General features: G+C 67.1%; 64 protein-coding genes and 1 pseudogene (1 of these 65 running past the window's edge). 51 read left to right on the top strand and 14 right to left on the bottom strand.

Annotated features, from left to right (window positions below; all coding sequences use genetic code 11):
• A protein-coding gene (locus tag AWC14_RS15885) for a carboxylesterase/lipase family protein (protein WP_235215790.1) crosses the window boundary here: on the top strand, positions 1-637 show its final stretch. 992 nt of this gene lie to the left of the window's left edge; only the last 637 of its 1,629 coding nucleotides appear in the window; its start codon lies beyond the left edge, outside the window; its stop codon occupies positions 635-637.
• A gap of 6 nt (positions 638-643) precedes the next feature.
• Here the strand turns inward: AWC14_RS15885 and AWC14_RS15880 are convergent, their stop codons facing one another.
• Positions 644-1,120, bottom strand: a complete 477-nt coding sequence (locus AWC14_RS15880; protein WP_045373346.1) for a hotdog fold domain-containing protein — start codon at positions 1,118-1,120, stop codon at positions 644-646.
• Positions 1,121-1,518: 398 nt separating this feature from the next.
• Here AWC14_RS15880 and rpsJ point away from each other — a divergent pair, with 398 nt between their 5' ends.
• From rpsJ to rpsQ, 11 genes are read left to right on the top strand one after another with little or no spacing between them, the layout of a single operon-like run.
• Positions 1,519-1,824, top strand: coding sequence for a 30S ribosomal protein S10 (gene rpsJ / locus AWC14_RS15870; RefSeq protein ID WP_003873519.1), 306 nt, complete (start codon positions 1,519-1,521; stop codon positions 1,822-1,824).
• A gap of 12 nt (positions 1,825-1,836) precedes the next feature.
• Positions 1,837-2,490 (top strand): 50S ribosomal protein L3, encoded by a 654-nt coding sequence (gene rplC / locus AWC14_RS15865; RefSeq protein ID WP_045373348.1) that lies wholly within the window; start codon positions 1,837-1,839, stop codon positions 2,488-2,490.
• Positions 2,490-3,140 carry a 50S ribosomal protein L4 gene (gene rplD, locus AWC14_RS15860; RefSeq protein ID WP_045373350.1) on the top strand — a complete coding sequence of 217 codons (651 nt, stop codon included), beginning with the start codon at positions 2,490-2,492 and terminating at the stop codon, positions 3,138-3,140. Before rplC ends, rplD begins: the two co-directional genes overlap by 1 nt.
• A complete protein-coding gene (gene rplW / locus AWC14_RS15855) occupies positions 3,140-3,442 on the top strand; it encodes a 50S ribosomal protein L23 (protein WP_045373352.1) in 303 nt (100 codons plus the stop codon). The genes rplD and rplW overlap by 1 nt, the downstream gene beginning before the upstream one ends.
• Positions 3,443-3,463: 21 nt before the next feature.
• Positions 3,464-4,306 carry a 50S ribosomal protein L2 gene (gene rplB, locus AWC14_RS15850; protein WP_045373354.1) on the top strand — a complete coding sequence of 281 codons (843 nt, stop codon included), beginning with the start codon at positions 3,464-3,466 and terminating at the stop codon, positions 4,304-4,306.
• A 12-nt stretch (positions 4,307-4,318) separates the two neighbouring features.
• Positions 4,319-4,600: a 30S ribosomal protein S19 gene (gene rpsS, locus AWC14_RS15845; RefSeq protein WP_045373356.1), complete on the top strand. Its 282-nt coding sequence runs from the start codon at positions 4,319-4,321 to the stop codon at positions 4,598-4,600.
• Entirely contained in the window at positions 4,597-5,199 is a 603-nt protein-coding gene (gene rplV / locus AWC14_RS15840; protein ID WP_045373357.1) for a 50S ribosomal protein L22, read from the top strand. The genes rpsS and rplV overlap by 4 nt, the downstream gene beginning before the upstream one ends.
• Entirely contained in the window at positions 5,199-6,044 is an 846-nt protein-coding gene (gene rpsC, locus AWC14_RS15835) for a 30S ribosomal protein S3 (RefSeq protein WP_045373359.1), read from the top strand. The genes rplV and rpsC overlap by 1 nt, the downstream gene beginning before the upstream one ends.
• Positions 6,045-6,047: 3 nt before the next feature.
• Positions 6,048-6,464 (top strand): 50S ribosomal protein L16, encoded by a 417-nt coding sequence (gene rplP / locus AWC14_RS15830; RefSeq protein WP_045373361.1) that lies wholly within the window; start codon positions 6,048-6,050, stop codon positions 6,462-6,464.
• Positions 6,464-6,697: a 50S ribosomal protein L29 gene (gene rpmC / locus AWC14_RS15825; protein ID WP_045373363.1), complete on the top strand. Its 234-nt coding sequence runs from the start codon at positions 6,464-6,466 to the stop codon at positions 6,695-6,697. Before rplP ends, rpmC begins: the two co-directional genes overlap by 1 nt.
• Positions 6,697-7,062 (top strand): 30S ribosomal protein S17, encoded by a 366-nt coding sequence (rpsQ, locus tag AWC14_RS15820; RefSeq protein ID WP_045373365.1) that lies wholly within the window; start codon positions 6,697-6,699, stop codon positions 7,060-7,062. Before rpmC ends, rpsQ begins: the two co-directional genes overlap by 1 nt.
• A 4-nt stretch (positions 7,063-7,066) precedes the next feature.
• Here rpsQ and AWC14_RS15815 read toward each other — a convergent pair whose 3' ends face one another.
• Positions 7,067-8,170 (bottom strand): CapA family protein, encoded by a 1,104-nt coding sequence (locus AWC14_RS15815; protein WP_045373367.1) that lies wholly within the window; start codon positions 8,168-8,170, stop codon positions 7,067-7,069.
• A gap of 78 nt (positions 8,171-8,248) precedes the next feature.
• Between AWC14_RS15815 and AWC14_RS15810 the strand changes: the two genes are divergently transcribed.
• A complete protein-coding gene (locus AWC14_RS15810) occupies positions 8,249-10,600 on the top strand; it encodes an arylsulfatase (RefSeq protein WP_057003263.1) in 2,352 nt (783 codons plus the stop codon).
• A gap of 40 nt (positions 10,601-10,640) precedes the next feature.
• Entirely contained in the window at positions 10,641-11,480 is an 840-nt protein-coding gene (locus AWC14_RS15805; RefSeq protein ID WP_045373448.1) for a formylglycine-generating enzyme family protein, read from the top strand.
• On the opposite strand, the gene AWC14_RS15800 is transcribed toward AWC14_RS15805, so the two are convergent.
• A complete protein-coding gene (locus tag AWC14_RS15800) occupies positions 11,481-13,271 on the bottom strand; it encodes a fatty acyl-AMP ligase (protein WP_045373369.1) in 1,791 nt (596 codons plus the stop codon). It lies immediately after the preceding gene.
• Between the two features lie 328 nt (positions 13,272-13,599).
• Between AWC14_RS15800 and rplN the strand changes: the two genes are divergently transcribed.
• The 10 genes from rplN to rplO are packed head-to-tail and all read left to right on the top strand — an operon-like array spanning position 13,600 to position 17,751.
• Positions 13,600-13,968 (top strand): 50S ribosomal protein L14, encoded by a 369-nt coding sequence (rplN, locus tag AWC14_RS15795; RefSeq protein ID WP_045373371.1) that lies wholly within the window; start codon positions 13,600-13,602, stop codon positions 13,966-13,968.
• Entirely contained in the window at positions 13,969-14,286 is a 318-nt protein-coding gene (gene rplX, locus AWC14_RS15790) for a 50S ribosomal protein L24 (RefSeq protein WP_045373373.1), read from the top strand. It abuts the gene before it with no gap.
• Positions 14,287-14,290: 4 nt separating this feature from the next.
• Positions 14,291-14,854: a 50S ribosomal protein L5 gene (gene rplE / locus AWC14_RS15785; RefSeq protein ID WP_045373375.1), complete on the top strand. Its 564-nt coding sequence runs from the start codon at positions 14,291-14,293 to the stop codon at positions 14,852-14,854.
• 4 nt (positions 14,855-14,858) lie between these two features.
• Positions 14,859-15,044: a type Z 30S ribosomal protein S14 gene (locus tag AWC14_RS15780; protein WP_003920619.1), complete on the top strand. Its 186-nt coding sequence runs from the start codon at positions 14,859-14,861 to the stop codon at positions 15,042-15,044.
• A 14-nt stretch (positions 15,045-15,058) separates the two neighbouring features.
• Positions 15,059-15,457, top strand: a complete 399-nt coding sequence (gene rpsH / locus AWC14_RS15775) for a 30S ribosomal protein S8 (RefSeq protein ID WP_045373380.1) — start codon at positions 15,059-15,061, stop codon at positions 15,455-15,457.
• Between the two features lie 9 nt (positions 15,458-15,466).
• Complete coding sequence (rplF, locus tag AWC14_RS15770) at positions 15,467-16,006, top strand: 50S ribosomal protein L6 (protein WP_045373382.1); 540 nt, start codon at positions 15,467-15,469, stop codon at positions 16,004-16,006.
• Between the two features lie 35 nt (positions 16,007-16,041).
• Positions 16,042-16,410, top strand: coding sequence for a 50S ribosomal protein L18 (gene rplR, locus AWC14_RS15765; RefSeq protein ID WP_142281719.1), 369 nt, complete (start codon positions 16,042-16,044; stop codon positions 16,408-16,410).
• A 37-nt stretch (positions 16,411-16,447) separates the two neighbouring features.
• Positions 16,448-17,128, top strand: a complete 681-nt coding sequence (rpsE, locus tag AWC14_RS15760) for a 30S ribosomal protein S5 (protein ID WP_162267189.1) — start codon at positions 16,448-16,450, stop codon at positions 17,126-17,128.
• Between the two features lie 3 nt (positions 17,129-17,131).
• Positions 17,132-17,311 carry a 50S ribosomal protein L30 gene (gene rpmD, locus AWC14_RS15755; RefSeq protein ID WP_045373388.1) on the top strand — a complete coding sequence of 60 codons (180 nt, stop codon included), beginning with the start codon at positions 17,132-17,134 and terminating at the stop codon, positions 17,309-17,311.
• Positions 17,311-17,751, top strand: a complete 441-nt coding sequence (gene rplO, locus AWC14_RS15750; RefSeq protein WP_045373390.1) for a 50S ribosomal protein L15 — start codon at positions 17,311-17,313, stop codon at positions 17,749-17,751. The genes rpmD and rplO overlap by 1 nt, the downstream gene beginning before the upstream one ends.
• 47 nt (positions 17,752-17,798) lie before the next feature.
• Here rplO and AWC14_RS15745 read toward each other — a convergent pair whose 3' ends face one another.
• Genes AWC14_RS15745 through AWC14_RS15735 form a run of 3 tightly spaced genes read right to left on the bottom strand, consistent with a single transcriptional unit; the run spans position 17,799 to position 20,698 of the window.
• Positions 17,799-19,031, bottom strand: a complete 1,233-nt coding sequence (locus AWC14_RS15745; RefSeq protein WP_045373392.1) for an EstA family serine hydrolase — start codon at positions 19,029-19,031, stop codon at positions 17,799-17,801.
• 52 nt (positions 19,032-19,083) lie between these two features.
• On the bottom strand, positions 19,084-19,743 hold the full coding sequence (locus tag AWC14_RS15740; RefSeq protein WP_045373394.1) for an NUDIX hydrolase: 660 nt from the start codon (positions 19,741-19,743) through the stop codon (positions 19,084-19,086).
• Position 19,744: 1 nt separating this feature from the next.
• Positions 19,745-20,698: an LLM class flavin-dependent oxidoreductase gene (locus AWC14_RS15735; protein WP_045373396.1), complete on the bottom strand. Its 954-nt coding sequence runs from the start codon at positions 20,696-20,698 to the stop codon at positions 19,745-19,747.
• Positions 20,699-20,737: 39 nt separating this feature from the next.
• On the opposite strand from AWC14_RS15735, the gene sppA reads away from it, so the two are divergent.
• Positions 20,738-22,525, top strand: a complete 1,788-nt coding sequence (sppA, locus tag AWC14_RS15730; RefSeq protein ID WP_045373398.1) for a signal peptide peptidase SppA — start codon at positions 20,738-20,740, stop codon at positions 22,523-22,525.
• Here the strand turns inward: sppA and AWC14_RS15725 are convergent.
• From AWC14_RS15725 to AWC14_RS15715, 3 genes are read right to left on the bottom strand one after another with little or no spacing between them, the layout of a single operon-like run.
• Entirely contained in the window at positions 22,522-23,439 is a 918-nt protein-coding gene (locus tag AWC14_RS15725; protein ID WP_045373400.1) for a class I SAM-dependent methyltransferase, read from the bottom strand. The genes sppA and AWC14_RS15725 overlap by 4 nt on opposite strands.
• A gap of 7 nt (positions 23,440-23,446) precedes the next feature.
• Entirely contained in the window at positions 23,447-24,349 is a 903-nt protein-coding gene (locus AWC14_RS15720) for a class I SAM-dependent methyltransferase (protein ID WP_045373401.1), read from the bottom strand.
• An 11-nt stretch (positions 24,350-24,360) separates the two neighbouring features.
• Positions 24,361-25,278 carry a class I SAM-dependent methyltransferase gene (locus tag AWC14_RS15715; protein ID WP_045373403.1) on the bottom strand — a complete coding sequence of 306 codons (918 nt, stop codon included), beginning with the start codon at positions 25,276-25,278 and terminating at the stop codon, positions 24,361-24,363.
• A 116-nt stretch (positions 25,279-25,394) separates the two neighbouring features.
• On the opposite strand from AWC14_RS15715, the gene AWC14_RS15710 reads away from it, so the two are divergent.
• Complete coding sequence (locus AWC14_RS15710; RefSeq protein ID WP_045373405.1) at positions 25,395-26,171, top strand: SDR family NAD(P)-dependent oxidoreductase; 777 nt, start codon at positions 25,395-25,397, stop codon at positions 26,169-26,171.
• Entirely contained in the window at positions 26,168-27,376 is a 1,209-nt protein-coding gene (locus tag AWC14_RS15705) for a zinc-dependent alcohol dehydrogenase (RefSeq protein WP_045373407.1), read from the top strand. The genes AWC14_RS15710 and AWC14_RS15705 overlap by 4 nt, the downstream gene beginning before the upstream one ends.
• On the opposite strand, the gene AWC14_RS15700 is transcribed toward AWC14_RS15705, so the two are convergent.
• Complete coding sequence (locus tag AWC14_RS15700; RefSeq protein WP_045373409.1) at positions 27,373-28,038, bottom strand: class I SAM-dependent methyltransferase; 666 nt, start codon at positions 28,036-28,038, stop codon at positions 27,373-27,375. The two genes, AWC14_RS15705 and AWC14_RS15700, sit on opposite strands and share 4 nt — an antisense overlap.
• A 72-nt stretch (positions 28,039-28,110) precedes the next feature.
• Between AWC14_RS15700 and AWC14_RS15695 the strand changes: the two genes are divergently transcribed.
• The 8 genes from AWC14_RS15695 to AWC14_RS15660 all read left to right on the top strand — a co-directional run bounded on the left by AWC14_RS15695 (position 28,111) and on the right by AWC14_RS15660 (position 34,407).
• A complete protein-coding gene (locus AWC14_RS15695; protein WP_045373411.1) occupies positions 28,111-28,962 on the top strand; it encodes a helix-turn-helix transcriptional regulator in 852 nt (283 codons plus the stop codon).
• 23 nt (positions 28,963-28,985) lie between these two features.
• On the top strand, positions 28,986-29,225 hold the full coding sequence (locus tag AWC14_RS15690) for a hypothetical protein (RefSeq protein WP_045373413.1): 240 nt from the start codon (positions 28,986-28,988) through the stop codon (positions 29,223-29,225).
• Positions 29,210-29,605: a type II toxin-antitoxin system VapC family toxin gene (locus AWC14_RS15685; protein WP_052425469.1), complete on the top strand. Its 396-nt coding sequence runs from the start codon at positions 29,210-29,212 to the stop codon at positions 29,603-29,605. The genes AWC14_RS15690 and AWC14_RS15685 overlap by 16 nt, the downstream gene beginning before the upstream one ends.
• A gap of 300 nt (positions 29,606-29,905) precedes the next feature.
• Entirely contained in the window at positions 29,906-30,205 is a 300-nt protein-coding gene (locus AWC14_RS15680) for a WXG100 family type VII secretion target (protein WP_052425470.1), read from the top strand.
• Positions 30,205-32,037, top strand: a complete 1,833-nt coding sequence (locus tag AWC14_RS15675; RefSeq protein WP_235215791.1) for an alpha/beta hydrolase — start codon at positions 30,205-30,207, stop codon at positions 32,035-32,037. The genes AWC14_RS15680 and AWC14_RS15675 overlap by 1 nt, the downstream gene beginning before the upstream one ends.
• A 98-nt stretch (positions 32,038-32,135) precedes the next feature.
• Positions 32,136-32,612, top strand: coding sequence for an LppA family lipoprotein (locus AWC14_RS15670; protein WP_045373415.1), 477 nt, complete (start codon positions 32,136-32,138; stop codon positions 32,610-32,612).
• Positions 32,613-32,684: 72 nt separating this feature from the next.
• Complete coding sequence (locus AWC14_RS15665; RefSeq protein WP_152602487.1) at positions 32,685-33,731, top strand: hypothetical protein; 1,047 nt, start codon at positions 32,685-32,687, stop codon at positions 33,729-33,731.
• An 82-nt stretch (positions 33,732-33,813) separates the two neighbouring features.
• The gene (locus AWC14_RS15660; protein WP_045373419.1) at positions 33,814-34,407 is read left to right on the top strand and encodes a hypothetical protein; all 594 of its coding nucleotides are present in this window, start codon (positions 33,814-33,816) and stop codon (positions 34,405-34,407) included.
• A 213-nt stretch (positions 34,408-34,620) separates the two neighbouring features.
• Here AWC14_RS15660 and AWC14_RS15655 read toward each other — a convergent pair whose 3' ends face one another.
• The gene (locus tag AWC14_RS15655) at positions 34,621-35,277 is read right to left on the bottom strand and encodes an L-fuculose-phosphate aldolase (protein ID WP_045373421.1); all 657 of its coding nucleotides are present in this window, start codon (positions 35,275-35,277) and stop codon (positions 34,621-34,623) included.
• Positions 35,274-36,266: an NAD(P)-dependent oxidoreductase gene (locus AWC14_RS15650; protein WP_045373423.1), complete on the bottom strand. Its 993-nt coding sequence runs from the start codon at positions 36,264-36,266 to the stop codon at positions 35,274-35,276. The genes AWC14_RS15655 and AWC14_RS15650 overlap by 4 nt, the downstream gene beginning before the upstream one ends.
• A gap of 554 nt (positions 36,267-36,820) precedes the next feature.
• Here AWC14_RS15650 and AWC14_RS15645 point away from each other — a divergent pair.
• Together AWC14_RS15645 and AWC14_RS15640 are read left to right on the top strand one after the other, a co-directional pair.
• A complete protein-coding gene (locus AWC14_RS15645) occupies positions 36,821-38,062 on the top strand; it encodes an RNA-guided endonuclease InsQ/TnpB family protein (protein ID WP_235215792.1) in 1,242 nt (413 codons plus the stop codon).
• A 49-nt stretch (positions 38,063-38,111) separates the two neighbouring features.
• Complete coding sequence (locus tag AWC14_RS15640) at positions 38,112-39,464, top strand: xylulokinase (protein WP_045373455.1); 1,353 nt, start codon at positions 38,112-38,114, stop codon at positions 39,462-39,464.
• On the opposite strand, the gene AWC14_RS15635 is transcribed toward AWC14_RS15640, so the two are convergent.
• Both AWC14_RS15635 and AWC14_RS15630 read right to left on the bottom strand, forming a co-directional pair.
• A complete protein-coding gene (locus AWC14_RS15635) occupies positions 39,448-40,353 on the bottom strand; it encodes a class I SAM-dependent methyltransferase (RefSeq protein WP_045373427.1) in 906 nt (301 codons plus the stop codon). The genes AWC14_RS15640 and AWC14_RS15635 overlap by 17 nt on opposite strands.
• Positions 40,350-41,279, bottom strand: coding sequence for an SAM-dependent methyltransferase (locus AWC14_RS15630; RefSeq protein WP_045373429.1), 930 nt, complete (start codon positions 41,277-41,279; stop codon positions 40,350-40,352). The genes AWC14_RS15635 and AWC14_RS15630 overlap by 4 nt, the downstream gene beginning before the upstream one ends.
• Before the next feature lie 218 nt (positions 41,280-41,497).
• Between AWC14_RS15630 and secY the strand changes: the two genes are divergently transcribed.
• From secY to AWC14_RS15560, 14 genes and pseudogenes are all read left to right on the top strand, one after another.
• Positions 41,498-42,823 (top strand): preprotein translocase subunit SecY, encoded by a 1,326-nt coding sequence (gene secY, locus AWC14_RS15625; RefSeq protein WP_045373430.1) that lies wholly within the window; start codon positions 41,498-41,500, stop codon positions 42,821-42,823.
• Positions 42,820-43,371, top strand: a complete 552-nt coding sequence (locus AWC14_RS15620) for an adenylate kinase (RefSeq protein WP_045373432.1) — start codon at positions 42,820-42,822, stop codon at positions 43,369-43,371. Before secY ends, AWC14_RS15620 begins: the two co-directional genes overlap by 4 nt.
• Before the next feature lie 2 nt (positions 43,372-43,373).
• The gene (gene map / locus AWC14_RS15615) at positions 43,374-44,189 is read left to right on the top strand and encodes a type I methionyl aminopeptidase (protein WP_045373434.1); all 816 of its coding nucleotides are present in this window, start codon (positions 43,374-43,376) and stop codon (positions 44,187-44,189) included.
• Positions 44,190-44,245: 56 nt separating this feature from the next.
• Positions 44,246-45,436, top strand: a complete 1,191-nt coding sequence (locus tag AWC14_RS15610; RefSeq protein ID WP_237761613.1) for a flavin-containing monooxygenase — start codon at positions 44,246-44,248, stop codon at positions 45,434-45,436.
• A complete protein-coding gene (locus AWC14_RS15605; RefSeq protein WP_057003261.1) occupies positions 45,433-46,788 on the top strand; it encodes an FAD-binding oxidoreductase in 1,356 nt (451 codons plus the stop codon). Before AWC14_RS15610 ends, AWC14_RS15605 begins: the two co-directional genes overlap by 4 nt.
• 132 nt (positions 46,789-46,920) lie before the next feature.
• A pseudogene (locus tag AWC14_RS15600) lies at positions 46,921-47,139 on the top strand (sigma factor-like helix-turn-helix DNA-binding protein); the annotation flags it as partial.
• The gene (locus tag AWC14_RS15595) at positions 47,136-48,767 is read left to right on the top strand and encodes a carotenoid oxygenase family protein (RefSeq protein WP_082632500.1); all 1,632 of its coding nucleotides are present in this window, start codon (positions 47,136-47,138) and stop codon (positions 48,765-48,767) included. The pseudogene AWC14_RS15600 and the gene AWC14_RS15595, both read left to right, overlap by 4 nt.
• Before the next feature lie 60 nt (positions 48,768-48,827).
• Positions 48,828-49,367 carry a sigma-70 family RNA polymerase sigma factor gene (locus AWC14_RS15590; RefSeq protein WP_081967959.1) on the top strand — a complete coding sequence of 180 codons (540 nt, stop codon included), beginning with the start codon at positions 48,828-48,830 and terminating at the stop codon, positions 49,365-49,367.
• The gene (locus tag AWC14_RS15585) at positions 49,364-50,143 is read left to right on the top strand and encodes an anti-sigma factor family protein (RefSeq protein WP_045373436.1); all 780 of its coding nucleotides are present in this window, start codon (positions 49,364-49,366) and stop codon (positions 50,141-50,143) included. Before AWC14_RS15590 ends, AWC14_RS15585 begins: the two co-directional genes overlap by 4 nt.
• 48 nt (positions 50,144-50,191) lie before the next feature.
• Entirely contained in the window at positions 50,192-51,907 is a 1,716-nt protein-coding gene (locus AWC14_RS15580) for a thiamine pyrophosphate-binding protein (RefSeq protein ID WP_045373438.1), read from the top strand.
• The gene (locus AWC14_RS15575; RefSeq protein WP_045373440.1) at positions 51,888-52,523 is read left to right on the top strand and encodes a hypothetical protein; all 636 of its coding nucleotides are present in this window, start codon (positions 51,888-51,890) and stop codon (positions 52,521-52,523) included. The genes AWC14_RS15580 and AWC14_RS15575 overlap by 20 nt, the downstream gene beginning before the upstream one ends.
• The gene (locus AWC14_RS15570) at positions 52,520-53,548 is read left to right on the top strand and encodes a 3-oxoacyl-ACP synthase III family protein (protein WP_428838974.1); all 1,029 of its coding nucleotides are present in this window, start codon (positions 52,520-52,522) and stop codon (positions 53,546-53,548) included. The genes AWC14_RS15575 and AWC14_RS15570 overlap by 4 nt, the downstream gene beginning before the upstream one ends.
• 55 nt (positions 53,549-53,603) lie before the next feature.
• The gene (locus AWC14_RS15565) at positions 53,604-54,629 is read left to right on the top strand and encodes a pyridoxal phosphate-dependent aminotransferase (protein ID WP_045373461.1); all 1,026 of its coding nucleotides are present in this window, start codon (positions 53,604-53,606) and stop codon (positions 54,627-54,629) included.
• A gap of 34 nt (positions 54,630-54,663) precedes the next feature.
• Positions 54,664-55,170, top strand: coding sequence for a MarR family winged helix-turn-helix transcriptional regulator (locus AWC14_RS15560; RefSeq protein ID WP_045373442.1), 507 nt, complete (start codon positions 54,664-54,666; stop codon positions 55,168-55,170).
• Positions 55,171-55,280: the final 110 nt, after the last annotated feature.

The raw sequence follows: 55,280 nt of genomic DNA, 5'->3' as shown, positions 1-55,280 counted from the left end.
GGCCGGGCGCGCCGCGCGGGTACCGGTTCTGCTCGGCGTCAACCACGACGAGTTCACAATGTTCGCGGCACTGCGCTATCTCAAACGGGGCCACGGTGTCACGCCCGCCGAGTATCCCGCCGTGCTGACCGACATCTTCGGCGCCGACGGGCGAGCAGTGCTGACGCACTACCCCCCCGAGCGCTACGGCGGCGACGTGTCGCTTGCCTACTCCGCCGCGGTCACCGACGGTGTTTTCGCCTGTATCGCAGACCGAATGGCCCTCGCACTGAGTCGGGCGGCACCGGTTTACGGCTACGAGTTCGACGATCCGCACGCACCGGCGCCGGACCCGTTGCGCCGCGCGCCTTTTCCGGTCGGCGCCAGTCATTCTCTGGAGTTGCGCTACCTGTTCAATGTCGGCGGAGCGCCACCGCTGAATCCCGAACAACGCGCGCTGTCGGACCAGATGATCGCCTACTGGGGCCAATTCGTGACGACCGGCGCGCCGAAGGCCGCGGGCCAGCCGGCCTGGCCGGCGGTCGGCGGCGATCACCCGCCGTGGATGTCATTGCGTCCCGACGGCAGTCGCCTCACGACGAGTTTCACGGAGGCGCACCAATGCCCGTTCTGGGCGACGCTCAAAGGTAAGTCGTGATCGGGGTCAGCCGGCCGGCGTGACCCAGGTGGTGATGTCGGCGTGCACGACCTCGACGCCGTTGCGGTCGGTGACGCTGACCGGCACCACCAATTCGACGCCGTCGGTGATCTGGGTGAAGTCGGGCGGGTCCAGCCGGGCCACCGCCCGCAGCGAGGTCGTCGCCTTCTCCAGGTACTGCACACTCATCGCCTTGGGGATCCAGCGGTGGCTGCGCGGCACGGTGGCCTCCATCAGCATGCCCATCGCGACCTCGGCGGCGTTGCAGGACGCGATCGCGTGCACGGTGTGCAGATGGTTGTAGACGAAAAACCACTTGGGCACCCGCACCTCGGCCAGTCCCGGTTCCATCCGCACCACGTGCGGTAGCACCGAGACGAAGTAAGGGACTCGCGCCATCGCGGCGAGAGAAAACAGCCGACTGCCGCCCGGGCGCCCGGACAGGCGCTTCCACGCGGCATATGTGCTGGTCGGAGCCGTCATGCCGACCTATCTTACTCTGGAGTAAGAAATGTGCGCCGCGGCCTGCCTCCTCGCCGGGCGGGGTTTGATTGCCCGGCTCCTCCTCGGGCCGTTCCGCCCGCGTCGTCGCCGGGCCAAGATTTGGTCGACGCCGCGATCTGGGGCATACTGTTCAGGTTGCCTTGCGCCGGGTTAGCGCCTGGCCGGGCATACGACCGGCGCTCAGACGGGCGCGTCCGGTCCCATCCTTGGAGCGCGACGATTCGGCCGCGAACAAGGCTGTGTGAGGGCGACACACCCGACCGCGGGGACCGGTGGACCAAGACAGGTAAACAGCGGCGCAACATCCGGCGCGACGCCAGACCACCGGCGCGCCGTGGGACCTAGGTCCGGACATTGGAGAGTGAGGTAGGAGAAGCGTGGCGGGACAAAAGATCCGCATCAGGCTCAAGGCCTACGACCACGAGGCCATTGACGCCTCGGCGCGCAAGATCGTCGAGACGGTCGTCCGGACCGGCGCCAGCGTGGTGGGTCCGGTGCCGCTGCCGACAGAGAAGAACGTGTACTGCGTAATTCGCTCTCCGCACAAGTACAAGGACTCGCGGGAGCACTTCGAAATGCGCACGCACAAGCGCCTGATCGACATCCTCGATCCGACACCGAAGACCGTTGATGCGCTGATGCGCATCGACCTGCCGGCCAGCGTCGACGTCAACATCCAGTAGGAGATCCAGAACATGGCAAGGAAAGGCATTCTGGGCACCAAGCTGGGCATGACGCAGGTGTTCGACGAGAACAACCGGGTTGTTCCGGTGACCGTGGTCAAGGCCGGCCCCAACGTGGTGACCCGAATCCGCACGCCCGAGCGCGACGGCTACAGCGCGGTGCAGCTGGCCTACGGCGAGATCAGCCCCCGCAAGGTCAACAAGCCGCTGTCCGGGCAGTACGCCGCGGCCGGTGTCAACCCGCGCCGGCACCTGGCCGAGTTGCGTCTCGACGACGCCGAGGCGGCCGCCGAATACGAGGTCGGTCAGGAGCTGACGGCCGAGATCTTCTCCGCCGGAAGCTATGTCGACGTGACCGGCACCTCCAAGGGCAAAGGCTTTGCCGGCACGATGAAGCGGCACGGTTTCCGCGGGCAGGGCGCCAGCCACGGCGCGCAGGCGGTGCACCGCCGCCCCGGCTCCATCGGCGGCTGCGCCACCCCGGCGCGGGTGTTCAAAGGCACCCGGATGGCCGGCCGGATGGGTAACGACCGGGTGACCACGCAGAACCTGTTGGTGCACAAGGTCGACGCTGACAACGGCGTGCTGCTGATCAAGGGCGCTGTCCCCGGCCGTAACGGTGGGCTCGTCATGGTCCGTAGTGCCATCAAACGAGGTGAGAAGTAATGGCTGGCATCAAGATTGACGTCAAGACGCCGGACGGCAAGACGAGCGGCTCGGTCGAGCTGCCGGCCGAGCTGTTCGATGCGCCGGCCAACATCGCTCTGATGCACCAGGTCGTCACCGCGCAGCGGGCGGCGGCGCGGCAGGGCACGCATTCGACCAAGACCCGCGGTGAGGTGCGTGGTGGCGGTCGGAAGCCCTACCGGCAGAAGGGCACTGGCCGTGCCCGGCAGGGCTCGGTGCGGGCGCCGCAGTTCACCGGCGGTGGCGTGGTGCACGGCCCGAAGCCGCGCGACTACAGCCAGCGCACCCCGAAGAAGATGATCGCGGCCGCGCTGCGCGGTGCGTTGTCGGACCGGGCGCGCAATGGTCGCATCCACGCGATCACCGAGCTGGTGTCGGGTCAGACCCCGTCGACCAAGAGCGCCAAGGCTTTTCTGGCGACGCTGACCGACCGCAAGCAGGTCCTGGTGGTCACCGAGCGCAGCGACGAGACCGGCGCCAAGAGCGTGCGCAATCTGCCCGGCGTGCACGTGCTGGCGCCCGACCAGCTCAACACCTACGACGTGTTGCGGGCTGATGACGTGGTGTTCTCCGTCGAGGCGCTGAACGCCTACATCGCCGCCAACACTTCCGAGGAGGTTTCGGCCTGATGGCGACCGTCACTGACCCACGCGACATCATCTTGGCGCCGGTCATCTCGGAGAAGTCCTACGGGTTGATCGACGACAATGTCTACACCTTCTTGGTGCACCCCGACTCGAACAAGACGCAGATCAAGATCGCCATCGAGAAGATCTTTTCGGTCAAGGTGGCGGCGGTGAACACCGCGAACCGGCAGGGCAAGCGCAAGCGCACCCGGACCGGTTACGGCAAGCGAAAGAACACCAAGCGCGCCATCGTCACGCTGGCGCCGGGCAGCAAGCCGATCGACCTGTTCGGCGCACCGGCGTAGCCGAGAATAGAGAGACAAGCCATGGGAATTCGCAAGTACAAGCCGACGACCCCGGGTCGTCGCGGTGCCAGCGTCTCCGATTTCGCCGAGATCACGCGCTCGCGTCCGGAGAAGTCGTTGGTGCGCCCGCTGCATGGCCGCGGCGGACGCAACGCGCACGGCCGGATCACCACTCGCCACAAGGGTGGTGGGCACAAGCGTGCGTACCGGGTGATCGACTTCCGGCGCAACGACAAAGACGGCGTCAACGCGAAGGTCGCGCACATCGAGTACGACCCGAACCGGACCGCACGGATCGCCTTGCTGCACTACCTGGACGGCGAGAAGCGCTACATCATTGCGCCGCAGGGACTCTCACAGGGCGACGTGGTGGAGTCGGGTCCGAACGCCGACATCAAGCCCGGCAATAACCTTCCGCTGCGCAACATCCCGGCCGGTACGTTGATCCACGCGGTGGAGCTGCGCCCGGGTGGTGGTGCCAAGCTGGCCCGTTCGGCGGGCTCGAGCATCCAGTTGCTCGGTAAGGAAGGCGCCTACGCGGCGCTGCGGATGCCCAGCGGCGAGATCCGTCGCGTCGACGTGCGCTGCCGCGCCACGGTCGGCGAGGTCGGCAACGCCGAACAAGCGAACATCAACTGGGGTAAAGCCGGCCGGATGCGTTGGAAGGGCAAGCGCCCGTCGGTCCGCGGTGTGGTGATGAACCCGGTGGATCACCCGCACGGTGGTGGTGAGGGCAAGACGTCCGGTGGACGTCACCCGGTCAGCCCGTGGGGTAAGCCCGAGGGCCGCACCCGCAAACCGCACAAGCCCAGCGACAAGCTCATCGTCCGCCGCCGGCGCACCGGCAAGAAGCACGGGCGTTAAGAGGAGTAGCCGATGCCACGCAGCCTGAAGAAGGGTCCGTTCGTCGACGACCATCTGCTGAAGAAGGTCGACGCGCAGAACGAGAAGAACACCAAGCAGGTCATCAAGACCTGGTCGCGGCGGTCGACGATCATCCCCGATTTCATCGGCCACACCTTCGCGGTCCACGACGGACGCAAGCATGTGCCGGTGTTCATCACCGAGGCGATGGTCGGCCACAAGCTTGGTGAGTTCGCGCCGACGCGCACCTTCAAGGGACACATCAAGGACGACCGGAAAGCCAAGCGGCGATGACTACCACGACCGAATTTCCTTCTGCGACAGCCAAAGCGCGCTTTGTCCGGGTGTCGCCGACCAAGGCGCGCCGGGTGATCAACCTGGTGCGCGGCAAGTCGGTGTCCGAGGCGCTGGACATCCTGCGCTGGGCGCCGCAGGCGGCCAGCGTTCCGGTGGCCAAGGTCATCGCGAGCGCGGCGGCCAACGCGCAGAACAACAATGGGCTCGACCCGGCCACGTTGGTGGTGGCCAGCGTCTGCGCCGACGACGGTCCCACCGCGAAGCGGATTCGTCCGCGCGCCCAGGGCCGCGCGTTTCGGATCCGTCGGCGCACCAGCCACATCACCGTGGTGGTGGAAAGCCGGCCGGTGAAAGACGAACGCTCGTCGCAGTCGGCGCGGTCCCGTCGCGCCCAGGCCAGCAAGGCCGCCGCCAAGAAGGCGCCGGCGAAGGCCTCCGCCGAGAAGGCCCCGGCCAAGAAAGCACCGGCCAAGAAGGCTGCTGCCGAGAAGGCGCCCGCCAAGAAGGCGCCGGCGAAAAAGGCATCCGCCGCCAAGTCCGCGGAAGCGGCCAAGAAGACCGATGAGGCTTCTGAAGCGAAGGGAGGCTCGCAGTAGTGGGCCAGAAGATCAATCCGCACGGCTTCCGGCTCGGTATCACCACCGACTGGAAGTCTCGCTGGTACGCCGACAAGCAGTACGCCGAATACGTCAAGGAAGACGTGGCGATTCGCCGGCTGCTGTCCACCGGCCTGGAGCGCGCGGGGATCGCCGACGTGGAGATCGAGCGCACCCGCGACCGGGTCCGGGTGGACATCCACACCGCCCGGCCGGGCATCGTCATCGGCCGTCGCGGCACCGAAGCCGACCGCATCCGCGCGGATCTGGAGAAGCTGACCGGCAAGCAGGTCCAGCTGAACATCCTCGAGGTGAAAAACCCTGAGTCACAGGCACAGTTGGTGGCCCAAGGCGTCGCCGAACAGCTGAGCAACCGGGTGGCGTTCCGCCGCGCGATGCGCAAGGCCATCCAGTCGGCGATGCGCCAGCCCAACGTCAAGGGCATCCGGGTGCAGTGCTCCGGCCGTCTCGGCGGCGCGGAGATGAGCCGCTCGGAGTTCTACCGGGAAGGCCGCGTGCCGCTGCACACGCTGCGCGCCGACATCGACTACGGCCTGTACGAAGCCAAGACCACCTTCGGCCGGATCGGTGTGAAGGTGTGGATTTACAAGGGCGACATCGTCGGTGGCAAGCGCGAGCTGGCCGCTCCGACGGCCGGGGGCGCCGAGCGTCCGCGCCGCGAGCGCCCGTCGGGCACGCGTCCACGCCGCAGCGGCGCCGCCGGCACCACGGCCACCAGCACCGACGCCGGCCGGGCCGCCTCGGGTGGCGAGGAGGCCACCGCGGCTGCCGCCACGCCGCCGGCCGAAGAGCAGGCCGCCGAAACGCAGAGCACGGAGAGCTGAATCATGTTGATTCCCCGCAAGGTCAAGCACCGCAAGCAGCATCATCCGCGTCAGCGCGGCATCGCCAGCGGCGGAACCACGGTGAGCTTCGGCGACTACGGCATCCAGGCTCTGGAGCACGCTTACATCACCAACCGGCAGATCGAATCCGCTCGTATCGCCATCAACCGGCACATCAAGCGTGGCGGCAAGGTGTGGATCAACATCTTCCCGGACCGCCCGCTGACCAAGAAGCCGGCGGAAACCCGGATGGGTTCGGGTAAGGGTTCACCGGAGTGGTGGGTGGCCAACGTCAAGCCTGGCCGGGTGCTCTTCGAGCTCAGCTACCCGAACGAGGCGATCGCTCGGGCCGCGCTGACCCGAGCAATCCACAAGTTGCCGATCAAGGCACGCATCGTGACCCGAGAGGAGCAGTTCTGATGGCAGTGGGCGTTTCCGCTGGCGAACTGCGCGAGCTCACCGGCGAAGAGCTGGTCGACAAACTGCGTGAATCCAAGGAAGAGCTGTTCAACCTGCGCTTCCAGATGGCGACCGGCCAGCTCAACAACAACCGTCGACTCCGCACGGTGCGTCAGGAGATCGCGCGCATCTACACCGTGCTGCGCGAACGTGAACTGGGTCTGGCTTCCGGGCCCGAGGGTGAGGAATCGTAATGGCAGAGGCGAAGACCGGCGCCAAGGCCGCGCCGAAGAAGGCCGCTCCGAAGGCCGCGTCCGCGGAAGCCCCGAAAGAGAAGGGCCCCAAGCACACTCCGCGCACGCCCAAGCCGCGGGGCCGGCGCAAGACCCGCATCGGTTATGTGGTCAGCGACAAGATGCAAAAGACCATCGTCGTCGAGCTGGAGGACCGGGTGCGCCACCCGCTCTACGGCAAGATCATCCGGACCACCAAGAAGGTCAAGGCGCACGACGAGAACAGCATCGCCGGTATCGGCGACCGGGTTTCGTTGATGGAGACCCGTCCGCTGTCGGCGACCAAGCGGTGGCGGCTCGTCGAAATCTTGGAGAAGGCCAAGTAGCTTCTCACGCCGGGCTGGCGGCCAAGGTGCCGTCGGCCTCGCGGTGAAATCGTGTTCCGAAGCGCCGGCTGGCGTCGTCAAGCGTGCGACGAAGCCACTCGGCATCGTCGAGTGAGGCCCGCTCCAGCCGCATTCGGCGCGCCCGCATCGGAACCAGACGCAGCGCGGTAAGGGCACCGCTGCCGCGCTCGATCGTCGCGAAATACAGCAGCCGCAGCTCGTCGCGGTACTGTTCGTAGCCGCCGATGCCCTCGTAGTCGTTGACGGCGTCGCCGCAGCCGTAGAGGATCAGCTTGCCGCGGTACACCTCGACCGGTCGCGGATGGTGCGACGAATGCCCGTGCACGACGTCGACCCCCGCGTCGACCAGCCGGTGCGCGAAGCGAACCTGGTCCGACTCGACGGCGTATCCCCAGTTGGACCCCCAATGCAGCGACACCACCGCGAGGTCACCCGGCCGCCTGAGTGCGCCGACTCGCTCGGCGAGCTCGACGGCGCCGCGCTCGGACAGGTCCGCGACGACGACTCCCGGCCGGTTCGCTGTGGCGGCCCAGCCTCGCGGAACGCCGCTGGAGGTCATCGCGGCGGCGGCAATCACCACCCGGGTTCCGTCCGAAAGCTCAAGCACCGCAGGCTGTTTCGCGTCACGGGCGTTCAGCCCGGCGCCGGCGGGCTGCATTCCGGCGGTGGTGATCGCGCGCAGCGTGTCGGCGAGCCCGGCGGGGCCGAAATCCATGACGTGGTTGTTGGCCAGCACGCAGACGTCGGGCCGGACGACGGTCAGGCATCCCAGGTTGGCCGGATGCATCCGGTAGTGCACCGCCTTGCCGGGCGAGAACGCGCCGTCGGCGGTGATGGCGGTCTCCAGATTGAGAATGCGGGCGTCCGGCGCGAACTCGTCGAGCACCGTCAGCGCCTCGCCCCACGGCCAGGCGTCGCCGACCGGGGCTGGGATCGGGCCGTTGGCGCACTCGGCCAGCCGCACGTAGTTCCTCGCGTCGGTGACCACCGGCTCCCGTAGCGTGGGATCGCCGCCGCGCGGGAGGATCTGGTCGACGCCGCGGCCGGTCATCACGTCGCCGCACAGAAAGATGGTCGGGTCGCTCACATATCAGGTGTAGCCGTCGGATTGCGGATTGCAACAATGATGCGTGACGGTGATGCGAGCGGCGGAACGGAGCCGGTGATGGCCACGGAGTTTCAGGGCAAGATCGAACTGGACCTTCGGGACTCCGAACCGGATTGGGGCCCGTACGCCGCGCCCGTCGCACCGGACAACGCGCCGAACGTCCTGTATCTGGTGTGGGACGACGTCGGCATCGCGACCTGGGACTGCTTCGGCGGGCTGGTCGAGATGCCGGCGATGACGCGCATCGCCGAGCGCGGTGTGCGGCTCTCGCAGTTCCACACCACCGCGCTGTGCTCGCCGACCCGGGCGTCGCTGCTGACCGGTCGCAACGCCACCACGGTGGGCATGGCGACCATCGAAGAGTTCACCGACGGATTCCCCAACTGCAACGGCCGCATCCCCGCCGACACCGCGCTACTCTCCGAAGTTCTGGCCGAACGCGGCTACAACACCTACTGCGTCGGCAAATGGCATTTGACTCCGCTTGAGGAGTCCAACCTGGCGTCCACCAGGCGGCACTGGCCGCTGTCCCGCGGGTTCGAGCGGTTCTACGGCTTCATGGGCGGCGAGACCGACCAGTGGTATCCCGACCTGGTGTACGACAACCACCCGGTGCCACCGCCCGGCACGCCAGAGGAGGGCTATCACCTGTCGAAGGACATCGCCGACAAGACAATCGAATTCATCCGCGACGCCAAAGTGATTGCGCCGGACAAACCGTGGTTTGCCTACGTGTGCCCCGGCGCCGGTCACGCCCCCCACCACGTCTTCAAAGAATGGGCCGACAAATACGCCGGCCGCTTCGACATGGGCTACGAGCGCTACCGCGAGATCGTGCTCGAACGGCAAAAGTCGATGGGTATCGTCCCACCGGAAACCGAACTGTCGCCGATCAATCCGTATCTCGACATGACGGGCCCCAACGGTGAGCCGTGGCCCTTGCAGGACACGGTGCGACCGTGGGACTCGCTTGGTGACGACGAGAAGAAGCTGTTTTGCCGGATGGCTGAGGTGTTCGCCGGCTTCCTGAGCTACACGGACGCCCAAATCGGCCGGATCCTGGACTATCTCGAGCAATCCGGCCAGCTGGACAACACCATCGTCGTGGTGATCTCCGACAACGGCGCCAGTGGCGAGGGCGGGCCGAACGGGTCGGTCAACGAATCGAAGTTCTTCAACGGCTACATCGACACCGTCGAAGAGAGCATGAAATTCCTCGACTGCCTCGGCGGGCCGGAGACCTACAACCATTACCCGATCGGCTGGGCAATGGCGTTCAACACTCCGTACAAGTTGTTCAAGCGCTACGCGTCGCACGAAGGCGGCATCGCTGACACCGCAATCATCTCTTGGCCCAACGGGATTGCGGCCCATGGCGAAGTCCGCGACAACTACGTCAGCGTCTGCGATATCACCCCGACCGTCTACGACCTGCTGGGTATCACGCCGCCGGAGACGGTCAAGGGCATTCCGCAAAAGCCGCTGGACGGCGTGAGTTTCACAGCGGCACTGCAGGATCCGGCAGCCGATACCGGCAAACGCACCCAGTTCTACACCATGCTGGGCACCCGCGGGATCTGGCACGACGGCTGGTTCGCCAATACCGTGCACGCCGCCACCCCGGCGGGCTGGTCGCATTTCGACGCCGACCGCTGGGAGCTGTTCCACATCGCGGCCGACCGCAGCCAATGCCACGACCTGGCCGCCGAGTTGCCCGACAAACTCGAAGAGCTCAAGGCCCTGTGGTTCTCCGAGGCCGCCAAGTACAACGGGCTGCCATTGGCCGACCTGAACATCTTCGACACGGTGACCCGGTGGCGGCCGTACCTGTCCGGCGAGCGGTCCACCTACACGTACTATCCGGACGCCGCCGAGGTCGGCATCGGCGCCGCCGCCGAGATCCGGGGCCAGTCGTTCTCGGTGGTCGCCGACGTGACCGTGGACAGCACCGGCGCCGAAGGAGTGTTGTTCAAGCAGGGTGGAGCACATGGCGGCCACGTCCTGTTCATCCAGGACCGCCGGCTGCACTATGTGTACAACTTCCTCGGCGAGCGGCAACATACCATCTCGTCGCCTGCTGCAATTCCGTTGGGCCGGCATCTCTTCGGTGTCCGCTACACCCGGTCGGGCACGGTGGCGGGCAGCCACACCCCACTGGGTGAGGCCGTGTTGTACGTCGACGACCAGGCCGTCGCGACGCTGCCGGAAATGACCACCCAGCCCGGCACCTTCGGCTTGGCGGGTGCCACCGTCAGCGTCGGGCGCAACAGTGGCTCGGCGGTCTCCAGCCGCTACAAGGCTCCGTTCCCGTTTACCGGGGGCGCTATCGCGCAGGTCACCGTCGACATCTCCGGCACACCGTACGAAGACCTGGAAAAGAAACTGGCACTGGCTTTTTCGCGTGACTGAGTTGACTGAGCTCGTCGAGCTGCCCGGCGGATCGTTCCGGATGGGGTCGACGAGCTTCTACCCGGAGGAAGCGCCGATCCATGCCGCCACCGTGGGCCCGTTTGCGGTCGAGCGCCACCCGGTGACCAATGCCCAATTCGCCGAATTCGTCGCCGCGACAGGCTATTTGACCGTTGCCGAGCAATCGATCGATCCCGCGCTGTACCCGGGTGCCGACCCGGCCGATCTGGTTCCCGGCGCGCTGGTGTTCCGGCCGACACTGGGTCCGGTCGATCTGCGGGACTGGCGGCAGTGGTGGCACTGGGTGCCGGACGCCAGCTGGCGTCACCCCTTCGGTCCGGACAGCGACATCTCCGGCAAGGCCGACCACCCCGTCGTGCAGGTGGCCTATCCCGACGCCGCCGCCTACGCGCGGTGGGCCGGACGGCGACTACCCACCGAGGCCGAGTGGGAGTACGCCGCGCGCGGCGGAACCACCACGACCTACGCCTGGGGCGAAGAGGACAAGCCCGGGGGGCAGCTGATGGCCAACACGTGGCAGGGCCAATTCCCGTACCGCAACGACGGCGCGCTCGGCTGGGCCGGAACCTCACCCGTGGGGACGTTCCCGCCCAACGGATTCGGGCTGCTCGACATGATCGGCAACGTCTGGGAATGGACCACCACCGAATTCTCGGCCCATCACCGCCCGAACCAGCCGCCCAAGGCGTGCTGCACGCCAACTGGACCCGCCGACCCGACCGTGGCGCAAACCCTCAAGGGCGGCTCGCACCTGTGCGCGCCGGAGTACTGCCACCGCTACCGGCCGGCGGCACGCTCACCGCAGTCCCAGGACACCGCCACCACCCACATCGGGTTTCGCTGCGTGGCGGATCGGTGACTACCGGTCGTACAGACCGGCGAGGTATTCGGCGCGGCAGGCGCGGCGGGCCAGCTTGCCGCTGGTGGTGCGGGGAATGGCGCCGGCGTTGACCAGGCGCACATCGGCGACGGCCAGGCCGTGCCTTCGCGAGACTGCGGCCCGGATGGCGTCGGCGACCGGAGCCTGGTCGGCCCGGCCCGCTCCGGCGGCACGTTCGGCGATGACCACCAACCGCTCACCGCCGTCGCCCATCACCGAGAACGCCGCGACATACCCGGCACGCACCGCCGGCGACGACTCCGACACCGTGGCCTCGATGTCCTGCGGGTAGTGGTTGCGCCCGTCGACGATCACCAGGTCTTTGATCCGCCCGGCGATGTACAGCTCACCGTCGAGGTAAAAACCCAGGTCGCCGGTCCGCAGCCACAGCCCGTTCATCGGCGAGCCCTCCGCGTGGCTGCCCTGCTCCAGGCGGGTCTGCAGCTTGTTGCGGAAGACCCGTTCGGTCTCGTCCTCCCTGCCCCAGTAGCCGCGGCCGATGTTGTCGCCGTGTAGCCAGATCTCGCCGACCGTGCCGTCGGGCAGCTCGGCGTCGTGGTCGGGGTCGGCGATGACGGCCCACTGGTTGCGCAGCACCTGCCCGCAGGACACCAGCGCGACGGCGTTGGGGGCGTCGGGCGCCACCGTGACCGCCCGGCCGGCGCCGAGCGCTTCGCGGTCGACGTGGACCGCGCTCGCCCGCGCCGACTGGGCGATGCTGGCCACCGACAGTGTCGCCTCGGCCATGCCGTACGACGGTTTGACGGCGGTCGGGGGCAGCCCGTAGGGCGCGAACGCGGAGACGAACTGGTCGATCGCGGCCATGGTCACCGGTTCGGATCCGTTCAGCAGGCCGGTCACATTGCTGAGGTCCAGGGTCTCCCCGTCGGCCGGCAGTCCGCGCTTGGCGGCCAGCTCGTACGCGAAATTCGGTGCGGCAGCGAAGATTCGGCCGTGCACCGATTCGGCGGCCAGCTCCTTGATCCACCGATACGGCCGCCGGACGAACGCCAGCGGCGACATCAACGTGATGTAGTTGCCGAACAGCGCCGGGAACATGATCATCATCAGGCCCATGTCGTGATACAGCGGCAACCAGCTCACGCTGCGGATGTTCATGTCCAATTCGCCCGCGATGATCATCTGCAGGACGTTGGTGCACACCGCGCGGTGGGTGATCTCGACACCGGCCGGGGTTCGGGTCGACCCGGACGTGTACTGCAGGTAAGCGATGTCGTCGGTGCCCAGCGCGGCGGGGACGAACGTCGAGCCCACCGAGTCAGGCACCGCGTCGACGGCGATCACCCGCGGCCGGCGCGACCGCGGCAGCTTGCGCAGGAACGCGCCGACAGCTTCGGCCGCCGAGGTCGTGGTCAGCACGGCCGCCGGGGCGCAGTCGGCGAGCACCGCATCCAGCCGTTCGGCGTGCCCGGGCAGCTCCGGCGCAAACAGCGGCACCACGATGTTGCCGGCGTGGATGGCCGCGAAGAAGCCGGCGACGTAGTCCAGACCCTGCGGAGCCAGGACAGCCACCCGGTCACCAGGCCGGGTGACCTGCTGCAGTCGCGCGCCGACCGCCCGCAGTGTGGCCCCCAGCTGGTTCCAGGTCAGCTCGGCGGCCACCCCGTCCAGCTCGCGGGTGTAATCCATATACCGGTAGGCCGGGGCGTCCCCGTTCTCGGCGATGGTCGCCTCGAGGCACGACGACAACGTGATCCCGTCGGGCAAAACGATGTTGCCTGCGGTGTCGAAGCAGTCCCCGATGTTCATTGTTGGCGCAACCAGGTTGTCGCACAGCGGATCCCGACCATGGATCAAATCTAATAAACAATCTAACAATCTGCGCAGTCGGGACGCCGTGGCGCTTGTCACCACCGACGGCGATTGTCGGCTGGATCTCCCGCGCTGGAGGTGGCAGCGGCCGATCGGCGACAATTTGGCGCTGAGCAGGCCGTCACCTAGACTCTAGGGGTTGCCGTGGGCAGACCTCGGCCGGCGATTTCGTCGGCCCCGCGTGCCCTTCGGTGATGAAACTACGCACGTCAGGCCGCGACGGCACACATGGGCGTGCACACGCGAAACCAGGTCAGGAGATCTAGTGATTCAGCAGGAATCGCGGCTGAAGGTGGCCGACAACACCGGCGCCAAGGAGATCTTGTGCATCCGCGTGCTCGGTGGCTCGTCGCGGCGCTACGCCGGCATCGGCGACGTCATCGTCGCGACGGTCAAAGACGCCATCCCGGGCGGCAACGTCAAGCGCGGTGACGTCGTCAAGGCAGTGGTGGTGCGCACCGTCAAAGAGCGCCGCCGGCCCGACGGCAGCTACATCAAGTTCGACGAGAACGCGGCCGTCATCATCAAGCCCGACAACGACCCGCGCGGCACCCGCATCTTCGGGCCGGTCGGTCGCGAACTGCGCGAGAAGCGCTTCATGAAGATCGTCTCGCTGGCCCCGGAGGTGTTGTAGATGAAGGTCCACAAGGGCGACACCGTGCTCGTCATCTCCGGCAAGGACAAGGGCGCCAAGGGCAAGGTCCTGCAGGCCTACCCGGCCCGCAACAAGGTGCTCGTCGAAGGCGTCAACCGGATCAAGAAGCACACCCCGATTTCGACCAACCAGCGCGGCGCGCGCTCGGGCGGCATCGTCACGCAGGAAGCGCCGATCCACGTGTCCAACGTGATGGTGGTCGATTCGGACGGCAAGCCGACCCGGATCGGCTACCGCATCGACTCGGAGACCGGCAAGAAGGTCCGCATCTCCAAGCGCAACGGCAAGGATATTTAAGGCCATGACGACCGCAGAAAAAGTTCAGCCCCGGCTGAAGGTGCGCTACCGCGAAGAGATCCGGGACGCGCTGAGCAAAGAATTCGGGTACCGCAACGTCATGCAGATCCCGACCGTGGTCAAGGTCGTCGTCAACATGGGTGTCGGCGACGCTGCCCGCGACGCCAAGCTGATCAACGGTGCGGTCAACGACCTGGCGCTGATCACCGGGCAGCGACCGGAAATCCGCCGTGCCCGCAAGTCCATCGCGCAGTTCAAGTTGCGTGAGGGCATGCCGATCGGAGCACGGGTGACGTTGCGCGGCGATCGGATGTGGGAGTTCCTCGACCGGCTGACTTCCATTGCGCTGCCGCGTATCCGCGACTTCCGCGGCCTGTCGCCCAGGCAGTTCGACGGCGCGGGCAACTACACGTTCGGGCTGGCCGAGCAGTCGGTGTTCCACGAAATCGACGTGGACTCGATCGACCGGACCCGTGGCATGGACATCACCGTCGTCACCTCGGCGACGACCGACGACGAAGGACGAGCGCTGTTGCGGGCCCTCGGCTTTCCGTTCAAGGAGAACTGAGCAGATGGCGAAGAAGGCACTGGTCAACAAGGCGCAGCGTAAGCCGAAGTTCAAGGTGCGCGCCTACACCCGCTGCAGCAAATGCGGCCGCCCCCATGCGGTTTACCGCAAGTTCGGGCTGTGCCGGATCTGCCTGCGCGAGATGGCGCATGCCGGCGAGCTGCCGGGCGTACAGAAGAGCAGTTGGTGAGGAGCGGCCGCTAAATGACTATGACGGACCCGATCGCAGACTTCTTGACACGTCTGCGCAACGCCAATTCGGCCTACCACGACGAGGTGACCCTGCCGCACTCGAAGATCAAGGCCAACATCGCCGAGATCCTCAAGCGCGAGGGCTACATCAGCGACTACCACGTTGAAGACGCTCGAGTCGGCAAAGCGCTTGTGGTGCAGCTCAAGTACGGGCCCAGCCGGGAACGCAGCATCGCCGGTCTGCGCCGGGTGTCCAAGCCGGGTCTGCGGGTGTACGCGAAATCCACCAACCTGCCGCGGGTGCTCGGCGGCCTGGGCGTGGCGATCATTTCGACCTCCTCGGGCTTGCTCACCGACCGCCAGGCGGCCAGACAGGGCGTGGGCGGCGAAGTCCTCGCATACGTGTGGTGAGGGGTAGCAATGTCGCGTATTGGTAAGCAGCCCATCCCGGTGCCCACCGGTGTCGACGTGACGATCGACGGCCAGAACGTCTCGGTGAAGGGACCCAAGGGCACCCTGGAGCTGTCGGTCGCCGAGCCGATCACGGTGTCGCGCAACGACGATGGCGCGATCGTGGTGACCCGGCCCAACGACGAGCGGCGCAACCGTTCGCTGCACGGGCTGTCCCGCACCCTGGTGGCCAACCTCGTCACCGGCGTGACGCAGGGCTACACCACCAAGATGGAAATCTTCGGCGTCGGCTACCGCGTGCAGCTCAAGGGCAACACGCTGGAATTCGCGCTGGGATACAGCCATCCCGTGGTGATCGAGGCGCCGGAAGGCATCACGTTCGCGGTGGAGACACCGACGAAGTTCTCGATCTCCGGGATCGACAAGCAAAAGGTCGGCCAGATCTCGGCGAATATCCGCCGGTTGCGCCGTCCCGACCCGTACAAGGGCAAGGGCGTGCGTTACGAGGGCGAGCAGATCCGCCGCAAGGTCGGAAAGACAGGTAAGTAGCCATGGCTGGAACACAGACAGACGCGCGGAAGCCGGTGGGGCAGAGCGTATCCGCTGCCCGTCGGGCCGCTCGGCTGCGCAGGCATGCACGACTGCGCAAGAAGATCTCCGGAACCCCGGAGCGTCCGCGGCTGGTGGTGCACCGGTCGGCGCGGCATATTCACGTGCAGCTGGTCAACGATCTCAACGGCACCACGCTGGCGGCGGCCTCGTCGATCGAAGCCGACGTGCGCGGCGTGGAGGGCGACAAGAAAGCCCGCAGTGTGCGGGTCGGCCAGTTGATCGCCGAGCGGGCCAAGGCCGTCGGCATCGACACCGTGGTGTTCGACCGCGGGGGCTACACCTACGGCGGCCGGATCGCCGCACTGGCCGACGCCGCGCGCGAGAGCGGGCTGAAGTTCTGATGACTGGCTTTTCGAATGAGACTGGAAGGACTGCATGATGACGGAGCAGCCGACTTCAGGGGGCGCCGCTCCGGACACCGGCAGCGCGACCCGCAGCGAAGGACGCGCCGAAGGGCGTGAGGGCCGGGGCCGGCGCGACGACCGCGGTGGACGCGGGCGCGACCGCGACGGCAGCAACTACCTCGAGCGGGTCGTGGCGATCAACCGCGTCTCCAAAGTGGTCAAGGGTGGCCGGCGGTTCAGCTTCACCGCGCTGGTCATCGTCGGCGACGGCAACGGGATGGTCGGCGTCGGCTACGGCAAGGCCAAAGAGGTGCCGGCCGCGATCGCCAAGGGCGTCGAAGAGGCGCGCAAGGGCTTTTTCCGGGTTCCGCTGATCGGCGGCACCATCACGCATCCGGTGCAGGGTGAAGCCGCCGCCGGTGTGGTGCTGCTGCGTCCGGCCAGCCCCGGTACCGGGGTGATCGCCGGTGGTGCCGTGCGCGCGGTGCTGGAATGCGCAGGGGTGCACGACATCCTGGCCAAGTCGCTCGGCAGCGACAACGCGATCAACGTGGTGCACGCCACGGTCGCCGCACTCAAGCTGCTGCAGCGGCCCGAGGAGGTGGCGGCCCGGCGTGGCCTGCCGATCGAGGACGTCGCCCCGGCCAGCCTGTTGAAGGCGCGGCGGGAGAGCGAAGCGCTGGCGGCGAGCGCAGCGCGTGAGGGAACGGCATAGCTCATGGCAGAGGTGAAGATCACCCAGGTGCGCAGCACCATCGGTGCGCGCTGGAAGCAACGGGAAAGCTTGCGCACCTTGGGTTTGCGCAAGATTCGTCAATCGGTGGTCCGTGAGGACAATGCGCAGACCCGGGGCTTGATCGCCGTCGTGCGTCACCTGGTTGAGGTCGAGGAGGCCTGATGACGATCAAACTTCACGACCTGCGGCCCGCGCCCGGGTCGAAGACCAAGCGCACCCGCGTCGGTCGCGGCGAGGGGTCCAAGGGTAAGACCGCGGGTCGCGGGACCAAGGGCACCAAGGCCCGCAAGAACGTGCCGGTGACGTTCGAGGGTGGGCAGATGCCCATCCACATGCGGCTGCCCAAGCTCAAGGGTTTCCGCAACCGGTTCCGCACCGAATACGAGATCGTCAACGTCGGCGACATCAATCGGCTGTTCCCGCAAGGCGGTTCGATCGGTGTCGACGAGCTGGTGGCCAAGGGTGCAGTCCGGAAGAACTCGTTGGTGAAGGTGCTCGGCGACGGCAAATTGGCGGTCAAGGTCGACGTCACCGCGCACAAGTTCAGCGGCAGCGCACGCGAAAAGATCACCGCCGCAGGCGGTTCGGTCACCGAACTGTAGGGCGAGCAGACGTAGAATCGCACTCCGCGATGCGGAATCGTGCGATTCTACGTCTGCTCGCGCACCCCTAGCACGTCGCGAAACAGCGCTTGGCGCAGCGGGTGTTCTCGCGGGTCGCTCCACAGGTGAAAGCCGAGCCGGTTCATCACATAGCCGAATCCGATACCGGTATCCGGGTCGGCGAAACCGAACGACCCGCCCAGCCCCGGGGTGCCGAACGCTTTGTCGGACGAGCCGAAGCAGAAATGCGGGACGGGTTTGCAGTAGCCCAGCGAGAACACCGAATCGACGTGCAGCACCTTGTCGCGTAGTCCGCCGCTGGGCGGGACCGCCGGCCGGGTGAGCGCCTCGAGAGTGGTTGGCGTCAAACCGATGTCAGCGCCACCGGTGGCCACGCAGCCGTAGGCCTTGGCGACCGAGCGGGCTGTGCCGATTCCATTGGCGGCGGGTATCTCGACGGTGCGCATCTCTTCGAGGTTGTAGTCGCTGCGCGTCGGATCGATGCCGTTGGGCAAGTTGGCGGCGCGGCTGATGAGGCTGAAGGGATTCAGGAAGGCCAGCGCCAGGCGCGACGGCAAAGTGTTGAGATGCAGCAGCGCCTCGCTGCGGCGCCAGCCGTGCAAATGCGCAACGCGGTCGCGATCCACCGACGCGGGCAATCCGATGTGCAGGTCCAGCCCCAGCGGCGCGGCGATTTCGTCGGCGAAGAACCGGCCCAGCGTGCGGCCCGCCGCATCGGTGTGCCGGATCAGCTCGGACTCATACCAGCCCAGCGTGAGGGCGTGATAGCCGTGCCGGGTTCCCGGCGTCCAGACCGGGGCCTGCGCCGCCAGCACCGCCGACACCTTGTCCGGGTCGGCCAGGTCGGCCAACCGCAGCGGGGCATCCAGCACGGGCAGCCCTGCTTGATGCGACAGCAGTTGGCGCACCGTCACTTCGGCCTTACCGGCTTGCGCGAACTCCGGCCAGTAGTCGGCGACCTTGGCGTCGTAGGCGATGAGTCCACGCGAGGCGGCGACCGCAACAGCAAGGGAAGCAATGCCTTTCGTCGTCGAGAACATGTTGACGAGGGTGTCCTGCTGCCACGGTTGCTTCGTGATGCCGTCGCGGTAACCGCCCCACAGATCGACGACTTTGACGCCGTCGCGATAGACCGCCAAGGCGGCGCCCACTTCGCAGCCACGGGCGAAGTTGGCGCGGAACGCGTCGGCGACCTTGCCGTACCCCTCGTCGACGTCTCCGCCGATCAGCTCCGGCGACACCGTTAGTTTGAGAACCATTAGGCGGTTATACCGTGATCGGCCGGCGCGGCGAGGGCTTTCTCAGTCGAACTCAGTCGAACTCGGTCGGCAGGGTCGGGTCCCGATGATGAGCCAGCGCCCGCTGCAGCTGTCGCTGGTTTACCCGGCCAACCGACAGCGGCGGCAGTTCGTCAAGTCCGAACCATCCCACGGCCAGAGTCTCCAGCGCGGCCGGTGGCTGCACCGCGTCGTGCCCGCGGCACAGGAAGAACAGTTTGTAGACGTGCACGGGAAGCGGCGGCGGGTGGTGCTGCAGCTCGCGATCCCAGCACGAGATCAGCTTCACCGGCGAACTGTGATACCCGGTTTCCTCGAGAATCTCACGGGTGACCGCCGCCGACGGCGAGTCACCCGGATCGGCCCACCCGCCAGGCAAAGACCAACAGCCGTCGGCCTTTTCACGCATCAGCAGCACGCGTTCCTGTTCGTCGAAGATCACGCCGCGCACGTCGATCTTCGGTGTGGCGTAGCCGGAGTCGCGCCCGAGCTCGACCGTGAGCTCGTCGGCGGACCGACCGCTGAGCGCCGACATCAGCTCGGCGGCAAGGCCGCGCACCTGCCGGTAGCGCTCCTCGTCGTATTCGTTGGTGGCGAAGGTCAATCCGTCCTGGGCGAGCGCGGCGAGCTTGATGCCTATGCGGCGGATGGTGTCGGCCGGTTCCGGCTCGCGAGCAGACGCAAAAGGCTCCATTTCAGCGCGAAACCGGGGACTTCTCGGCAGAAGAAGCCAGCTTTGGAATCACTTCGGCGGCAAGGCGTTCCATCTGCTCGCGGTCCTGGGCGACGTCGTCGCCGACCGGGTTGAGCAAGATCATCTGGGCACCTGCATCGATCACCTCACGCAATCCGCGCACCACGTCGTCGGGCCCGCCGAACACCGGCACCTCGTCGATACCCCGCATCTGGCCGTAGATGCGGTGCAGCCCGGCGAGCACCCGCTCGCGGGCGCGCGCCATGTCGTCGTCGATCATCACATAGACCCGCTTACCGATGTCGAAGCCCGCCGGGTCTTTGCCCTGGTCGGCGAGCTCGCGGTGCACGGTCTTCACCGCCTCGGCGAACGCGGCGGTGGTCGACGAGCCCGCGCCCAGCAACGCGTCGCCGTGGCGCACCGCCCGGGCCAGCGCCTTGGGCGCCTGCCCGCCGAACCAGATCGGCGGATGCGGCCGCTGCACGGGTTTCGGCTGGATGGGCAGGTCGTCGACCTGACGGAACCGGCCGTGAAACGTCACCCGCGGCTCGTCGGACCACGCCGCCTTCATCAACTGCAGGCCCTCGGTGAAACTTCGCACGAAAGTCGCCTTGTCCACCCCGAAGGCGGAAAACTGGTGATGGCCGCCGCCGGGGGCGACTCCGACGTCCAGCCGGCCATCGCTGATCTGGTCGACCGCCGTCACCGCCGCCGCGAGCTGCAGCGGATCATGCAGCGACGCAACAAGTACCGCGACACCCAGCCGCAGCCGCTCGGTGCAGGCGGCGGCGAACGCCAACAATTCGAGGGGCGCCAGCAGCGGCGCCTCGCCGACGACCTGGTCTACCGTCCAGCCGCCCTCGAAGCCGAGCTCTTCGGCGCGGGCGAGATAGGAACGCACACCCGCGGCATCGAAGGGATTGGCCAGCTGAGGTATCGAGATGGAAAAGCGCATCCCATCACCGTAGGCCCGGTCATCGGTAGTCTCGACGACATGCTTGGTTTTCTGCCCGACCCGCCCGGCATCGACGACGTGCGTGCGCTGGCCCACCGGGTCGACACGGCCCGCCACCACGGCGTACCCAAGGGCTGCGTCCTCGAACTCGACCTGCACGCCGCCCCGCCGGAGACCGGCGGCTTCGACCCGCTGGCACTCATCGCCGGCGGCGGTCGGCCACTGCTGCTGCGTGAGGCCGTCGCGGCGATCCACCGCGCGGGCGACGATCCGCGGGTGGCAGGGCTGATCGCCCGCGTACAGCTTCCGGCCGCGGCCGCGGGGCCGGTCCAGGAGTTGCGCGAGGCCGTCGCCGCGTTCAGCGCGGTCAAGCCGTCGGTGGCATGGGCCGAGACGTATCCGGGCACGCTGTCGTACTATCTGGCTTCGGCGTTCGGCGAGGTGTGGATGCAGCCGTCGGGCACCGTCGGGCTGGTCGGATTCGCCACCAACGCGATGTTCCTGCGGGACGCGCTCGACAAGGCCGGCATCGAAGCACAGTTCGTCGCTCGCGGCGAATACAAGTCGGCGGTAAACCGTTTCACTCAAGACCGCTACACCGACGCGCATCGTGAGGCCGACAGCCGGCTGCTGGAGAGCCTGCACGCCCAGGTGTGGCAGGCCGTCGCCGAATCCCGCAAGATCGACCTCGACGAGGTCGACGCGCTGGCGGACCGGGCGCCGCTGCTGCGCGACGACGCGGTGAGCTCCAGGCTGGTCGACCGCATCGGCTACCGCGACGAGGCCTACGCCCGGATCGCCGAACTGGTTGGCGCCGAAGGGATCTCGCCGGAAACCGGGGATGCCGACGACGACGCCGCGCCGCCGCGGCTGTATCTGTCCCGCTACGCGCGCGCGGGCGGCCCGCGACCGATGCCGCCCATTCCCGGCCGGCGGCCCAAGCCGGCCGTCGCCGTGGTCACCGTGGCCGGCCCGATCGTCAGTGGCCGCGGCGGCCCGCGGGTGCTGCCGTTCGGCACACCCAGTTGCGGCGCCGACACCATCTCGGCGGCGCTGCGCGACGCGGCCGCCGACGACGCGGTGTCGGCGATCGTGCTGCGGGTGGACAGCCCGGGCGGCGAGATCAACGCGTCGGAAACCATCTGGCGTGCGGTGGCCAAGGCCCGGGGTCGCGGCAAACCGGTGGTGGCGTCGATGGGTGCGGTCGCTGCCTCGGGCGGCTACTACATCGCGATGGGGGCGGACGCCATCGTGGCCAACCCCGGCACCATCACCGGGTCGATCGGTGTGTTGAGCGGCAAGCTGGTGGCGCGAAACCTGAAGGACCGGCTGGGCGTCGGGTCGGATGCGGTGCGCACCAACGCCAACGCCGACGCGTGGTCGATCAACGCGCCGTTCACACCGGAACAACACGCCAAGGTCGAAGCCGAGGCGGACCTGTTCTACGCCGACTTCGTGCAGCGGGTGGCAGAGGCTCGCCACCTGAGCACGGAGGCGGTGCACGAGGTGGCCCGCGGCCGAATCTGGAGCGGTGCAGACGCTTTCGAGCGCGGCTTGGTCGACGAGCTGGGCGGGCTGCGGACGGCAGTGCGCCGGGCCAAGGTGCTGGCCGGTCTGGACGCCGACGCCGACGTCCGCCTGGTCGGCTACCCGGGTTCGTCGGTGTGGGAATTCCTGCGGCCACGCCCGTCGTCGCAGCCAGCCGCGGCGTCGCTGCCGGATGCGGTGGGAGCGTTGATCGCCCAGTCGGTCGTGGGATTGCTCGACCAGGTCGAGCGGACGTTCACCGGCACCAGCGCCGTCTGGTTGGGGGAGTCGAGGTTTTAGCCGCTGAGCGTTCCGCTGACGAAGATGATCTCGCCCAGCGGATCGTCGTCCTCCTCGATCACCGGAACCTCGAGATCGTGGAGTCGGAACAACTCCTCGCGCGAGATGCCGCTGGCATCCCAGCCGTTGCCGCGCAGATACTCGACGACATGGTTGCGCTCGCCGGCGTACACCAGCGATGCCATGTCGATGTCGACGCCCTGTTCGCGCAGCGGCGCGGACATCTCCCGAACCCGGTCGGCGTCGAAATCCCTGATGCCCGGCACATATTCGGTGGCGATCGTGCTGCCCGGCACGCTGAGCGCGGTGATGTTGTCGAACAGCCGGTCCTGGGCCTCGGGCGGTAAGTAGATCAGCAGGCCTTCGGCCAGCCACGCCGTCGGGGCGGCGGCGTCAAATCCGGCCTCGCGCAAGGCAGTCGGCCAATCGGCGCGAAGGTCGATGCGGACCGTGCGCCGCTGCGCGGTGGACTCGGCGCCGAAATCCGCAAGTGTGGTGGTCTTGAAGTCGATGACCTGCGGCTGGTCGATTTCGTAGACCACGGTCTGGGCCGGCCAGCGCAACCGGTAGGCCCGCGCGTCCAGCCCGGAGGCCAGGATCACGGCCTGGCGGATGCCGGTGTCCATGGCGTCGCTGAAGTAGTCGTCGAAGAACTTGGTGCGCACCGCCATTCCGTCGATCATCGCCTGCACCCGGGCCGGTGACGCGTTCGGGATGGTCGACAGATCGAGCTCGCCGTCGATCATCTTGACGAAGAAGTCGACCCCCACCGCACGGACCAAGGGGTCGGCGAACGGATCGTCGATCAGTTTGCGCGGGTCCTTGGTCGCCAACGCCCGCCCCGCTGCGACCATGGTTGCGGTCGCGCCGACGCTGGAAGCCAGGTCCCACGTGTCGTCATGTGTGCGTGGCATGCGGGTCCTACCCGAGCGTCGCCGAGACGTAGCTCAGTTCACCGAATGTGGCCATTATCTCGTCCTCGGGAAACTCAAAGCCGTTGCGGCGGTAAAGCTCCCGGACCGGGTATTCGGTCACCTGCCAGCCGTGGCCGGTCAGATAGTCGATGACGACGCTGCGCTCGCCCTGGTAGAACAGGTCGCTGGCGTTGAGGTCCAATCCGAGTCGGCGCCACCGCTCGCTGATTTTGTTGGCGCGGTCGTCGGTGAAGGCGGCCGGGTCGGGAACGTGTTCGGTGGCCAGCCGGCTACCCGGGGCGCTGAGCGCGGTGATGTTGTCGAAGAGTCGGTCCTGAGCCTCCGGCGGCAGATACGGCAACAACCCTTCGGCGATCCATGCCGTCGGCTGGCCGGTGTCGAACCCGCCCTTGCGCAGGGCCGCGGGCCAGTCGTCGCGCAGGTCGATGCCGATCGCGCGGCGCTCCGTGGCCGGGGTGGCGGCGAAGTCGGCAAGCGTGGTGCTTTTGAAGTCGATGACCTGCGGCTGGTCGATCTCGTAGACCACCGTTCCCGCCGGCCACTGCAACCGGTAGGCCCTGGTGTCCAGGCCGGACGCCAGGATCACCGCTTGCCGCACACCCGCGTCGGTGGCACCGGTGAAGAAGTCGTCGAAAAACCTTGTGCGGACCGCGATTTGTTGGATGCGGGTCTTGCGGTTCAGCACCGGGTCGTCGTCGAGGCTGACTTCTCCGTCGAGCAGGCGGACGAACTGCGGCACCCCTACGGCGCGCACCAGCGGGTCGGCGAACGGGTCGTCGAGCAGCGCGTCGGGTCCCTGCGAGGCCAGCGCGCGCGAGAGCGCAACCATGGTGGCGGTGGCCCCCACGCTGGAAGCCAGATCCCAGGTGTCGTCGTGAGTACGTGGCATGAGGATTACTCCTAGCTGAGGACGCCGCTGATGTAGCGCATGTCAGCGAACGGCAAGTCGTCGTCGATCGGTGGAAAACCGTTGGTGGCGAATAGATCTCGCAGCGTGCTGCCGGTCACCTGCCACCCGTGGTCGGACAGGTAGGGCGCCGCCTCGTTGCGGTCACCAAAGTAAACCAGCTCGGTCATGTCGAGGTCGAAGCCGTGCTCGCGCCAGCGTTCGGATGCCTTTTGCATCCGTTCCTTCATCCGGTCCTGGTCGCCGGGGCCCGGAGTAGGTGCACTTTCGGTGGCGATCCGGCTGCCCGGTGCGCTGAGTGCGGTGATGGTGTCCAGCAGGCGGTCCTGCGCGTCCGGTGGTAGGTAGCCCAGGAGACCCTCGGCGCTCCACGCCGTCGGTTGGCTCGGATCGAACCCGGCCGCGCGCAGCGCCGCCGGCCAGTCGTCGCGCAAATCGATGGGGACCGCGCGCCGGATGGCGGTTGGACGAGCGCCCAACTCGGCGAGGGTGCGGGACTTGAACTCGATGACTGCCGGCTGGTCGACCTCGTAGACGACCGTGCCGGCCGGCCAGGGCAGCCGGTAGGCGCGGGCGTCCAGCCCGGACGCCAGGATGACCGCCTGCCTGATCCCCGACGTCGTGGCGTCGAGGAAGAATTCGTCGAAGAACTTGGTCCGTACCGCCATGTTGTCGGTCATGCGGTCGACGCCCGGCTGGTCGTCGTCCTGCAGGTCGGCGGGGTTCAGCTCGCCGCTGGCCAGCCGGGTGAAGATGTCGACGCCGACGGCGCGGACCAGCGGCTCGGCGAACGGGTCGTTGATCAGCGGGCGCTCGCTGCGCGTCGCGACGGCCCGGGCCGCCGCGACCATCGTGGCGGTCGCCCCCACGCTCGATGCCAGATCCCAGGTGTCGTTGTCCGTACGCGGCATTTGCAATCCCCTTCAAGTCGTTACTTAGTCAATATAACTTAAACGCGGGTGGTCGGCCACTTGGTGATCTTGGCGAAACCCGCGTCAGCGCCCGCCACGCGCGCGAGGCTTTGGCCATGGCCTACTCGACAGCCGGCAAGCGGGTGCTGATCACCGGGGCGTCGTCGGGGGTGGGCGCCGCGCTGGCCCGGCGGCTCGCCGCCGCCGGGGCAATGGTCGGGCTGATTGCGCGTCGGCGCGAGCGGCTCGAGGCGGTGCTGGCCGACTGCCGTCGCAGCACGCCCGCGTCGCAGATGTGGGTCGCCGACCTCGCCGACACCGAAGCGATCGACGAGTTGGCGCGGCGTGCCTGGGACGGTCTCGGCGGTATCGACGTATTGGTGAACAACGCCGCGATCCCCAAGCGGCGCGCGGTCACCGAGCTGGACCCGGCCTCCGTGGAGACCGTGATGCGGGTCAACTTCTTTGCGCCGATGCGCTTGTGCCTGGCCGTGCTGCCCCGGATGCTGCAACGCGGCGACGGCCTGATCGTCAATGTGTCCAGCATGGGTGGCCGGTTGGGCATCGTTCACGAAGCCGCTTATTGCGCAAGCAAATTCGCGTTGTGCGGCTGGAGCGAGTCGATGGCCGTCGACCTGCACGGCACCGGCGTTTCGGTGAAGCTGATCGAGCCCGGCCCGGTCGACACCGAGATCTGGGATCAGCCCGACAACGACGATCCGCTGTACGAGGGGCCCAAGGTGCCGGCCGACGACGTCGCCGACGGCATCATCGCCGCGCTGGGCAGCGACCGGTTCGAGCATTACCTGCCCGACATGAAGGCCGTGGTCGACGTCAAGAACGCCGACCTCGACGCCTACATCGCCGGTGCGGCAGCGATGGCCCGACGATGAAGGCGCTGGTTTTCGGCGTACCGCCGGTCGAGGGTTGCGACGACGCATTGGCACACAGTCCCGTTGCGCTGCAAGACATCCCGGAACCGGGCTTGCTGCACGACGATTGGGCGATCACTCGGCCGCGGCTGACCGGTATCTGCGGGTCGGACTCCAAACAGATCCTGCTGGATTTCGGCGAGGGAGACGCCGACAACGCGATGGCCGCGTTCTGCTCGTTCCCGCAAGTGATGGGGCACGAGGTGGTCGCCGAGGTCGTGGCGCTGGGGCCGGCGGCCCGCGGACTGGACGTCGGGCAGCGTGTCGTGCTCAACCCGTGGCTGTCGTGCGGGCCGCGCGGCGTCGATCCGCCGTGCCCGGCGTGCCAGGCCGGCGACTACAGCCTGTGCTGGAGCTTTTGCGACGGGGACATCAAACCCGGCATTCACAGCGGGGTGTCGGCCGACGTGACCGGCGGCTACGCCGAGCTGATGCCTGCCCACGACAGCATGCTGTTCGCAGTCCCCGAGTCAGTGCCCGACGAGTTGGCGGTGTTCGCCGACCCGTTTTCCGTTTCGTTGCATGCGATTACCCGTCACCCACCGCCCGCGTCGGGCCGTGTTCTGGTGTACGGGGCGGGATCGTTGGGGTTGTGCGCGGTGGCGATCCTTCGGGCGCTGTATCCGGATGTGGCGGTGGCGGTGGTGGCGCGCTTCGACGCCCAGGCGGAGCTGGCCCGCCAGTTCGGCGCCGAGCTGGTGCTGGCGCACGAGCCGCGGTTGGCAGTGATCGAGGAGCTCGTCGAGTGGGGCGGTGGCCGGCTGCGCCAGCCGCTGCGAGGACTGCCGATGGCCCACCCGGGTGCGGTCGACGTCGTCTACGACACCGTCGGCAAGCCCGACACGTTCGAAGTCGGGGTGCGGGTGTTGCGGGCGCGCGGCACGCTGGTGAAGGCCGGGGTCCATGCGCCAGGCCGGTGGGAATGGAGCCCGCTGTATTTCAAAGAGATCAGCTGGGTGGGCTCCAACGCTTTCGGGGTGGAGGAGGTACACGGTGTGCGCAAGCATGCGATCGCGCACTACCTCGACATGGCCGTCGACGGCCGGATCGACTTGCGGCCCATGCTGACTCACACCTTCCGGCTGGACCAGTGGCGCGAGGCCTTCCTGGCGATTGCCCACCAGGGCGAAAGTGGCGCGGTCAAGGTGGCCTTCGACCAGCGCTAGGGGCGGGTGGCGCGATAGTAGGTGAGTCGGCCGACGAAGCGATGCCGATGGGACGCGACCTCGCTGCAGTCGAACCCGGCCGCGCGCAGCAGGCGCGGTATTGCGTCGCCGAGGTTTCCCGCGATGTGGTGATTGCGCAGCATCCGCCGCGCCGCCAAGCCGTCGCGGGCGGTCATATCACCGCCGATATCGACCACGTGCAGTCTGCCGCCGGGACGCAGCACACGAAAAACTTCCGCCGCCGCGTCGGCTTTCATCTCGTCGGGGAGATGGTGCAACATCATCGACGACAGCACCCGATCGAATTCGCCGTCCGGGTAGGGCAGCTGCTGGGCGTAGGCATGGTCAAAGCGGATGCCGCTGAGCCCCTGCGCTTTTCGCCGTGCCCGGGCCAGCGCCCGCGGGTCGGGGTCGCAGCCGACTAACTCGGCGCCGGGATGAGCATGCTTGGCTTGCAAGGTGACATTGCCCGTCCCGCAGCCGATTTCGAGAACACGCTGACTGCCGTCGAGTTCGGCTTGTGAGAGCAGGGTGTCATGGACTTTGGTCATGCCGAGCAGCCGGGACATGAGGTCGTAAGTGGGAAGGAAGATGTCGCGGCCTGCGGCGGGCAGGTAGTCGTGGTGGTTACCCAGGAGTCGATGCAGACGATGTTCGGTCATGCTTCCATGGTGAAGCGTTGATGGCGCTAGAAATTAGGTGATAATGAGTAAAACTCGGACTATTTTAAGCTCATGACGGCAGCAGCTCGGCTGGTTCGCCACCGCGGCGGGGTGCCGGTCTACGCATACCGGGCCGACGTGAACACACCGCCGGTGTCCGTTGTACGAGGCGGCCGCGACGACGTGGTCGAACGGGGGCGCCACATCCACGACTTCCCGGCACTGTGGTACGTGCATGCGACGGGCCTCGTCTACGTGGTCGCTCCCGGTGAGGTGATCGACCTCGAGCGGGTGAGCCGCACCGACGGCGGCGTCGGCCTGTTCTTCGACCCGGCCGCGCTGGGCGGCGACGGGCGCTCGCCGTGGCCTGCGTGGCGGGCGCACCCGCTGCTGTTCCCGTTTTTGCATGGCCGCTCCGGTGCACTACTGGAGCTGGCCGTGCCGGCGGCCCGTCGACCGGTGTGGGACGCGACGATCGGGTCCATCGAAGCCGAGCTGGCCACCCGCCAGGAGGGTTATCGGCAAGCGGCGCTGGCACATCTGACGCTGCTGCTGATCGATCTCGCACGGCTCGCCGGCGACGTCGTGGGCGATCTGCGGCGCAGCGGCGAACCGCTGCTGGCCGAGGTGTTCGCGGTGATCGACCGCCGCTACGGCGAGCCGCTGTCGCTGCGCGACGTCGCGTCGGAGCTCGGGATGACGCCGGGGCATTTGACGACCGTCGTGCGCCGCCGCACCGGGCGGACGGTGCAAGAGTGGATCATCGAGCGGCGCATGGCCGAAGCCCGTAGCTTGCTGGCCGACACCGATCTTCCGGTTGCCGCGGTCGCCCAGCGGGTCGGCATCTATGACCCGGGCTATTTCAGCCGGCTGTTCCGCCGCGTGCACGGCACCACACCGCGGAACTGGCGGACGGCCGCTTGAGGTGCATGTGTTAACATGCATGCATGCGGACGACGGTGGAGATCACCGATCAGCAGCACCGCGCGCTGAGCGCAATCGCTCAGCGGCGCGGTGTACGCGGCTTCTCCGCACTTGTCCAGGAGGCGTTGGATGTGTACCTGGCGAGTCTGAACAACGAGGAAATCGACCTGCTGTTAGGACTCGAAGGGACGCTCACCGAGTCCGAGGCACGAGAGGTGCGCTCGCGCATCGATGACGCAAGGGCCAGATGGCGGGCCTCGTAGTCGTCGACACCGACCTTCTGGTCGACTTTCTCCGTGGCAAGGGGCCCGGCGTGCGGTTGGTGCGCGAGTTGATCACCCGCCATCGCCTTCGGCTCACCGCGATAACCGCCTTCGAATTGCGCATCGGCACGGATTTCTTGGCTCGCCGCGATGACATTCTGCGCCTTGTCCGTTCGCGGACTTTCCCATTGGACCCGGCTGGTGCGTTACGTGCCGGTGAGGTGGCTGCGACCCTGCGGGCAGCCGGCCAAGACATCGGCATGGCCGATTGCCTGCAGGCGGGCATCTGTTTGAACTTCGACCTGCGGTTCGCCACGCGCAACCGCAAGCACTTCGATCGGGTGGAGGGTTTGCGGTTGGTAGACATCACCACCACGTAGGTGCCGAGGACAAACTCGGCTGCGTCGGGTTCGCTCGCAAACAGCCGTAAATTCCGGCGAAGCCGGCGTTGAAGTCGTCGGGGATGGGGTTCCGCCAGCAACTGAGCGGATCTGGTCCCTTAGGGACACCGTGAGAACGTGGACTGCGATTGGGTTGCCGACCTTACGGATGTAGGCCGCGCCGGCTTGACGGCTGCATTAAGTCGCGTCAGCGAGATGCCGACGCCCGCCCCTCACTTTCGTGCATAAGCCCTGCTCGTGAGCGGTTATGCTGTCCTGGACGGCAGCAGGGGGTGGAGAGTGCCTGAACCACTGGAAATCGACCCGATGGCTCTGCACATTTCGGCTGAGCAGATGAACGTGCATCACGCGGATTTGCGGGCCGCTCATGCAGCCGCCGACAGCGATATTGAAGGTGCACAATCTGGCTGGGTCGGTGCCTCGGCGGCGGCGCTGCAAGCCAAACTCGCGGAATGGCAGGCCACCACCGAGAAGTTGTGTGGCAGCATGGCCGATCACGAGCAGGCTTTTCGGGCGGCCCGTGCTGCCTATCTGAAGGTTGACGGCGAAAGCGCCGACGACATCGACGACCAAATCTGATGTCGGTCAACAGTATTGCCGATGTCGATCGTTGGGATGCCGGGTGCCTTCGGCAGGTGTCGGCGGCGTTAGGCAAACGCGGTGCTAGTGCCGCCCAAGTCAAAGAGGGGCTTTCCCGGTTGCCGTTGATTGCCAGCTGGCAGGGCAGCGGCGGGGATGCCGCGCGGACGTCGTTGGACAAGCTGAGCAATCATCTTGTGGCGCATACCGATGAGATGCAGGCGGTCGGCCTAGCGATCAACAAAGCGGCCGATGAGGTTCAAGAGGTCAAAGACGCGTTGAGCAGCGTTGACCGCGATGCGCACGCGTGGGGGTTCAACATCGACCGGGCCACCGGCACGGTCACGCCCAGCGACAGCCTCGACATGGACCACCCGACAAACCGGCAGCGCCAGGCCGAGCTTGAAGCGCGGATCAAAAAGGTTGTGGCCGACGCCAACACCGCCGATGCCGATCTGGCTCGTGCGATCACGTCGGCCGGCAAGGATGCATCCGGCCCCGCCGAGACCCGCCCCGACGTGCGGGCAGCACTTTCCGGGCCGCTGCCGGATGACCCGAACAAATTCCGTGACCTGTGGGACAAGCTCACCCCGCAGGAAAAGGATTGGCTGTATCGCCAAAACCACAACATCGGTAACCATGACGGGATGCCCGCGGTGGATCGCGACCACTACGGGCGGCTCAATCTCGCTGACCAGCTGGCCCACGCCAAGGCTGCTGCCGCGCAAGCCGATGCGTTGAAGAACCAGCACCCGGACTGGGCGGCTGGCAAGAACATTCCGCATCCCAACGAGCCGGGGGCGATCTTCGACGACCGGCTCGCCTACGAGGCCTGGCAACGCCAATACGACGCCGCCCAAAACGGCGCCAAATACCTGCCCGATCTGCAAGCCGTCGACAAAGCAATCGCGGGCAAGCCCGATCGCAAACTGATGCTGCTCGACACCGAAACCGGTAAGCAGGCCCGCGCCGCCGTCGCCGTTGGCGACCCTGACAAGGCCACGCACGTTTCGGTCAGCACACCCGGTCTCAACACCACCGTGCACGGCGCCATCGGAGGGATGAGTGACGAGGCAACCCGTCTGAGAGACGAAGCTCTGCGGCAGTTGCAGAACACGCCTGGCCACGAACACGACACCGTGTCGGCGATTGCGTGGATTGGCTACGACCCGCCGCAGGTGCCCGGCTTCGACGACCTCGGCAAGTCGCTGGCCGGCGGGTGGGGTGTCAGCCACGACGATATCGCCCGAGCTGGCGCCCACGACCTGGCACGCTTTTATAACGGGATACAGGCCACCCACCAGGGCGGCCGAGCTGATCTGACTGCGATAGGGCATTCCTACGGCTCGCTGACCACTGGCCTGGCGTTGCAGGAACCCGGTGATCATGGGGTGTCACGGGCGCTGTTTTATGGATCCCCTGGCGTCGAAGCCTCCACGCCCCAACAGTTGCACTTGCAGCCCGGCCACGTGTTCACGATGGAGACCCCCGACGACCCGATCCAATGGACCTACGACGGCCCGCGCATCGCGCACGATCTGGCCCCGTTCCTACCGCAGCCGTTCAGCACCATCGCCGAAGGCATCTTGGGTGGCGCGGACGCCACTGGGGCCGGGCATTTTGGCCCGAACCCGGCCACCAACCCCAACTTCACCCACCTTGCCACCGGCGCCACCACCGTGCCCGATGGCCACGGCGGCACGTTGAATCTCGAAGGCGCTCAAGGACATAGCGACTACCCGCGCTTCCCTGACGACGGGGGGCTCAGGACCACGAACTACAACATCGCCGCCGTTCTCGCCGGCCTGGGCGACAAGGCGGTTCGCGAATAGTGACCAACAACCCAATCAACAACGCCCCAAATCGGCGACACCACCGATTGCTGGTCGCTGCCCTGGTCGCCGCCGCACTAGCCATAGCAGGATGCCACGTGAAACAACCCTATGAACCCACCCCGCCCACCGACGCCGCCACGGCCCTTGAAGTACTCAAATCCCTCCCCTCATTCGAAGACACCCAGGCCCAGGTGCAAGCCGCGATAGACCAAATCAAAGCAGCCGCAAGCCAACTCATCCCCTCCATCATCTGGGAGACCCCCAGCGAAGGATCGAGTGAAAACTGTCAGCGACGTCCCTACGATCAGGCCGACGCGCAAGGCTATTTCTTACCCCACGCCGTCGCTGTGGGTGTTCCGGTCTCTGAGCAGCAGTGGACGAAAATTCAAGAGGCCGCTAAAGAGTCGGCTGCCAAGCTCGACGCCACCGAGGTTCAGGTTATGAAAGATCAGCCTGGAAATCACGACGTCGGCTACTACGGCCCGACTGGCTTATTCATCAAAGTCTCGTACGGGGGCAACCTCGTGGTCTCAGGGTACACCGGCTGCCGATTACCCCGTGACAAGAAGTAGCACCAACACCCGTCCCCGATGCGGTAAATGCCTAATTTCACCGGGAGCCCTCGATTACTGCTTAGGCGTTGGTTGCTGCTGATTGCTGTTGCCGTTACGGTGGTTTGCGCGACTTGCTGCGGTTTTCCAAACCGTCGCAATGCGGCTGACTCGATCGGCCGGTCGATCCGCGCAATGCCCGGCGTGGCCGACGCCGACGTGCATTACGACACTTCCGTTGATAGCGGCGCGCACTTCGATCTCACGGTGACGTTGACCCCGACTGTGACCAATGACCAAGGCGCAGCAGTCGCCCACGCCTTCGTCGACCAAATGGCCACCGCCGATTTTGCGCACTTCGATGTCAGCTTCGAGCTTGTGTATCGACACCCGGGCGTGACGGACCTGCCGGGCAGTTCGTGGACGACCAGCTCAAGGTTGACCACTCGATACGCTTTCGATGAGACGGTCGTCGTCCGCCCCGATCGCTCAGCTAAGGCCGTCGCTGGGGCTGCCCGGTGGTGGCTTGACATCGCCCGTTCACCGGCGATTGAAACCGTTACGGCGTCATTGCCGCTTGAAGATGCGTACACCAGTGTTGTCGGTCCGAACCTTCGCGTGCAGATACCTGTGGCTGCGGATGATGTCGTGCTGGATAACTTGATTCACCTTCATCCGCAACTGAACTCAGCGGCGTGGATTGTGGCGATACCCGGGAGGGACCAGTACACGCCTCCGAACTCGTACCAAACAATTGGGCTGTTTCTGGATCGGAGGCTACGCCAGATCTGGCAGAACATCGTCGACCAAATCCGGCCGATCGATAGCGCAGAGGGATCAACTGTGTTGCCCCCAAAGCAGGGCCGCACAACGACGGAGGCCACGGTCGGCATAGCATTCGACTTTGGCAGGGAACATGATTTTGAGCGGATCGCCCGTGGCGTCGTACCCTTGTTAGCGCAGTTGCCGAATCCCGTACTTTTTAGGCTCAATGCAGGTGTCGAGGCTCCGCCACCCCGCGATGTCATCGATCGAAACCTCACCGTCACCATCGGTGGTTGCACCCCACCGGATCCTCAATACACGCATCCGACTGAGCCGCTTGAAGCCGAGCTACGCCACCAATACGAGAAGTGTTGAATCGACGGAACGACGGTCACGATGAGGGGGTCGACCCCTCCTGAGCAGGGAGTCTGCCTTCGGCGGTGGCTACCATCTTGGAATGGTTCCTGAGCGCGACGACAGAATGAGAAAAGCCGCTGAGCACGTCGAAAAGATTCGCAACGCGGTCGTCGAGCTGCTGGATGCAGACGTTGCCGCGGCGGCACAGATACGCAAGGGGTCCGACAAAATCCTGGCCGTGGCTGACGAAATACACAAGCATCCGCTGCCCACTCGCTCTCAGGTCGAGAATTGGCTGTCGTCACACATAGACGAAACTAGGCAACACATGTTCGACGCGGCAAAAGCCTGGCGCACCGCCGCAGTAGCGCATGAACATGCACTCGAGATGTACGACGTTGCCGCCGAGGCGGACGCCAAAGGGTTGCAGGTGGACACCGTCGGTTTACGCGAGGTCGCCGATAGCCTGCGGGCCCACGCGTCCCAGCTGAAACTTATCGAGCGGCGATATGAGAGCGACGCCATCCAGCCAAGCATCTACGCCTGCAACGAGGCTATCGCGAGAATCAACGAAAAACACACCGTCATCGCAGCTCGACTGAACGCCACCGCTGACCGGCTCATGCAGATCGCCGCCTATTACGATATCGCGCCAGCCGACAGGCCAAGGATTGCGTGGCCTACGCCGAGGTGATCGGCCACCGAGCTGCCCGTCTAATGAGATCGATGCCGTCATATCAACTAGACAACGTCACGTCGACTGAGAACAGACAACGACGTCGCAATAGTCAATGACGAATTACCCTCTGGTGGTCGTCATTTCGAGCGCGGCCAATAACACAGGCCCTGGTCCACACCAGGGGAGTGGAACCTGTGAGAGCGTCGAGAACCCCGCCTTCTCATGAATCTACATCGGGTTCGCCCGCAGATACGAATAGATCCCCGCGAAGCCGGCGTTGACGTCCTCGGGGATCGGCACCGGCCCACCGAGAGCCTTTGCGCCCCAAACGATTTGCGCGGTGCGCTCGACCAGCGCGGTGACGTGCAGCGCCTTGTCAGGCCGTGGGCCGACGGCCACCATGCCGTGGTTGGCGATCAGCGCCGCCGCGCGGCCCTCCAACGCCTTCACCGCGTTGGCGCCGACGTCGGGTGTGCCGGACGCGGCGTACTCGGTGCAGCGGATGTCGCCGCCGCAGTAGACGGCGAACTCGTCGATGCACGCCGGAATCGATTGGTGCGCGATGGCGAACATCGTCGCCCACACCGGATGGCTGTGGATGACGGCGCCGATGTCGTCAAAAGCCTTGTAACAGGCCAGGTGCAGCTTCATCTCCGTCGACGGGGAGCGGCCTTCGGCCGCGTGCAGCACCTCGCCGTCGGGATCGACCAGTACCAGATCCTCGAGCGTCATCTCGGCGTAGTCGACCGACGACGGCGTGATGACCAGGTTGCCGTCCTCCCGTCGCGCAGAGATGTTGCCCGCCGTCCCCTCGACCAGCCCGCGGCGCAGCATGTCCTTGGCCGCAGCCAGCACCGCGGCCTCCGGGTTGTCGACAAATCTCACGGGGTCAGCACCTCCGGATTGACGATATGCACCGATCGACGGCCGGACAACAGCGCTTCCAGATCGTCGGCCACCATCTGCGCCTGCCGCGCCTCAGTGTTCCAGGTAGCCCCGCCGATGTGCGGCGTGAGCACCACATTCGGCATGCCAACCAGAGGGTGATCGGCGGGCAGCCATTCGCCGACAAAGTGATCCAGCCCGGCGGCGGCGACCTTGCCGCTGCGCAGCGCCTCGACCAGCGCATCGGTGTCGTGCAGCTGCGCCCGCGCGGTGTTCACAAACACCACGCCGTCGCGCATGGCCGCGAACTGTTTGCCGCCGATCAGCCCGGCGGTCTCCTCGGTGACCGGCGCGTGCAACGAGACAATGTCGGCCTCGGCGAGCAGTTCGTCGAGGCTGTGCCGGGCCTCATCGTTGTACGGGTCGTAGGCGATGACCCGCATGCCCAGCCCGGCCAGCCGCCACTGCACCGCGCGGCCGACGGCGCCGAGCCCGACCAGCCCGGCGGTCAAGCCGGCGAGTTCCCACGCCCGGAACCGCTGATACGGAATTGTGCCGTCGCGGAACACTTCCCCGGCCCGTACGTCGGCGTCGGCGGTCAGCACATGCCGGGTGCACGCGAACAGCAGCGCAATCGTCATCTCCGCGACCGCGTCCGCGTTACGGCCCGGCGTGAACAGCACCGGGATCCCGGCCGCGGTGGCGCCGGCGACGTCGACGTTGTTGGGGTCCCCTCGGGTGGAGGCGATTGCCCGCAGGCCCAGCTCGAACACCGGATCGCCGACCGAATCGCCTTCCACCACAACGACATCGGCGCGCTCAGCCGAAATCCGCTCGGCGAGTTGCTCGGCGCTGTAAATCCGTAACGGCCGCTGCTCAATCCACGGGTCGTAGACGACGTCGGCCAGCCGCCGCAATTTGTCGAACCCTTCGCCACGCAGCGGCGCGGTCACCAAAGCTCGCGTCACGACTACTGGTGGAATGGCCATATTCGAAGTCTGAGCTATTCCTATCTGTATCAGGCGGCCAATGTTGGAACTTTTGGGCGGCATGGCGATCTCTAATTAAATTAGTGTGGTCAGCGCCTGCCAGCTCGGGCCAGCGCATCCTTGGCTCGTGAAGCGAGCGCGCCGACAAGGTCAACCGCCGACACGTGGTCATTGATGGGTCGATCGCCCCGCTGGCCCATATAGACAGCGACGGTAGATCGCCGCGGACTCCCGAGCAAAACGAGCGCATCCCAATATCCAGCACTTGACCAACTGGCACGCCGATACGGGTCCTAGGGTTTTGACTATGCCTGATCGCACTGCCAGTCTGACCGCTATCGCGCAGCACGCAGAGGCGTTTCTCGACAGCCTCGATGAGTGCTTGATGACCGACCGGGTCGACGCAGTCGGTGTGCGTGAGTCGCTTGGTGGGGCTGTTCCCGACCACGGCGAGAACCCAACAGCTGTCATCGATGTGCTGATGGGTGACGCCGGTCCGGCTCTAGTTGCAGGCCTGGGTTGTCGGTGGCCACCTTTATGGTGTCGGTGTGTTGATGCGTTACCGATACCGCATCGAACCGACACAGGCGCAGCAGCAGATGTTGGCCCGGGTGCTCGGGTGTTGTCGCGTTGTGTTCAACGACGCACTGCGGGTCCGCGACGACGCGTACCGGGCTGGGGAGAAAATTCCCGATACCGAGATTCAGCGGCGGGTGATCACCCAAGCCAAAGCCACCGAGGAGCGGTGGTGGCTAGCCGAGGTGCCCAGCGTGGCACTGGTGCAGTCGGTCAACGACTCGCGCCGGGCTTTTCGCAACTTCTTCGATTCAGTGTCGCGCAGGCGCAAGGGGCGGCGGATCGGCCGGCCACGGTTCAAATCCCGGAAGGACCATCGTCAATCGTTTCGGCTTACCCGAAACGGATTCGGCCTGCGGCCCAACGGCCGGTTGTTTCTGGCCAAGGTGGGCGAGGTGCGGGTCCGCTGGTCACGGGAGCTGCCCGGCCAGCCGTCGAGCGTCACGATCATCCGCGAACCCGACGGGCACTACTACGCCTCGTTTGTGGTCGACGTCGAACCCTCGCCGCTGCAGGCGAGCGACCGCGAGGCTGGGGTGGATGTGGGTCTGAACCGGCTTGCCACGGTCGCGACCACAGACGGGCAACGCACCGACGTCGCCAACCCGAAACACTTGGGCCGCAAGCTGCGCAAGTTGCGGCGTTTGGAACGGGAGAAGTCGCGCAGGCAGGAAGGATCAGCCAACAGGAACAAGACGCGGCGCAAGGTTGCCGCCCAGCATGGAAAGGTCGCCCGCGCCCGGCGGGACTATCACCACAAGCAGGCTTTGGCGTTGGTTCGCGAAAACCAAGTGATCCACGTCGAAGACCTCAACATTGTTGGGATGGTCGCCAACCGCCGACTCGCACGAGCCATCAGCGATGCCGGGTGGGGGCAGTTCGTGAAGATCATCGGCGAAAAAGCCGGCCGCTACGGGCGAAGCCTGCATCAGGTGTCGCGGTGGCTGGCCTCCAGCAAGACATGCTCTGCATGCCAGCATCGGCTCGACGAACTTCCGCTACAGATCCGGGAGTGGACCTGCCCGGCGTGCCGGACGGTCCACGACCGCGACTACAACGCCGCCAAAGTCATTCTCGCCGCCGGGCGGGCGGAGAGACTAAACGCCACCCACCAACGTGGGCGGGAGCGCGCCAGCGGTCCCGGTGGAGCCCCCGTAAGTCCTCCCATCATCCGGGAGGCACGGGGCGATGAAGCAGGAAGCACCCCGTCAGCGGCGTAAGTCGCCACGGGAATCCTCGGACTTTCTGTACGAGGAGCACGTCAAGCGCGTGTCACGCAAAGAGGTCACACTCGGCATCGACATCGGCAGCACCGCCGTCAAAGCCGTGGCCGCCGACGAGGACGGCCGGGTCACCGCGCGGACACGCATTGCTCACCAACTGCGCGTCCCCGCCCCGGACCGGCTGGAACACGACGCCGACGAGGCGTGGCGCCGCGGCCCGCTGGCCGCCCTGGGCGAACTGGCCGGCGAAAACCCCCGCGCCGCCGCGGTGTCGGCGATGGTGCCGTCGCTGACCGCCGTCGATGACACCGGGCGGCCCATCACGCCCGGACTGCTGTACGGCGACGGGCGCGGCCGCACACGCGTCGATCCCGGCGCATCGCTCCCGCCGACAGGGGAGGCGGCCGAATTCCTGCGCTGGACGGCCGCCGAGGCACCCGGCGCGGCCGGATACTGGCCGGCGCCGGCGGTGGCGAACCATGCGCTGGCCGGCGACGCCGTGGTCGACTTCGCGACCGCCTACACCAGCCTCCCGCTGTTCGACGGCACCGGCTGGAACGAGCAGGCGTGCGCGGACTGCGGCGCGACGGTCGACCGCATGCCGCGGGTGGACGCTCCGGGCATGGCGGCCGGGCAGTTATCCGGGAGCGACACCGTGCTGGCGGTCGGGGCGATCGACGCGTTGTGCGAGCAGCTGGTGGCGGGCGCCGCCCAGGACGGCGACGTGCTGGTGCTGTGCGGCACGACGCTGATCGTCTGGGTGACCATTCCCGAACACCGGCAGGTGCCGGGCCTGTGGACCATCCCGCACACCGCCGCCGGCAAGAGCCAGATCGGCGGCCCCAGCAACGCCGGCGGGCTGTTCCTCGGCTGGGTGGATCGCCTCCTTGCGCCGGCAGACCCCAGTACCGCCGACCCGCGGCGGGTGCCGGTGTGGTCGCCGTATGTGCGTGGTGAACGGGTGCCCTACCACGATCCGGACCGGCGCGCGGCGCTCGAGGGCCTGGATCTCACCCACGACGCCGCCGCGCTGCGCCGGGCCGCCTACGAGGCGTCCGGCTTCGTCGTCCGCCAGTTCGTCGAGCGCAGCGGCGCCCCGGTCTCCCGCATCGTCGCGGCCGGCGGCGGCACCCGGGTCGCGCCGTGGATGCAGGCCATTGCCGACGCCACCGGCCGGCCGGCGCACGTGTCGGCGGTCGCCGAAGGTGCGGCGCTGGGAGCGGCCTTCCTGGCGCGAATGGCCGTCGGACTCGAGTCGTCGATGACGGACGCCGCCCGGTGGGCGCGCACCGAGCGGGTCGTCGAACCCGACCCGGCGTGGAAGAGCGCGACCGAGGACCGCTACCACCGGTTCCTGGAGCTGGCCGAACGGCGGTCCAGTCCTATCGCACCGCGGTGATCGCGACCGTGTTGCGCATCGGCGCCGATGCGGCGTCGTCGGGCAGCTCGAGGCCGTAGCCGGCCAACAGCTCGGCGCGACTGGACATCGAGATCGTCCAGTCATGGGCGGCCAGGTAGTCCGGCACGGCCTTGCGCTCGCCGTGGTACACCAGCTCGGACAGGTCGAGGTCCAAACCCTGCTCGCGCCAGTGCGGGGCCATCGTCTTGCTGCGCTCGGCCATCGCGGCGCCGCCGTCGGGGTGGTATTCGGTGGCCAACCGGCTGCCTGGCGCGCTGAGCGCGGTGATGAGGTCGAACAGCCGGTCCTGCGCGTCCGGCGGCAGATACAACAGCAGCCCTTCGGCGATCCACGCGGTCGGCTTGGCATCGTCAAAGCCGTTGGCGCGCAACGCAGCCGGCCAATCCTCGCGCAGGTCGACTGGCACGGTTCGCCGTTCGGCGCTCGGCTGGGCGCCCAGTTGCGACAACGTCGCCGACTTGAAGTCGACGACCGCCGGCTGGTCCAACTCGAAGACGACGGTGCCGTCCGGCCACGGCAACCGATAGGCGCGAGTGTCCAAGCCCGCGGCCAGGATCACCGCCTGGCGCACACCGTCGTTGGCCGCCGCCGTGAAGAAGTCGTCGAAAAACCGGGTCCGCACAGCGATGTTCGTGACGACGTGGCGCGGATCGACCGGTAGCGCGGCCTCCCCGCCATCCGGGAGGTCCCCGTCGAGCAGGCGGACGAAGTAGTCGATGCCCACTGCCCGCACCAGCGGCTCGGCGAACGGGTCGTCGATCAGCGGAGGCTCGGCGCGCGTCGCCAAGGCCCGGGCGGCGGCGACCATCGTCGCCGTCGCGCCCACGCTCGACGCCAGATCCCAGCTGTCGCGATCCGAGCGGGTCATCGCGCCAGCTCCGCGCTGAGGTAGACCACGTCGCCGAAGGGGGCGTCGTCGGCATCGATCGGCGGCAGGCCGTGCTTGGTCAGCAGATCCGTGGCGCTGGCGCCGCTGGTCCGCCAGCCCTTGCCGGCCAGGTAGGTCGCCACGTCGGTGCGGTGGTCGAAGTAGACCAGGGCGGCCATGTCCAGCTCGAAGCCGTGGCGGCGCCAGCGGTCGGTTTGGCGCTGCATGCGCCGGCGCAGTTCCGCTTCACCGAGGTCGTTGACGTCCACCAGGCCTTCGGTGGCGAACCGGCTGCCGGGCACGCTGCACTCGGTGATCTGGTCGAGCAGCCGGTCCTGGGCCGCGGCGGGCAGATAGCCCAGCAGCCCCTCGGCGATCCAGGCGCTGCGCTGGGCCGGGTCGAAGCCGGCCTGTGTCAGCGCGGCCGGCCAGTCGTCGCGCAGGTCGATCGCCACCACCCGCCGATCCGCCGTCGGCTGCGCGCCCAGCTCGGCCAGTGCGGCGGTCTTGAACTCGATCACCTGCGGCTGGTCGACCTCGAACACCGTGGTGCCGGGCGGCCACGGCAACCGGTAGGCGCGCGAGTCCAGCCCCGAGGCCAGGATGACGGCCTGCCGGATCCCGGCCGCGGCCGCGTCGGCGAAAAAGCCGTCGAAGAATTCGGTGCGGATGGCCATCGCGTCGGCGAACCGGCGCAGGCCCTTGGCCTCGTCGTCGTCGAGCTCGCGCGGATCCAGTTCGCCGCTCGCCATCTTGGTGAAGAAGTCGACGCCGACGGCGCGCACCAGCGGCTCGGCGAACTGGTCGTTGATCAGCGGATTCGGGCTTCGGGTCGCCACGGCCCGGGCGGCGGCCACCATGGTCGCGGTCACGCCGACGCTGGAGGCCAAGTCCCAGGTGTCGCCCTCAAACCGTGTGCCGGCCATCCACCAACTCCTCGATACTTAGCCAACGTAATGACAGCAGGAACTGTACGCCTGCGTGCGGGGGACCGCTGCCTGCGCTGTTACTCTCGTAGACTGCTTGACGCGCGACTCTGCATATCCTGGCCTGCGGGTCGGCGCGTAACGCAGGACCAACCGACGCTGGCCAGACCAGCCCCATCGGCACGCCGCGACCAGAGCCCGGCTGCGCAGGAGGAAGAGTGCTTTCGGCTTTCATCTCATCGCTGCGGACAGTCGACCTGAGACGGAAGATCCTGTTCACGCTGGGCATCGTCATCCTCTACCGGGTCGGCGCGTCGATCCCGTCGCCCGGCGTGGACTACCCGAACGTGCAGAAGTGCATCGCGCAGGTCAGCGGCGGCGAAGCCGCGCAGATCTACTCTCTGATCAACCTGTTCTCCGGGGGGGCGCTGCTGCAGCTGACGGTGTTCGCGGTCGGGGTGATGCCCTACATCACCGCGAGCATCATCGTGCAGCTGCTGACCGTGGTGATCCCGCGTTTCGAAGAGCTGCGCAAGGAAGGCCAATCCGGCCAGGCCAAGATGACGCAGTACACCCGCTACCTGGCGATCGCGCTGGCCATCCTGCAGGCCACCAGCATCGTAGCGCTGGCCGCCAACGGCGGGCTGCTGCAGGGCTGCAGCCTGGACATCATCGCCGACCAGAGCATCTTCACCCTGGTCGTCATCGTGCTGGTGATGACGGCCGGTGCGGCGCTGGTGATGTGGATGGGCGAGGTGATCACCGAGCGCGGGATCGGCAACGGCATGTCGTTGCTGATCTTCGTCGGTATCGCCGCCCGCATCCCCGCCGAGGGCAAGTCGATCCTGGACAGCCGCGGCGGCCCGATCTTCGCCGCAGTCCTGGTGGCCGCGCTGGTCATCATCGTCGGCGTGGTGTTCGTCGAGCAGGGCCAGCGCCGCATCCCGGTGCAGTACGCCAAGCGGATGGTGGGCCGGCGGATGTACGGCGGCACCTCGACGTATCTGCCGCTCAAGGTCAACCAGGCCGGCGTTATCCCGGTGATCTTCGCGTCGTCGCTGATCTACATCCCGCATCTGATCACCCAGCTGATCCGCAGCGGCACCGGCGGCGTCGGCAACACCTGGTGGGACAAGTTCGTCGGCAACTACCTGTCGAACCCCGCCGACCCGGTCTACATCGGCCTGTACTTCGGGCTGATCATCTTCTTCACGTACTTCTACGTGTCGATCACGTTCAACCCCGACGAACGTGCCGACGAGATGAAGAAGTTCGGCGGGTTCATCCCCGGCATCCGCCCGGGCAAGCCGACCGCCGACTACCTGCGGTTTGTGCTGAGCCGCATCACGCTGCCCGGCTCGATCTACCTCGGCGTGATCTCGGTGCTGCCCAACCTGTTCTTGCAGATCGGTAACACCGGGCAGGTGCAGAACCTGCCGTTCGGCGGTACCGCGGTTTTGATCATGATCGGCGTCGGTTTGGATACGGTCAAACAGATCGAGAGCCAGCTCATGCAGCGCAACTACGAAGGGTTCCTGAAGTGAGAGTTGTTTTGCTTGGGCCGCCCGGCGCCGGGAAAGGCACCCAGGCGGTCAAGCTGGCCGAAAAACTCGGAGTCCCACAAATTTCCACCGGCGACCTGTTCCGCAGCAACATCAGCGACGGCACCAAACTCGGCCTGGAGGCCAAGCGCTACCTCGACGCCGGTGACCTGGTGCCCTCCGAGCTGACCAACCAGCTCGTCGACGACCGCCTCGACGACCCGGACGCGGCGTCCGGTTTCATCCTGGACGGCTACCCCCGCTCGCTGGAGCAGGCCAAGGCGCTGCACGACATGCTCGAGCGCCGCGGCACCAAACTCGATGCGGTGATCGAGTTCCGGGTGCCCGAAGACGTGTTGCTCGAGCGGCTGAAGGGCCGCGGACGCGCCGACGACAACGACGAGGTCATCCTCAACCGGATGAAGGTCTACCGCGACGAGACCGCGCCGCTGCTGGAGTACTACCAGCACGAGCACGAGCTGAAGACCGTCGACGCCGTCGGCACCGTCGACGAGGTGTTCGCCCGCGCCCTGCAAGCCCTGGGCAAGTAGCCGTGATCGCCCTGGCCGGGCTGCGCAGCCGCAAGGTGGTGCCCCAGCGCAGCGCCGGTGAGCTCGACGCGATGGCCGCGGCGGGGGCGGTGGTGGCCGCCGCGCTGCGGGCAGTGCAGGACGCGGCCGCGCCCGGGACCTCGACCCGCAGCCTCGACGAAGTCGCCGAGGCGGTGATCCGCGACGCCGGCGCGACGCCGTCGTTCCTCGGTTACCACGGCTACCCGGCGTCGATCTGCTCATCGCTGAATGACCGTGTGGTGCATGGCATCCCGTCCGGTAGCGAAATCCTGGCGCCCGGCGACCTGGTGTCGATCGACTGCGGCGCCATTCTCGACGGCTGGCACGGCGACGCGGCGGTCACGTTCGGGATCGGCCAGCTCACCGACACCGACGAGGCGCTGTCGCAGGCAACCAAAGAGTCGTTGGAGGCGGGGATCGCCGCGATGATCGTGGGCAACCGGTTGACCGATGTCTCGCACGCCATCGAAACCGCCACGCATGCCGCCGAAAAACGCTACGGCCGCGCGTTCGGCATCGTCGAGGGCTACGGCGGCCACGGCATCGGCCGGCACATGCACATGGACCCCTTCCTGCCCAACGAAGGCGCCCCCGGGCGCGGGCCGCTGCTGGCCGTCGGTTCGGTGCTGGCCATCGAGCCGATGCTGACGCTGGGCACCGGGAAAACCAAGGTGCTCGACGACGAATGGACCGTCGTCACCGGTGACGGGTCGCGCGCCGCACACTGGGAGCACACGGTCGCGGTGACCAAGGACGGGCCCCGCATCCTCACCCTGGCCGGGCCGGTCCGGCGCTGAACCGGTGGCCTGCGTGACCGGATGAACCACAACCGGTCACGGCTCGTATTACTGGCGTGACCCGAGGTTCTCGCCTGCCCAGTGACGACGAACCCGAGGCTGTGGTCGTCGGGGCAGGGCCCGCCGGTCTTGCGGTGGCGCGCCAACTCGGCCATCACCACGGCGTCACGGCACTCGTCCTCGATCGAGCCGCGGCACCGGCGATTTCGTGGCGCAGCCGCTATGACAACTTCCGGCTCAACACCAACGGGTTCTTGTCGCATCTTCCCGGTCAACGGATTCCGCTGAACGCCGGCCGCTGGCCGACCAAGGAAGACATGGTCCGCTATTTCGACCACTACGTTGCGCGCCAGAACATCGCGCTGCGGCTCGGGTGCGACGTCCGTCGCATCGACCGGTCCGGCGGCGCGTGGCACCTCGACACGTCGTCGGGTGAAATCCGCACCGCGGCAATCGTTCTCGCGACAGGAAACTACAGCGCACCCACCATCCCGGCCTGGCCCGGCCTGAGTGGCTTCACTGGCGAGCTCGTGCACTCGGGGAACTTCGTCAACGCCTGGCCTTACCGCGGTCGCGACGTCCTCGTCGTCGGCGCCGGCAATTCGGGCGCCGACATCGCCGTCCAACTTGCCGACAGCGGCGCCCGCCGGATCTGGCTTGCGGTACGTACCCCGCCGCACCTGGTGCGGCGGGCCATCGGCCCGGTTCCGTCGGACATCTTCCTCGAACTGTTCGCGCGGGTCCCGGCACGGCTGGTCGACCCGTTGATCGGGCAGCTCAACCGCCTGATGTGGAACGACTTGGCGGCCTACGGTTTTGGCCCACCGCCGCTCGGCCTGAAGGCGACGGTGGAAACGCGGGGCCGCATCCCCACGCTGGCCGACGAGCTCATCGACACGGTACGGGCCGGCCGCGTGCGCGTCGTCGCCGCCGTCAAAGCGGTCGAATCCGGCCGCGTGATCCTGGCCGACGGCGCATCGGTTGCGCCGCAGGCGATCATCGCCGCCACCGGCTTCCGCACCGATCTCGACGCTCTGGTCGGCCACCTGGGCGTGCTCGACGACCGCGGCAACCCGCGCGGCGGCTTTGCCTCGCACCTCGGCGACGGGATGTTCGCCATCGGCTACGGCATTCCGCCCAATGGCCCCCTGCGGGCGATTCGGCTCGCCGCCACGCCGCTGGCGAGGCAGGTGGCGGCGTACCTGTCGGCAGCGCCGCACCGGGCGAAAACCGCGGTGCTGCAATGATATCCGCCGACAAGGCCGTCTTCCGCGACGCGGACGGCTACGAGGCGGCTCGCCGGGCAACGGTGTGGAACGGCCTGGTGCCGGACCGCTTTCCCGATGTGATCGTGCAGGCCCACGACACCGACGACGTGGTGGCGGCCCTGCGCTATGCGCGCGCCCACGGGCATCGCGTCGGCGTACGTTCGGGCGGACACAGCTGGACCGCCAGCCACCTGCGTGACGGCGGGGTGCTGCTCGACGTCAGCCGCCTCGATCACTGCAGTGTCGACCCGGATCGGATGACCGCCGACGTCGGGCCGGGCAAGGTCGCCAGTGTCTTCGCCGCCGAACTGGATGCGCAGGGGCTTTTCTTTCCGGCGGGCCACTGCGAAGGAATTTGCCTCGGCGGCTATCTGCTGCAGGGCGGCTACGGCTGGAACAGCCCGACGCTCGGGCCGGCCTGCGAGAGCGTGCTCGGGCTGCAGGTCGTCACCGCCGAGGGTGAACAGATCTACTGCGATCCCGAGAACCATCCCGACCTGTACTGGGCGGCCCGCGGGTCAGGGCCGGGATTCTTCGGCGTGGTCACCTCTTTCAGACTGCGGCTGCACCCACGCCCGCCGGTCTGGGGCACGTGCCTGTACATGTATCCGATCGACGTCGCCGACGAGGTGTTCAGCTGGGGACGCGCGATCCGGTCCGAGATCGACGCCAGCGTCGAACTGCAGATCCACACCGCGCGCAGCGTTCCGGCGGCCGGGCGCGCCGAGCCCGGCATCACCATCGCCTCACCCGTCTTCGCCGAATCGGAAGAGGCGGCAGTCAAAGCCCTTGCGCCGCTGGGGAGTTGCCCAGTCATCGACAAGGCGATCGTCAACCTGCCGTATGCGCCCACCACGCTGGCCGACTGGTATGGCGCCGTGAAGGCCAGCTATCCCAAGGGCTACCGCTACATCGCGGACAGCATGTTCACGTCGGCTTCCGCCGACGAGCTACTGCCGGGCATCCGCACAATCATCGAGACCATGCCACCGCACCCGTCGCATTTCATCTTCACCGGATGGAACACGTCGCCGCAGCGCGCCGACAAGGTGTACGGCCTGGAGGACGAAATCTACCTGGCGCTCTACACCATCTGGCGTGATCCGGCCGATGACGCGCGGTACCGGGACTGGGCGGCGTCCAACATGGCGGCGATGTCACACCTGTCGACCGGCATCTCGCTCGCCGACGAGAACTTGTGCCGGCGTCCCGCGCGATTCATCACCGAACCCAACATGGCACGTCTGGACAAGGTGCGCTCGGCCTACGACCCCGATGGCCGATTCCACAGCTGGATGTCTGGCGCCGAAGCCCCGGGAGGGTCACACTGAGAACACACATCGTGGCGGTGACGTCGACCCGGCACGGATTCTTCAGGGCTGGCTGACCCACGTGTACGGCGCCGGTGAACCAGACGGGCGGTTGAGTCGTATCTCACCGGAGGGCTGGTGATGGATATTCCGGAAGCCGATGCCAGGCTGGACCGGGCGCTGATGGCCGATGCGATGGCGCGGTTGTCCCCCGAACATCGCGCGGTGGTCCACCGCGCCTACTACCGGGGGTTGCCTATCGCGCAAATCGCCGGCGAGCTGGGAATCGCCGAAGGTACCGCGAAGTCGCGACTGCACTATGCGCTGCGCACCTTGCGACAGACATTGAGGGAGATGGGGGTGGCGCAATGACGCGCGCACACGGCGACGGCATGGCCCACAACGGCAAACCGTACGGCGGCCATGACTATGCGATGTGGGACGCGGCCTACGTGCTGGGCTCCCTGTCGGCCGCCGAGCAGCACGAATTCGAGACGCACATGGGTGCCTGCGCGTCATGCCGGCGGGCCGTCGACGAACTGGCCGACATGCCGGCTCTCCTGAGCCTGCTCTCTTCCGACGAGGTGGCCGCGCTCGACGACGAGCGCTCTGCTGTTGCTGCGCCGCTGCTGGTGCTCGACAAGGTCGGCACGGCCGCAAGCCGGCCGGCGACCAACGCCGTGCCCGCCCAGACCGTTTTCCCGGTGTTTCGTACCGCCAACTACGCGCCGGTGCCCGACGAACTCACTGCCCTCGATCTGCCGGTCGAAGGACAAATCCCCAGCGAGCTCAACGGGTGGTATTTGCGCAACGGCCCCAACCCGCGTGACGCCCAAGGACATTGGTGCGTCGGCGACGGCATGGTGCACGGGGTGAGGCTGGAGAACGGCCGCGTCGCCTGGTACCGCAACCGGTGGGTGCGCACCGAGAGCTTCCAGGATCCGTTCCCGGCGTACAACGCCGACGGCACCCGCAACCTGCGCTCCAGTGCCGCCAACACCCACGTGGTCCGGCACGCCGGCAAGACCCTGGCGCTGATGGAGACGTCGTTGCCGTACGAGATCACCAACGACCTGAAAACGTTGGGCGCCTACGACTTCGGCGGCAAGCTGGCCGACGCGATGACGGCCCACCCGAAGATCTGCCCGGACACCGGCGAGTTGCACTTCTTCGGCTACGGCAGCATTTCCGCGCCGCACGTCACCTATCACCGAGCGAACGCCGACGGCGAGCTGGTCATCAGCCGGCCCGTCGACGTTCCGGGGCTCACCCTGATGCACGACTTCGCGCTGACCGCCGAGCACGTCGTGTTCTTGGATCTGCCACTGGTATTCGACCTGGGCGTCGCCTTGACCATGCAAGCCGATCAGGACGTGCCGTACCGGTGGGACGACTCCTACGGCGGGCGGCTCGGTGTGCTGCGCCGCGACCTCCCGTACGGCCCGGTGCGCTGGTTCGACGTCGACCCGTGCTACGTCTTCCACCTGGCCAATGCGTACGACGCCGGCAATTCCATTGTGCTGCAGGTGGTTCGCTACCCAGAGTTGTGGCGAGAGGGCAGCGTGTTCGACACAGACGCGGCACTGTGGCAATGGACCATCGACCTGGACGCCGGCGTCGTCGACGAGCAACAACTCGACGACCGTGCCGTCGAGTTCCCGCGAATCGACGACAGGCTGACCGGGCGGCCGGCCCGCTACTCCGTTGCGGTCGGCACCCACTCGTTGGTGCGCTACGACCTGTTACGCGGTTCGGCAGAAGAACACCGGTTCGGCCGCAACGGTGGGCTGGGCACCGCCGATGAGGCGGTGTTCGTGCCCGCGGGCGAGCAGTCGGACGAGTCCGCCGGCTGGTACCTGACCTACGTGTATGACCCCGTTCGCGACGGCAGTGATCTGGTGGTCATCGACGCTTCGGACTTCGGCGGCGAACCGGTTGCCCGCGTGCAGATGCCGCGGAGGGTGCCGCACGGCTTCCACGGCAACTGGATCACCGAGTGAAGAGGTTAGCCAACTGAACGAAATAGGCGTTTGATTCGTGTACTCACAGTGAGGCTGGTGATGGACGATCCGGTCCGGGATGCCACCGGGTGGACGGCTCCGGAAGAGGCGCTGATGAAAGCGCTCTACGACGAGCACGCCGCGGCGCTGTGGCGGTTTGCGGTCCGGCTGACCGGTGACCGGGCCCGCGCCGAAGACATCGTGCAGGAGACGCTGCTGCGGGCCTGGCAGCATCCGGGAGTCATCGGCGACGGCGAGCGCTCCGCGCGGGCCTGGCTGTTCACCGTCGCCCGCAACATGATCATCGACCAAAGCCGAAGTGCGCGTTCGCGAAACGAAGTCGGCTCGCTAAACAACGCGCCGGAGCAGGCCGGTCCCGACGAGGTGAATTCGGCCCTGGACCGGATGCTGATCGCCGAGGCGATGGCGCAATTGTCGCCCGAGCATCGTGCCGTGGTCGCCCGCTCGTACTACCGGGGCTGGACCACCGCTGCGATCGCCGCCGACCTCGGGATCGCCGAGGGTACCGTGAAATCACGGCTGCATTACGCCCTGCGAGCCCTACGACTCACCCTGCAGGAGATGGGGGTAACCCGATGATTACTCGATGGGGCGCCGGCCCAGCCGACGACGGTGGGCGAGCCCCGCGCTATGACCATGAGTACGCGATGTGGGACGCCGCCTACGTGCTGGGCTCGCTGTCGGACGCCGAACGGCACGAATTCGAGGCGCACGTGCGTGACTGCGCGTCGTGCCGCAGCGCTGTCGCCGAACTCAGCGGCATGCCTGCCCTGCTCTCACGGCTGGACGACAACGTCGTCGCCGCCATCGAGGCGGCCGACCACACGAGTGACGCACCCGTGCCGCCGGAGATGCTGCCGTCGCTGCTGGCCAAGGTGGCGTGGCGGCGGCGTCGCTCCCGTGTGATCACCTGGACAGCTTCGGGCGCAGCGGCCGCGGTGCTGGCGATCGGCGTGTTCGTCGGCGTCAAGCCGCACACCCCGGCCTCCGTGCCCACGCCGCAGGCGAGCGCGCCGGCCGTGCCCGCCGCGCCGCAGCCGCGCGCATCGTCGCTGGAGATGGCGCAAGTCGGGACCAAAGCGTTGGCCTCGACCGTGTCGGTCATCGGCCAGCACTGGGGAACCTATATCGACATGAAATGCGTATGCCTGGCGCCGGTGTACGCCCACCACGACAGGTTGGCCATGGTGGTGGTGGGCCGCGACGGCAGCCGCACCCAGCTGGCGACCTGGGTGGCCGAACCCGGCCACACGGCGACCCCCGCCGGAAGCATTTCCACACCGGTCGACCAAATCGCCGCGGTGCAGGTGGTTTCCGCCGACAACGGCAACGTGTTGCTGGAACGCTCGCTGTAAATTCCGCGCCGCGGTGAACCAAAGCCACCCGGCGGTCGTATTACCGGCATGGCCAGGCAACACCGAGTGGTCGACCACATCGTCGAACATCTCGCGACGATCGGGATCGACCACATCTTCGGTGTCGACGGTGCCAACATCGAAGACCTTTACGATGCAGCGCATTTCCGCTCCGACATCACGGCTGTGCTGGCCAAGCACGAGTTCTCCGCCGCGGCGATGGCCGACGGCTACAGCCGCGCCGGCGCCCGCTTAGGCGTGGTGGCGGCGACGTCGGGCGGTGGCGCGCTGAATCTTGTTCCAGGCCTTGGAGAATCGTTTGCAAGCCGGGTGCCGGTGCTGGCACTGGTGGGCCAGCCCGCGATGCCGATGGACGGTCGCGGCAGCTTTCAGGACACCAGTGGCCGCAACGGTTCGCTGAATGCCGAGGCGTTGTTCTCCGCGGTGTCGGTCTTCTGTCGACGGGTGGTGGCGCCCGCCGACATCGCGTCGGCGCTGCCCGCCGCGGTGGCCGCCGCGCGAACCGGAGGGCCGGCGGTGTTGTTGCTGCCCAAGGACATTCAGCAAGGACTCGTCGCCACCAACGGCTACGAGCTCGACGGTACCGCGCCGCGGATCGGCGACCTGCATCCGATCATGCGTGCGCTGCGCCGCGCCAACGGACCGGTCACGATCGTCGCCGGCGAGCAGGTGGCACGCGACGACGCTCGCCGAGAACTCGAGGAGCTGCGCGCCCTGCTGCGCGCACAGGTGGCGTGCGTGCCCGATGCCAAAGACGTGGCCGGCACACCGGGTTTCGGCTCATCGTCGGCGCTCGGACTGACCGGTGTCATGGGCCACCCCGGCGTGGCCGAGGCGGTGGCGGGCAGTGGGTTGTGCCTGGTGGTGGGCAGCCGGCTGCCGGTGACCGCGCGCGCCGGCCTCGACGACGCGCTGGCTGCGACCCGAACGATCTCGATCGGTTCGGCACCGCCGTACGTGCCGTGCACGCATGTGCACACCGACGACGTGCGCCTGTCGCTGAGCATGCTGATCCGGGAGCTGTCCGGCGGCGGGCGACCCGCCGGCCTGCGGGTGCCCGACGGCATGGCACGCACCGAACTGCGGCCCCCGCTCGTCGACGCGCCGGGTGTGCGCTACCGCGACGCGATGGCGGTGCTGGACGCCGCGCTGCCCGCCGGGGTCGACATCGTGGTCGACGCCGGCAACACCGGAGCGGCCGCAATTCACTACCTGCCGGTGCGGCGCGACGGGCGGTTCGCGGTCGCGCTGGGCATGGGCGGCATGGGTTACAGCTTCGGCGCCGGTATCGGGATGGCGTTCGGCCGGGGCAGGCGCACCGTCGTCATCGCCGGCGACGGGGCGTTTTTCATGCACGGCATGGAAGTGCACACCGCGGTGCAATACCGGCTGCCGGTGACGTTCGTGTTGTTCAACAACAACGCCCACGCCATGTGCGTCACCCGCGAGCAGCTCTTCTACGACGACCTGTACAGCTACAACCGGTTCAGCCCGAGCAACCTCGGTGCCGGGTTGGCGGCGATGTTCCCCGGGTTGTCCTCGGTCGACGTCGCCGACCTCGACGCATTCCCCGCAGCGCTGGCGCACGCGATGGCCGTAGACGGCCCGTCGGTGGTCAGCGTCGAATGCTCCGCCGACGAGATCCCGCCGTTTGCGGCGTTCCTGACTCAGGCTGATCCGGTTGCCCGGCAACACATTACGAACCACAAGGAGGACCGAACCCATGTCCCTGCCAGCGCTTGACGATATCGACGGGGTGGTCCGCATCGAGACCTCGCCGCTGGAAGAAACCGCGCCGATGTTCATGGCGAAGATGCGATCGGTGTACCCGCACGACGAGGTCTACGGCCAGTACTGCACGGTCAACGACTACGTCGACTGCCCACCCGACGAGCTGTTCGAATACCTATCCGACACCCGCAGCCTCGAAGAATGGACCTACACCCTGCGAGGCTTCACCCCCACCGAGGAGCCCGGCCTGTGGGAGGCCTACGACCGGTTGCTTCCCGACACCAAGATCTACACCCGCACGGTAGCCAACGAGCAGGCACGCACCGTCGACTACCACTGCGCATGGGATCAGGGCAAGCACCTGTGGATGATCTATTTGATGCGGGTCGTCGACGCGCAGCTGGTGTTGAACAAGCCGGGTTCGGTTGTGCTGTGGACCAATTGCCGCCACCCGTTCTACGACCACAACCCCTACCCCGACACCGCACCGGCGGGTCGCACCGGCTGGGTCGGCGACTTCTGGGACCTCTTCGGCGCGGGTCACGGGCTGGAGCTGAACAACCTGAAGACGATCGCCGAATACCGGCACCGCAACGGCCTGCCGATCACGCCGGCCTGGATGAGATGACCACCGCCATGACACCTGCCGTCAGCCTGACCGACGTTTCCACCTATCTGCCCGGCGAACCGATCGGCGCCGACTATTACGCGCAGTACGCCGAGTCCGACGAACTGCGCGACAACGTGATGTTCCGCGCACCCAAGTTCCGCCATCACGTCGCACCCGACGAAACCGCCGTCGACATGATCGAACGCGCCTGTGCCGGGCTGATCGAGCGTCACGGTCACGACGTCATCTCGGACATCGACGTACTGATCACCCACACGCAGATGCCCGACATGCCGTTCTACGGCGCGGGCGGCGCCGTCGCGCACCGCTTGGGCATGCGGCCATCCTGGGTACTCGACCTCCACAACGGTGGATGTGCGGTATTTGTGTTGGCGCTCAACGTGGCTCGCCGACTTCTGGCGTCCGGTGAAGGGGGCAGCGCGCTGATCGCGATCGCGCAGAATGCGGCCGGGCAGGTCTTCGACCAACCCGGTGTGCGCCGCAAGGCTCAGTCGGCCGTCCCCGGCGACGGCGCCGCGGTGGCATTGGTGACGCTGTCCGACCGATCACCGATCCTCGATATCGAATGCCGCACCTACGGCGAATACGCCGGTGACATGACGATCGCCATGGATCCGCCCCGTAAGTGGTGGCAGCCCGGGCCGGGCGAAGGCTACATCGGGTTCACCGAAACGAAAATCGCCAAGGTGCTTGCCCGCGGCAACCGCCAGGTCCCCGAAGTCGCGCTCGCGGTGTGCGATCGAATCGGCCTGAGCTCCAAGGATATTGGCCTACTGGTCACCAATCAGCCCAACCGCGTGTTCCTGCGCAACTGGCGGGAAGCCCTCGAGGTGCCGCCCGAACGTCATCGCCATACGTTCGACGAATGCGGCAACCTGTTCGGCGCGGGCATCCCGATCAACCTGGATCGTGCCGTGTCTGAGGGCCAGGTCAGCGCGGGCGACATCGTGTTGATGGCCGCGTTCGCGCACGCCGGTGACTTCGCCGGCGCGGCCGCCGTGCGGTGGGGCGGACGAGGCTGATGACGGCCGCGGTGATCGCAAGCTCGGCGGAGCCGAGTGCGGCGGGTCGCCGCCCATGACTGCGGCGGCCCCGATGATCGACGATGCGATACCCGATGCCGTCGATCCGTTCGCGTTGTCACTCAACGAAAACCCGTTCCCGCCGCTGCCGGCGGTGCGCTCGGCGCTGATCCGTTCGATCGACGCGGCCAACCGCTATCCCGAATTTCTGCCCGAGCGACTGCGCCGGCTGATCGCCGCCCATGTCGGCATGCGCGAGGAACAGGTGGTGCTCGGCGCCGGTGCGACGGGCGTGGTGATGCAGACCCTGCACGCGCTCACCGATCCGGGCGACACGATCGTGATGGCGACACCCACATTCGACGGCTATCCGATCGTTGCGCAGATAGCCCGGTTGATCCCGGCAACTGTCCCGCTCGACCGGCACGGCCACCACGATCTGGCCGCGTTGGCCGACGCCGCCGCGACGGCGCGGGTGGTGGTGTTGTGCCGGCCGCACAATCCGACCGGCACCCTGGAGCCGGCCGACGACGTCGTGCAATTCCTGCGCCGGGTGCCGATGGACACGATCGTCGTCCTCGACGAGGCCTACGTCGAGTTCGTCGCTGCCGAGCACCGCATCGACGTGAGAGCTTTGGTTGACCGGTTCCCCAACGTGGTGGTGGTTCGGACGTTCTCCAAGGCGTACGGGTTGGCCGGACTGCGGATCGGCTACGGCCTCGGCTCGACGAGCCTGATCCATGCCCTGTGGAGTAAGCAACTGCCGTTCGGCATGCCGATCACCAGCCTGTTGGCGGTGGCATCGTCCTATCAGGCCGAAGACCAACTGCAACAGCGGATTCGGCTGATCGCCGCCGAACGCCGATACCTGCGGACACGGTTGTCCGCAATGGGGGTGTACAGCACCGACGCGCACGCCAACTTCGTGTTCCTGCCGCCGAGGGGTCGGCCGTGGCGCGAGGCGTTCGCGGGCAGTGGGCTGCGAGTCCGGTACTACGCCGACGGCGGCGCAAGGGTCACCGTCGGCAACCGGGCGTCGACGCAGGCGGTGCTGTCGGCGGTGGGAAAGCCGCGCGGCTGACCCGAATCCGCCCGAAAGTGCGGTAAGAAAGGGCGTGGCCGCTTCGAGCTCCGACAACCGCGACCCGATCGCCGCGGCGCGGGCCAATTGGGAGCGCGCCGGCTGGGGCGACGTCGCGCAGGGCATGGTCGCGGTGACGTCGGTGATGCGGGCCCACCAGATACTGCTGGCCCGCGTCGAGAACGCGTTGCGCCCCTACGATCTGAGCTTCTCGCGGTACGAGCTGCTGCGGCTGCTGGCGTTCAGCCGTACCGGAGCGCTGCCGATCACCAAGGCGTCCGACCTGCTGCAGGTTCACGTCACCAGCGTCACCCACGCGATTCGCCGGTTGGAGGCCGACGGGCTGGTGCAACGGGTGCCGCACCCGACCGACGGGCGCACCACGCTGGTGCAGATCACCGACTTGGGCCGGTCGACGGTCGAGGACGCGACGGTCACGCTCAACGAGCAGGTGTTCGGCGATATCGGGATGTCCGAGCGGGAGGCGCAGGCTTTGGTGTCGTCGATCGAAACGCTGCGGCACAACGCCGGCGACTTCTGAACGTCACCTCTTGCCGCGAGCCCTCTGACCCTTCCGGGGGCCGCCTCGCAGGCGTGAAAATGGGGTCGGGTCGCCCGCCACGCCGGTCACTCTATGGGACTTTGGAACCC

This window comes from Mycobacterium kyorinense (assembly GCF_002101735.1).
Lineage (GTDB): Bacteria > Actinomycetota > Actinomycetes > Mycobacteriales > Mycobacteriaceae > Mycobacterium > Mycobacterium kyorinense.
This window is presented reverse-complemented; position numbering and strand designations above follow the sequence as displayed.

Coding starts and splice junctions, on each gene's coding strand:
- AWC14_RS15880 (WP_045373346.1), bottom strand. CDS start 1,120: ATGACGGCTCCGACCAGCACATATGCCGCGTGGAAGCGCCTGTCCGGG.
- rplC (WP_045373348.1), top strand. CDS start 1,837: ATGGCAAGGAAAGGCATTCTGGGCACCAAGCTGGGCATGACGCAGGTG.
- rplD (WP_045373350.1), top strand. CDS start 2,490: ATGGCTGGCATCAAGATTGACGTCAAGACGCCGGACGGCAAGACGAGC.
- rplW (WP_045373352.1), top strand. CDS start 3,140: ATGGCGACCGTCACTGACCCACGCGACATCATCTTGGCGCCGGTCATC.
- rplB (WP_045373354.1), top strand. CDS start 3,464: ATGGGAATTCGCAAGTACAAGCCGACGACCCCGGGTCGTCGCGGTGCC.
- rpsS (WP_045373356.1), top strand. CDS start 4,319: ATGCCACGCAGCCTGAAGAAGGGTCCGTTCGTCGACGACCATCTGCTG.
- rplV (WP_045373357.1), top strand. CDS start 4,597: ATGACTACCACGACCGAATTTCCTTCTGCGACAGCCAAAGCGCGCTTT.
- rplP (WP_045373361.1), top strand. CDS start 6,048: ATGTTGATTCCCCGCAAGGTCAAGCACCGCAAGCAGCATCATCCGCGT.
- rpmC (WP_045373363.1), top strand. CDS start 6,464: ATGGCAGTGGGCGTTTCCGCTGGCGAACTGCGCGAGCTCACCGGCGAA.
- rpsQ (WP_045373365.1), top strand. CDS start 6,697: ATGGCAGAGGCGAAGACCGGCGCCAAGGCCGCGCCGAAGAAGGCCGCT.
- AWC14_RS15810 (WP_057003263.1), top strand. CDS start 8,249: ATGGCCACGGAGTTTCAGGGCAAGATCGAACTGGACCTTCGGGACTCC.
- AWC14_RS15805 (WP_045373448.1), top strand. CDS start 10,641: ATGGGGTCGACGAGCTTCTACCCGGAGGAAGCGCCGATCCATGCCGCC.
- AWC14_RS15800 (WP_045373369.1), bottom strand. CDS start 13,271: ATGAACATCGGGGACTGCTTCGACACCGCAGGCAACATCGTTTTGCCC.
- rplX (WP_045373373.1), top strand. CDS start 13,969: ATGAAGGTCCACAAGGGCGACACCGTGCTCGTCATCTCCGGCAAGGAC.
- rplE (WP_045373375.1), top strand. CDS start 14,291: ATGACGACCGCAGAAAAAGTTCAGCCCCGGCTGAAGGTGCGCTACCGC.
- AWC14_RS15780 (WP_003920619.1), top strand. CDS start 14,859: ATGGCGAAGAAGGCACTGGTCAACAAGGCGCAGCGTAAGCCGAAGTTC.
- rpsH (WP_045373380.1), top strand. CDS start 15,059: ATGACTATGACGGACCCGATCGCAGACTTCTTGACACGTCTGCGCAAC.
- rplF (WP_045373382.1), top strand. CDS start 15,467: ATGTCGCGTATTGGTAAGCAGCCCATCCCGGTGCCCACCGGTGTCGAC.
- rpsE (WP_162267189.1), top strand. CDS start 16,448: ATGACGGAGCAGCCGACTTCAGGGGGCGCCGCTCCGGACACCGGCAGC.
- rpmD (WP_045373388.1), top strand. CDS start 17,132: ATGGCAGAGGTGAAGATCACCCAGGTGCGCAGCACCATCGGTGCGCGC.
- rplO (WP_045373390.1), top strand. CDS start 17,311: ATGACGATCAAACTTCACGACCTGCGGCCCGCGCCCGGGTCGAAGACC.
- AWC14_RS15745 (WP_045373392.1), bottom strand. CDS start 19,031: ATGGTTCTCAAACTAACGGTGTCGCCGGAGCTGATCGGCGGAGACGTC.
- AWC14_RS15740 (WP_045373394.1), bottom strand. CDS start 19,743: ATGGAGCCTTTTGCGTCTGCTCGCGAGCCGGAACCGGCCGACACCATC.
- AWC14_RS15735 (WP_045373396.1), bottom strand. CDS start 20,698: ATGCGCTTTTCCATCTCGATACCTCAGCTGGCCAATCCCTTCGATGCC.
- sppA (WP_045373398.1), top strand. CDS start 20,738: ATGCTTGGTTTTCTGCCCGACCCGCCCGGCATCGACGACGTGCGTGCG.
- AWC14_RS15725 (WP_045373400.1), bottom strand. CDS start 23,439: ATGCCACGCACACATGACGACACGTGGGACCTGGCTTCCAGCGTCGGC.
- AWC14_RS15720 (WP_045373401.1), bottom strand. CDS start 24,349: ATGCCACGTACTCACGACGACACCTGGGATCTGGCTTCCAGCGTGGGG.
- AWC14_RS15715 (WP_045373403.1), bottom strand. CDS start 25,278: ATGCCGCGTACGGACAACGACACCTGGGATCTGGCATCGAGCGTGGGG.
- AWC14_RS15710 (WP_045373405.1), top strand. CDS start 25,395: ATGGCCTACTCGACAGCCGGCAAGCGGGTGCTGATCACCGGGGCGTCG.
- AWC14_RS15705 (WP_045373407.1), top strand. CDS start 26,168: ATGAAGGCGCTGGTTTTCGGCGTACCGCCGGTCGAGGGTTGCGACGAC.
- AWC14_RS15700 (WP_045373409.1), bottom strand. CDS start 28,038: ATGACCGAACATCGTCTGCATCGACTCCTGGGTAACCACCACGACTAC.
- AWC14_RS15695 (WP_045373411.1), top strand. CDS start 28,111: ATGACGGCAGCAGCTCGGCTGGTTCGCCACCGCGGCGGGGTGCCGGTC.
- AWC14_RS15690 (WP_045373413.1), top strand. CDS start 28,986: ATGCGGACGACGGTGGAGATCACCGATCAGCAGCACCGCGCGCTGAGC.
- AWC14_RS15685 (WP_052425469.1), top strand. CDS start 29,210: ATGGCGGGCCTCGTAGTCGTCGACACCGACCTTCTGGTCGACTTTCTC.
- AWC14_RS15675 (WP_235215791.1), top strand. CDS start 30,205: ATGTCGGTCAACAGTATTGCCGATGTCGATCGTTGGGATGCCGGGTGC.
- AWC14_RS15660 (WP_045373419.1), top strand. CDS start 33,814: ATGGTTCCTGAGCGCGACGACAGAATGAGAAAAGCCGCTGAGCACGTC.
- AWC14_RS15650 (WP_045373423.1), bottom strand. CDS start 36,266: ATGGCCATTCCACCAGTAGTCGTGACGCGAGCTTTGGTGACCGCGCCG.
- AWC14_RS15645 (WP_235215792.1), top strand. CDS start 36,821: ATGCGTTACCGATACCGCATCGAACCGACACAGGCGCAGCAGCAGATG.
- AWC14_RS15635 (WP_045373427.1), bottom strand. CDS start 40,353: ATGACCCGCTCGGATCGCGACAGCTGGGATCTGGCGTCGAGCGTGGGC.
- AWC14_RS15630 (WP_045373429.1), bottom strand. CDS start 41,279: ATGGCCGGCACACGGTTTGAGGGCGACACCTGGGACTTGGCCTCCAGC.
- AWC14_RS15605 (WP_057003261.1), top strand. CDS start 45,433: ATGATATCCGCCGACAAGGCCGTCTTCCGCGACGCGGACGGCTACGAG.
- AWC14_RS15595 (WP_082632500.1), top strand. CDS start 47,136: ATGACGCGCGCACACGGCGACGGCATGGCCCACAACGGCAAACCGTAC.
- AWC14_RS15590 (WP_081967959.1), top strand. CDS start 48,828: ATGGACGATCCGGTCCGGGATGCCACCGGGTGGACGGCTCCGGAAGAG.
- AWC14_RS15585 (WP_045373436.1), top strand. CDS start 49,364: ATGATTACTCGATGGGGCGCCGGCCCAGCCGACGACGGTGGGCGAGCC.
- AWC14_RS15580 (WP_045373438.1), top strand. CDS start 50,192: ATGGCCAGGCAACACCGAGTGGTCGACCACATCGTCGAACATCTCGCG.
- AWC14_RS15575 (WP_045373440.1), top strand. CDS start 51,888: ATGTCCCTGCCAGCGCTTGACGATATCGACGGGGTGGTCCGCATCGAG.
- AWC14_RS15570 (WP_428838974.1), top strand. CDS start 52,520: ATGACCACCGCCATGACACCTGCCGTCAGCCTGACCGACGTTTCCACC.
- AWC14_RS15565 (WP_045373461.1), top strand. CDS start 53,604: ATGACTGCGGCGGCCCCGATGATCGACGATGCGATACCCGATGCCGTC.